Origin of the sequence: Methylobacterium sp. BTF04 (assembly GCF_010692745.1) — a bacterium.
GTDB lineage: Bacteria > Pseudomonadota > Alphaproteobacteria > Rhizobiales > Beijerinckiaceae > Methylobacterium.
The window spans coordinates 55,795-111,705 of record NZ_JAAHTB010000005.1 but is presented as its reverse complement, the minus strand read 5'-3'; the positions used below and the strand labels follow the sequence as shown (position 1 = coordinate 111,705).

Annotated in this window: 51 protein-coding genes and 1 pseudogene; 18 read left to right on the top strand and 34 right to left on the bottom strand. The window is 66.9% G+C overall.

Annotated features, from left to right (window positions below):
• The 3 genes from G3T14_RS05100 to G3T14_RS05090 all read right to left on the bottom strand — a co-directional run bounded on the left by G3T14_RS05100 (nt 1) and on the right by G3T14_RS05090 (nt 3,298).
• Nucleotides 1-399: a hypothetical protein gene (locus tag G3T14_RS05100; RefSeq protein WP_163640709.1), complete on the bottom strand. Its 399-nt coding sequence runs from the start codon at nt 397-399 to the stop codon at nt 1-3.
• A gap of 136 nt (nt 400-535) precedes the next feature.
• Nucleotides 536-1,978: an RluA family pseudouridine synthase gene (locus G3T14_RS05095; protein ID WP_163640707.1), complete on the bottom strand. Its 1,443-nt coding sequence runs from the start codon at nt 1,976-1,978 to the stop codon at nt 536-538.
• Between the two features lie 72 nt (nt 1,979-2,050).
• Nucleotides 2,051-3,298, bottom strand: coding sequence for an Hsp70 family protein (locus tag G3T14_RS05090; protein ID WP_163640705.1), 1,248 nt, complete (start codon nt 3,296-3,298; stop codon nt 2,051-2,053).
• A gap of 668 nt (nt 3,299-3,966) precedes the next feature.
• Between G3T14_RS05090 and G3T14_RS05085 the strand changes: the two genes are divergently transcribed.
• Nucleotides 3,967-5,961, top strand: a complete 1,995-nt coding sequence (locus G3T14_RS05085; RefSeq protein ID WP_246732926.1) for an EAL domain-containing protein — start codon at nt 3,967-3,969, stop codon at nt 5,959-5,961.
• Between the two features lie 34 nt (nt 5,962-5,995).
• Here the strand turns inward: G3T14_RS05085 and G3T14_RS05080 are convergent, their stop codons facing one another.
• Nucleotides 5,996-7,309: a replication-associated recombination protein A gene (locus tag G3T14_RS05080; protein WP_163640701.1), complete on the bottom strand. Its 1,314-nt coding sequence runs from the start codon at nt 7,307-7,309 to the stop codon at nt 5,996-5,998.
• On the opposite strand from G3T14_RS05080, the pseudogene G3T14_RS25525 reads away from it, so the two are divergent.
• Nucleotides 7,308-7,820: pseudogene (locus tag G3T14_RS25525) on the top strand (hypothetical protein); the annotation flags it as partial. The gene G3T14_RS05080 and the pseudogene G3T14_RS25525 overlap by 2 nt on opposite strands.
• A 231-nt stretch (nt 7,821-8,051) precedes the next feature.
• Here the strand turns inward: G3T14_RS25525 and G3T14_RS05070 are convergent.
• The 4 genes from G3T14_RS05070 to G3T14_RS05055 form a co-directional block, all read right to left on the bottom strand.
• Complete coding sequence (locus G3T14_RS05070) at nt 8,052-9,545, bottom strand: Do family serine endopeptidase (RefSeq protein ID WP_163640699.1); 1,494 nt, start codon at nt 9,543-9,545, stop codon at nt 8,052-8,054.
• 152 nt (nt 9,546-9,697) lie between these two features.
• A complete protein-coding gene (locus G3T14_RS05065; protein ID WP_163640697.1) occupies nt 9,698-10,315 on the bottom strand; it encodes a hypothetical protein in 618 nt (205 codons plus the stop codon).
• A gap of 259 nt (nt 10,316-10,574) precedes the next feature.
• Nucleotides 10,575-10,937, bottom strand: coding sequence for a phasin (locus G3T14_RS05060; RefSeq protein WP_163640695.1), 363 nt, complete (start codon nt 10,935-10,937; stop codon nt 10,575-10,577).
• A gap of 159 nt (nt 10,938-11,096) precedes the next feature.
• A complete protein-coding gene (locus tag G3T14_RS05055) occupies nt 11,097-12,341 on the bottom strand; it encodes a glycosyltransferase family 4 protein (protein WP_163640693.1) in 1,245 nt (414 codons plus the stop codon).
• A 104-nt stretch (nt 12,342-12,445) separates the two neighbouring features.
• Here G3T14_RS05055 and G3T14_RS05050 point away from each other — a divergent pair, with 104 nt between their 5' ends.
• Together G3T14_RS05050 and G3T14_RS05045 are read left to right on the top strand one after the other, a co-directional pair.
• The gene (locus G3T14_RS05050; RefSeq protein ID WP_163640691.1) at nt 12,446-13,720 is read left to right on the top strand and encodes a glycosyltransferase family 4 protein; all 1,275 of its coding nucleotides are present in this window, start codon (nt 12,446-12,448) and stop codon (nt 13,718-13,720) included.
• A gap of 90 nt (nt 13,721-13,810) precedes the next feature.
• Entirely contained in the window at nt 13,811-13,993 is a 183-nt protein-coding gene (locus tag G3T14_RS05045) for a hypothetical protein (RefSeq protein ID WP_163640689.1), read from the top strand.
• 64 nt (nt 13,994-14,057) lie between these two features.
• Here G3T14_RS05045 and G3T14_RS05040 read toward each other — a convergent pair whose 3' ends face one another.
• Nucleotides 14,058-15,740, bottom strand: a complete 1,683-nt coding sequence (locus tag G3T14_RS05040; RefSeq protein ID WP_163640687.1) for an acyl-CoA dehydrogenase family protein — start codon at nt 15,738-15,740, stop codon at nt 14,058-14,060.
• 193 nt (nt 15,741-15,933) lie between these two features.
• Entirely contained in the window at nt 15,934-16,815 is an 882-nt protein-coding gene (locus G3T14_RS05035; protein WP_163640685.1) for a DMT family transporter, read from the bottom strand.
• A gap of 160 nt (nt 16,816-16,975) precedes the next feature.
• Between G3T14_RS05035 and G3T14_RS05030 the strand changes: the two genes are divergently transcribed.
• Together G3T14_RS05030 and G3T14_RS05025 are read left to right on the top strand one after the other, a co-directional pair.
• A complete protein-coding gene (locus G3T14_RS05030; protein WP_163640683.1) occupies nt 16,976-17,860 on the top strand; it encodes a YihY/virulence factor BrkB family protein in 885 nt (294 codons plus the stop codon).
• 126 nt (nt 17,861-17,986) lie between these two features.
• Entirely contained in the window at nt 17,987-18,808 is an 822-nt protein-coding gene (locus tag G3T14_RS05025) for a transglutaminase family protein (protein ID WP_163640681.1), read from the top strand.
• 44 nt (nt 18,809-18,852) lie between these two features.
• Here G3T14_RS05025 and G3T14_RS05020 read toward each other — a convergent pair whose 3' ends face one another.
• Nucleotides 18,853-20,628 (bottom strand): glucan ABC transporter ATP-binding protein/ permease, encoded by a 1,776-nt coding sequence (locus G3T14_RS05020; protein WP_163640679.1) that lies wholly within the window; start codon nt 20,626-20,628, stop codon nt 18,853-18,855.
• 276 nt (nt 20,629-20,904) lie between these two features.
• On the opposite strand from G3T14_RS05020, the gene G3T14_RS05015 reads away from it, so the two are divergent.
• Both G3T14_RS05015 and G3T14_RS05010 read left to right on the top strand, forming a co-directional pair.
• Nucleotides 20,905-21,678: a MotA/TolQ/ExbB proton channel family protein gene (locus G3T14_RS05015; RefSeq protein ID WP_163640671.1), complete on the top strand. Its 774-nt coding sequence runs from the start codon at nt 20,905-20,907 to the stop codon at nt 21,676-21,678.
• A gap of 6 nt (nt 21,679-21,684) precedes the next feature.
• Nucleotides 21,685-22,518 carry a flagellar motor protein MotB gene (locus G3T14_RS05010; protein ID WP_163640670.1) on the top strand — a complete coding sequence of 278 codons (834 nt, stop codon included), beginning with the start codon at nt 21,685-21,687 and terminating at the stop codon, nt 22,516-22,518.
• Nucleotides 22,519-22,528: 10 nt separating this feature from the next.
• Here G3T14_RS05010 and G3T14_RS05005 read toward each other — a convergent pair whose 3' ends face one another.
• Together G3T14_RS05005 and G3T14_RS05000 are read right to left on the bottom strand one after the other, a co-directional pair.
• Entirely contained in the window at nt 22,529-23,056 is a 528-nt protein-coding gene (locus G3T14_RS05005) for a CAP domain-containing protein (protein WP_163640668.1), read from the bottom strand.
• Between the two features lie 60 nt (nt 23,057-23,116).
• Nucleotides 23,117-25,942 carry a DUF3772 domain-containing protein gene (locus tag G3T14_RS05000; RefSeq protein WP_246732924.1) on the bottom strand — a complete coding sequence of 942 codons (2,826 nt, stop codon included), beginning with the start codon at nt 25,940-25,942 and terminating at the stop codon, nt 23,117-23,119.
• Nucleotides 25,943-26,364: 422 nt separating this feature from the next.
• Here G3T14_RS05000 and G3T14_RS04995 point away from each other — a divergent pair, with 422 nt between their 5' ends.
• Complete coding sequence (locus G3T14_RS04995; RefSeq protein ID WP_163640666.1) at nt 26,365-26,913, top strand: HNH endonuclease; 549 nt, start codon at nt 26,365-26,367, stop codon at nt 26,911-26,913.
• A 10-nt stretch (nt 26,914-26,923) separates the two neighbouring features.
• Here the strand turns inward: G3T14_RS04995 and G3T14_RS04990 are convergent, their stop codons facing one another.
• The 4 genes from G3T14_RS04990 to G3T14_RS04975 all read right to left on the bottom strand — a co-directional run bounded on the left by G3T14_RS04990 (nt 26,924) and on the right by G3T14_RS04975 (nt 30,544).
• Nucleotides 26,924-27,157, bottom strand: a complete 234-nt coding sequence (locus G3T14_RS04990; protein ID WP_163640664.1) for a hypothetical protein — start codon at nt 27,155-27,157, stop codon at nt 26,924-26,926.
• An 89-nt stretch (nt 27,158-27,246) separates the two neighbouring features.
• Nucleotides 27,247-28,212: an outer membrane beta-barrel protein gene (locus G3T14_RS04985; protein WP_163640662.1), complete on the bottom strand. Its 966-nt coding sequence runs from the start codon at nt 28,210-28,212 to the stop codon at nt 27,247-27,249.
• A gap of 284 nt (nt 28,213-28,496) precedes the next feature.
• The gene (locus G3T14_RS04980; RefSeq protein WP_163640660.1) at nt 28,497-29,354 is read right to left on the bottom strand and encodes an outer membrane beta-barrel protein; all 858 of its coding nucleotides are present in this window, start codon (nt 29,352-29,354) and stop codon (nt 28,497-28,499) included.
• Between the two features lie 293 nt (nt 29,355-29,647).
• Nucleotides 29,648-30,544 carry an outer membrane beta-barrel protein gene (locus tag G3T14_RS04975; protein ID WP_163640658.1) on the bottom strand — a complete coding sequence of 299 codons (897 nt, stop codon included), beginning with the start codon at nt 30,542-30,544 and terminating at the stop codon, nt 29,648-29,650.
• A gap of 193 nt (nt 30,545-30,737) precedes the next feature.
• On the opposite strand from G3T14_RS04975, the gene G3T14_RS04970 reads away from it, so the two are divergent.
• Entirely contained in the window at nt 30,738-31,064 is a 327-nt protein-coding gene (locus tag G3T14_RS04970) for an MmcQ/YjbR family DNA-binding protein (protein ID WP_163640657.1), read from the top strand.
• A gap of 9 nt (nt 31,065-31,073) precedes the next feature.
• On the opposite strand, the gene glmM is transcribed toward G3T14_RS04970, so the two are convergent.
• The 6 genes from glmM to G3T14_RS04940 all read right to left on the bottom strand — a co-directional run bounded on the left by glmM (nt 31,074) and on the right by G3T14_RS04940 (nt 38,006).
• Nucleotides 31,074-32,417, bottom strand: a complete 1,344-nt coding sequence (glmM, locus tag G3T14_RS04965; RefSeq protein ID WP_163640655.1) for a phosphoglucosamine mutase — start codon at nt 32,415-32,417, stop codon at nt 31,074-31,076.
• Nucleotides 32,418-32,657: 240 nt separating this feature from the next.
• Nucleotides 32,658-34,580 carry an ATP-dependent zinc metalloprotease FtsH gene (ftsH, locus tag G3T14_RS04960; RefSeq protein ID WP_163640653.1) on the bottom strand — a complete coding sequence of 641 codons (1,923 nt, stop codon included), beginning with the start codon at nt 34,578-34,580 and terminating at the stop codon, nt 32,658-32,660.
• A gap of 47 nt (nt 34,581-34,627) precedes the next feature.
• Entirely contained in the window at nt 34,628-35,740 is a 1,113-nt protein-coding gene (gene tilS, locus G3T14_RS04955) for a tRNA lysidine(34) synthetase TilS (protein ID WP_348645210.1), read from the bottom strand.
• Nucleotides 35,737-36,684: a tol-pal system protein YbgF gene (ybgF, locus tag G3T14_RS04950; RefSeq protein WP_163640644.1), complete on the bottom strand. Its 948-nt coding sequence runs from the start codon at nt 36,682-36,684 to the stop codon at nt 35,737-35,739. The genes tilS and ybgF overlap by 4 nt, the downstream gene beginning before the upstream one ends.
• A gap of 104 nt (nt 36,685-36,788) precedes the next feature.
• Nucleotides 36,789-37,289, bottom strand: a complete 501-nt coding sequence (gene pal, locus G3T14_RS04945) for a peptidoglycan-associated lipoprotein Pal (protein WP_163640642.1) — start codon at nt 37,287-37,289, stop codon at nt 36,789-36,791.
• A gap of 294 nt (nt 37,290-37,583) precedes the next feature.
• Complete coding sequence (locus G3T14_RS04940) at nt 37,584-38,006, bottom strand: Hpt domain-containing protein (RefSeq protein WP_348645209.1); 423 nt, start codon at nt 38,004-38,006, stop codon at nt 37,584-37,586.
• A gap of 65 nt (nt 38,007-38,071) precedes the next feature.
• Between G3T14_RS04940 and G3T14_RS04935 the strand changes: the two genes are divergently transcribed.
• Nucleotides 38,072-38,467, top strand: a complete 396-nt coding sequence (locus G3T14_RS04935) for a response regulator (RefSeq protein ID WP_163640640.1) — start codon at nt 38,072-38,074, stop codon at nt 38,465-38,467.
• A gap of 79 nt (nt 38,468-38,546) precedes the next feature.
• Here G3T14_RS04935 and G3T14_RS04930 read toward each other — a convergent pair whose 3' ends face one another.
• Nucleotides 38,547-39,539: a WcbI family polysaccharide biosynthesis putative acetyltransferase gene (locus tag G3T14_RS04930; protein WP_163640638.1), complete on the bottom strand. Its 993-nt coding sequence runs from the start codon at nt 39,537-39,539 to the stop codon at nt 38,547-38,549.
• Nucleotides 39,540-39,623: 84 nt separating this feature from the next.
• On the opposite strand from G3T14_RS04930, the gene G3T14_RS04925 reads away from it, so the two are divergent.
• A complete protein-coding gene (locus G3T14_RS04925) occupies nt 39,624-40,679 on the top strand; it encodes a GSCFA domain-containing protein (protein WP_163640637.1) in 1,056 nt (351 codons plus the stop codon).
• A gap of 7 nt (nt 40,680-40,686) precedes the next feature.
• Here the strand turns inward: G3T14_RS04925 and hemC are convergent, their stop codons facing one another.
• Nucleotides 40,687-41,610 carry a hydroxymethylbilane synthase gene (gene hemC, locus G3T14_RS04920; RefSeq protein WP_163640635.1) on the bottom strand — a complete coding sequence of 308 codons (924 nt, stop codon included), beginning with the start codon at nt 41,608-41,610 and terminating at the stop codon, nt 40,687-40,689.
• A 244-nt stretch (nt 41,611-41,854) separates the two neighbouring features.
• Between hemC and G3T14_RS04915 the strand changes: the two genes are divergently transcribed.
• The gene (locus G3T14_RS04915) at nt 41,855-42,196 is read left to right on the top strand and encodes a hypothetical protein (RefSeq protein ID WP_163640626.1); all 342 of its coding nucleotides are present in this window, start codon (nt 41,855-41,857) and stop codon (nt 42,194-42,196) included.
• 258 nt (nt 42,197-42,454) lie between these two features.
• Complete coding sequence (locus tag G3T14_RS04910) at nt 42,455-42,694, top strand: hypothetical protein (RefSeq protein WP_163640624.1); 240 nt, start codon at nt 42,455-42,457, stop codon at nt 42,692-42,694.
• A 39-nt stretch (nt 42,695-42,733) separates the two neighbouring features.
• Here the strand turns inward: G3T14_RS04910 and G3T14_RS04905 are convergent, their stop codons facing one another.
• Together G3T14_RS04905 and G3T14_RS04900 are read right to left on the bottom strand one after the other, a co-directional pair.
• On the bottom strand, nt 42,734-43,033 hold the full coding sequence (locus G3T14_RS04905; RefSeq protein WP_163640622.1) for an antibiotic biosynthesis monooxygenase family protein: 300 nt from the start codon (nt 43,031-43,033) through the stop codon (nt 42,734-42,736).
• A gap of 36 nt (nt 43,034-43,069) precedes the next feature.
• A complete protein-coding gene (locus tag G3T14_RS04900) occupies nt 43,070-43,936 on the bottom strand; it encodes a Kdo hydroxylase family protein (protein ID WP_163640620.1) in 867 nt (288 codons plus the stop codon).
• Nucleotides 43,937-44,256: 320 nt separating this feature from the next.
• Between G3T14_RS04900 and G3T14_RS04895 the strand changes: the two genes are divergently transcribed.
• Both G3T14_RS04895 and G3T14_RS04890 read left to right on the top strand, forming a co-directional pair.
• Complete coding sequence (locus G3T14_RS04895; protein ID WP_163640618.1) at nt 44,257-44,712, top strand: RNA polymerase subunit sigma-70; 456 nt, start codon at nt 44,257-44,259, stop codon at nt 44,710-44,712.
• A gap of 83 nt (nt 44,713-44,795) precedes the next feature.
• Nucleotides 44,796-45,095 (top strand): hypothetical protein, encoded by a 300-nt coding sequence (locus tag G3T14_RS04890; protein WP_163640616.1) that lies wholly within the window; start codon nt 44,796-44,798, stop codon nt 45,093-45,095.
• Between the two features lie 324 nt (nt 45,096-45,419).
• Here G3T14_RS04890 and G3T14_RS04885 read toward each other — a convergent pair whose 3' ends face one another.
• Nucleotides 45,420-45,893 carry an Hsp20 family protein gene (locus tag G3T14_RS04885; protein WP_163640614.1) on the bottom strand — a complete coding sequence of 158 codons (474 nt, stop codon included), beginning with the start codon at nt 45,891-45,893 and terminating at the stop codon, nt 45,420-45,422.
• 179 nt (nt 45,894-46,072) lie between these two features.
• On the opposite strand from G3T14_RS04885, the gene G3T14_RS04880 reads away from it, so the two are divergent.
• A complete protein-coding gene (locus G3T14_RS04880; protein WP_163640612.1) occupies nt 46,073-47,068 on the top strand; it encodes an alpha/beta hydrolase in 996 nt (331 codons plus the stop codon).
• A 73-nt stretch (nt 47,069-47,141) separates the two neighbouring features.
• Here the strand turns inward: G3T14_RS04880 and hisN are convergent, their stop codons facing one another.
• The 3 genes from hisN to G3T14_RS04865 form a co-directional block, all read right to left on the bottom strand.
• Complete coding sequence (gene hisN / locus G3T14_RS04875) at nt 47,142-47,930, bottom strand: histidinol-phosphatase (RefSeq protein WP_163640610.1); 789 nt, start codon at nt 47,928-47,930, stop codon at nt 47,142-47,144.
• 102 nt (nt 47,931-48,032) lie between these two features.
• Nucleotides 48,033-50,000: an AI-2E family transporter gene (locus G3T14_RS04870; protein ID WP_163640608.1), complete on the bottom strand. Its 1,968-nt coding sequence runs from the start codon at nt 49,998-50,000 to the stop codon at nt 48,033-48,035.
• A 121-nt stretch (nt 50,001-50,121) separates the two neighbouring features.
• Nucleotides 50,122-50,880 carry a 5-oxoprolinase subunit PxpA gene (locus G3T14_RS04865; RefSeq protein WP_163640606.1) on the bottom strand — a complete coding sequence of 253 codons (759 nt, stop codon included), beginning with the start codon at nt 50,878-50,880 and terminating at the stop codon, nt 50,122-50,124.
• Nucleotides 50,881-51,245: 365 nt separating this feature from the next.
• Here G3T14_RS04865 and G3T14_RS04860 point away from each other — a divergent pair, with 365 nt between their 5' ends.
• Nucleotides 51,246-52,340, top strand: coding sequence for a methyl-accepting chemotaxis protein (locus tag G3T14_RS04860; protein ID WP_163640604.1), 1,095 nt, complete (start codon nt 51,246-51,248; stop codon nt 52,338-52,340).
• Between the two features lie 7 nt (nt 52,341-52,347).
• Here the strand turns inward: G3T14_RS04860 and G3T14_RS04855 are convergent, their stop codons facing one another.
• The 3 genes from G3T14_RS04855 to G3T14_RS04845 all read right to left on the bottom strand — a co-directional run bounded on the left by G3T14_RS04855 (nt 52,348) and on the right by G3T14_RS04845 (nt 55,589).
• The gene (locus tag G3T14_RS04855) at nt 52,348-53,640 is read right to left on the bottom strand and encodes a nicotinate phosphoribosyltransferase (protein WP_163640602.1); all 1,293 of its coding nucleotides are present in this window, start codon (nt 53,638-53,640) and stop codon (nt 52,348-52,350) included.
• A gap of 156 nt (nt 53,641-53,796) precedes the next feature.
• Entirely contained in the window at nt 53,797-54,300 is a 504-nt protein-coding gene (locus G3T14_RS04850; RefSeq protein ID WP_163640600.1) for a pyridoxamine 5'-phosphate oxidase family protein, read from the bottom strand.
• Nucleotides 54,301-54,422: 122 nt separating this feature from the next.
• Nucleotides 54,423-55,589, bottom strand: coding sequence for a GGDEF domain-containing protein (locus tag G3T14_RS04845; protein WP_163640598.1), 1,167 nt, complete (start codon nt 55,587-55,589; stop codon nt 54,423-54,425).
• Nucleotides 55,590-55,911 lie beyond the last annotated feature (322 nt).

Below are 55,911 nucleotides of genomic sequence, written 5' to 3'. Positions count from 1 at the left end.
TCACGGCTGGCGCGCCGGAGCCGACTGGGGCTGAGCGGGCTGCGCTGCGCGCGGCCGGTCGTAGCCGAGCTTGCACCGAATCAGGAACCGACGCCGTGCTCCGCCATGGAGGTTGCGCTGATGCGCCACCCGGTTGCAGCTCGCGTAGGTCGGGCGTCGACGCTCACCGGCTTTCGGCGGCGGCGGTCCGCGCAGCTTCGATGGCGGCGCCTGCGGAACCGGCACCGACGCCGGCGGCCGCGTCGCGGCAGGAACTGTCGGGGCGGCGGCCGCTGGAGCTGAAGATGGCGCCACCTGGGGCGCGACCGGAGCCGTCTGGGCCAGGGCTCTGTGCGCCGGACCGCCCGTCAGGACAGAAAGGCCGAGAAGCGCACTACACGCCACAATCACCGGCTTCATGGTCGTGACTCTCGCTTGCATTTCTGCGTGTGGATCCGGGCCGGAGCGATCGCGCCGTGTCTGTGGAAGGATAAGGCTTGGCTGTCGATTGCCAAGGTGTGGCCGGTCACAAGTGTGCGCCTCATCCCGCCGATTGTCAGGCTTCGGGGGCCTCGACGATGGGATCGTAGCGCGTGGCGTCGAAACCCAGCAGGTTCCAGCTTTGGGCCATATGCGGCGGTAGCGGTGCCGTCACGTCCACCGGCTTGCCAGTGCGCGGATGCGGGATCACGATTCGGCGGGCCAGGAGATGCAGGCGGTTCTGGATGCCGCCCGGCAATTCCCAGTTCTCGATACTGAAGTATTTCGGGTCGCCGACGATGGGGTGGCCGATATGCGCGGCATGCGCGCGCAGCTGGTGCGTCCGCCCGGTCACCGGCTTCAGCGACAGCCACGACACCTTCTGGGCGGCGTTGTCGACCATGGCGTAATAGGTGAGCGCGTGGGCCGCTCCCTCGTCGCCGTGCTTGACCACCCGCATCCGCGCATCGGCGTCGGTGGGCTCGTCCTTGGCGAGGTAGGTCGAGATCCTGCCCTGGTGCACGCGCGGCACGCCCGCGGTCAGCGCCCAGTAGACCTTGCGGGCCGAGCGCGAGCGGAAGCTCTTCGACAGGGTCGCCGCGGCAAGACGGGTCTTGGCGACGATGAGGCAGCCGGCCGTGTCCTTGTCGAGGCGATGGACCAGACGCGGCTTCTGACCGTCGGCACCGGTGAGCGCCTCGAGCAGGCCGTCGACGTGGCGCACGGTGCCCGAGCCCCCCTGGACCGCGAGGCCGAAGGGCTTGTTGAGCACCATCATCTCCGCGTCCTCGTAGAGGATCAGCGAACGGAGGTAATCCGCGTCGGTGGCATCGCGCTGGGGGCTGCGCGGACGCTCGGCCGTCGGATCGAGCTTGAGCGGGGGTACCCGCACGCTCATGCCGGGCAAGAGCCGGTCGTTGGGCTTGGCGCGCTTGCCATCGACCCGCAACTCGCCCTTGCGGACGATGCTCTGGACACGGGTGAAGGGCAGTTGCGGAAAGCGCGTGGTGAGAAAGCGGTCGATCCGCATCTCGGCCTCGTCCTCCTCCACGACGAGGGTCTGGACGCCAGACGCCAGGGTGGCGGAGGCGGCCGCGCGCTGCTCGCGTCGGGTTGGGCCTTCCACAGGTGCGGCCGGCGCCTCGGTCCGCGCGGTGGCACGGGGGCTGGGTCGGGCCGTATCGGGGGCCGCGGCGCGCGGCGTACGGACCCGCGACGGCGCAGCGTCCGATTCGGTGTCGGATTCCGGCGCATCGCCGGGGCGCCAGGGTGCGCGCTTGTCGGCCTCGCCGCGCATGGCGGCCGCCCGCTGGGCGGCGTCGAGGGCGCTGCTGCGTGGGCCCACGCGCTCGCGCTCGGGACCTTTGCTGGTGCGGAACGGGCGCTTGGCGCCGAAGGGACTTTTAGCCCCGAACGGGCTCTTGCCGGCGGGGCCGGGGCCGCGCCCCGAGCCCTTGCCCGCTCCGGCGCCTGAGCTCTTGCGTCCGGAGCCGCCGCGTGAAGGTGGTCGTGTGGTCATGGCCTGCTCGTAACACCAGCGCCCGCCGCGGCATAGCGCGCCCAGCGCAAGGCCCGGTCGGCCGACAGGACATCAAGCCGCGCGCCGGGCCGCCTCGATGGTCAGGCCGGTGCCGACCGAGCCGAACGTGTCGCCATCCACCACCCGCGCGTTGGGCAGGGCGGCGGTGAGGGAGGCCCGCACATGCGGCAGACCGGTGGAGCCGCCGGTGAGGAACAGGGCGTCGATCCGGTCCGCGCTCAGTCCGGCCTGAGCCAGGCAGCGGCCGATCCGTTCGGCGATGCGCCGGGCGAGCTCGTTGGTGTGCGTGACGAGGCCGTTCCGGTCGATATCGGCCGAGAGCCCGCGCTCGACCCAGTCGAGGCCGATGCTGCCGTGGCCCTCGTCCGAGGTGGCGATCTTGGCGCTCTCGACTTCCATCGCCAGCGAGTGTCCGCGTTCGGCTTCCACAACGGTGTAGAGCCGGTCGATCAGGTCGGGCCGGCGCGCGTCGCGGCGGACCTCCTCGATCTCGCGCAGGGTCTTGGGGTTGTAGAGCCGGTTGATGCTCGACCACGTGGCGAGGTCGTGGAAATAGGCGTTGGGCACGTCGAGGTCGCCCCGGCTCATCGGGCTGCCTAAGCCGAGCAGCGGCATCACCGTGCCGAGGCTGAGGCGCCGGTCGAAGTCGGTGCCGCCGATGCGCACGCCGTCATTGGCCAGGATGTCCTCGGCGCGTTCGGTCTTGGCGTGGCGCTCGGGCGACAGCCGCACGATCGAGAAGTCGGAGGTACCACCGCCGATGTCGGCGATGAGCGCGACCTCCTCCCGCTCGACCTGCTGCTCGTAATCGAGGGCGGCTGCGATGGGCTCGAACTGGAACGAGACGTGTTTGAAGCCGATGCCGTTGGCGATGTCGCGCAGCGCATCCTCGGCGCGGATATCGCCGGCCTCGTCGCCGTCGACGAAGTGGACCGGGCGGCCATGCACCACGGTGTCGATCGCCTGACCGGTCTCCGTCTCCGCCCGTGCCTTCACGGCGGCGAGGTAGCGGCCGATGACGTCCCGGAACTTGATGCGCTCGCGGCCCACCGGCGTGGTCTCTTCCAGCAGCGACGAACCAAGCACCGATTTGAGGCTGCGCATCAGCCGGCCCGGCGTGCCCTCGACGTACTCTGTCATGGCGGCACGGCCGACGAAGGCCGGCTGGCCGGGGGGGAAGAAGATCGCGCTCGGAATCGTGAGGTGGCGGCCTTCGAGGGGCACGAGGCGCGGCCGCTGCCCGGTGACGAGGCCGAGGGTGGTGTTCGAGGTACCGAAATCGAGGCCGCAGGCCGCCATCTTAGGTCTCCGGCGCAGATGCTGAATGCTTGGGCCGGCTCCCCTACAGCCTCAATCCCGCCGGGTCCATCGACGGCGACGCGGTGCGACCTCTTTCCCGACCTGCCACCGCGCACCGGCGTATTCGGCCATCACCAAGATTTCCCAGGGCGGGAGCGTGACTCGGTACTGATTTGCCAGACGCCATCAAAGATCTCGGCTCCTCGACGCTATCGCGCCCAAGGATCCATAGAGCGGCTGCGGCAGGGTGGCGTGATTGATGTTGACGGGAGCGAGCGGTCGTCTGGCGCGCGGTCGAAATGATGGTTCTAAATGATACTGAAATCGCAAAGATTTTCTGATTGGTATTTATCCAATATTAAATTCAAATTATATTTGTTTTACTGGCATCTATATTCTGATTTAACAGCATTTTTACGGTATCATTCCATGATCGATGAGAGATGACGGGATGCAGAGATCGATGCATTCGCGTCGCGCAACGCGATTTTCATGAGGGCTCCGCCGCCGCGCGAAGATGAACGCCGATCCGATTGTCTGTGCCGTTTGAGTTGGGGTCATTTCGATGTCTGGTTGCCCGGCCCTGGCAAAGGCGCCCCCCCGGTATTGCTCGGCCGCTCGAGCCGCTTTCCTTCGCGCGGATGTTCGACGCGCTTCCGGTGGGAGCGATGACCTGCAATCTCGATACGTTCGAGATCGACTATGCCAATCCCTGCTCCATCGACCTGCTGCAATCGATCCGTGAAACGCTGGGCTTCGATCCGCGCAGCATCGTCGGGACATCGATCGATGTCTTTCACGAGAATCCGCTCCACCAGCGCACGTTGCTGTCCGACGCCGCGCGGCTGCCGCACAAGGCGCGGATCTGCTTCGGCACGGAATGGCTCGATCTCCACATCCACCCCCTGCCCGACTCGACCGGTCGCGTTAGCCGCGCTCTACTGGTCTGGGCCATCGCCACCGCCGAGGTCGCCAAGAAGCAGGAGGAGTATCGCCTGCTCCGCATGATCGACAACATGCCGGTGGCGGTGATGACGGTGGACCCCGTCACCTTCGCCATCACCTGCCTGAACGAGACCTCGATGCGCACGATCGAGCAGATCGAGGGACTTTTACCGATCGAGCCGTCGGAACTGCTGGGGGCCTCGATCGACGTCTTCCACCTCGCGCCCGAGCATCAGCGCCGCTTGTTGTCCGATCCGACCAATCTTCCGCATCACGCCAGGATCAAGCTCGGACCCGAAATGCTCGACCTCCAGATCTCGGCGGTCACCGGGACGGACGGAACCTATCTCGGTCCGATGCTGACCTGGTCGGTCATCACGAAGCAGGTCGCGGCCGAGGCCCGGATCCAGCAGCTCGCCCATTACGATACGCTGACGGGCCTCGCGAACCGGAACACCTTCCGGGAGCATCTCAATGCCTGCCTGTCCCAACCCGCGCCCCAGCTCGGCCTGCTGTTCATCGATCTCGACGGCTTCAAATTCGTGAACGATTCCAACGGTCACCTCGTTGGGGATACGCTCCTGAGTCGGGTCGCGGATCGCGTGCGGGCGCGCTACGCGCAACCGGGCGTGATGGTCGGTCGCCTCGGGGGCGACGAATTCGCGATTTTGATCTCGGGCGGCGGCAGGGTGGAGGCGACGCAACGCGCCGAAGCCCTGATCCTGGAGATCGTCGCGCCCTACCAGATCGAGGCCGACCGGCGGCTCGAGATCGGCGCCTCGATCGGCATCGCCGTGACGCCGGAGCACGGCCTGGACTCGGAGACCCTGCTGTCCCGGGCCGACATGGCGCTCTATGCCGCCAAGGCCGCCGGCAAGAAGACCTTCCGGCTTTTCACGCCCGACCTCGAGACCCGTCTGCATGAGCGTGTGCGCCTCGAAATCAAGCTGCGCACCGCCCTGATGGAACTGGATAGCCTGTTCCTGTTCTACCAGCCGATCATCGACATCGAGACCGGCCGGATCACCGCGCGCGAGGGCCTGATCCGCTGGCACCATCACGTTCGGGGGTGGATCTCGCCTCAGGAATTCATCCCGGTCGCCGAGGAGAGCGGTCTGATCGAGGACCTCGGCATCTGGGTTCTCAATCGCGCCTGTGAGGATGCCGCGTCCTGGGACGACGGCGCCCGCGTCGCCGTCAATGTCTCCGCCAAGCAGCTCGGCAAGGGAACCCTGGCGACCAACGTTCTCGCCGCGTTGGTGCGCGTGGGCCTGGAGCCGAGCCGGCTCGAGATCGAGATCACCGAGAGCGCGTTGCTGAACGACGAACTCGATTGCCTCAGCGATCTGCGGCGCGTCAGGGATCTCGGGGTTCGCGTCGCGCTCGACGATTTCGGAACGAGGTTTTCGTCGCTCGCCCATCTGCGCTCCTTCCCCTTCGACAAGATCAAGATCGACGGGTCTTTCGTCCAGGATGCCGTGCAGCGCCCCGATTGCGCGGCCATCGTCGGCGTCGTCGCCGATCTCGGCCGGCGCATCGGCGTCACCACCGTGGCGGAGGGGGTCGAGACGCAGGCGCATTTCGATCTCGTGAAAGCCGAAGGCTGCACCGAGGGTCAGGGCTACCTGCTCGGCCGCCCGATGCCGTCCGAGCGCGATGTCGCGGCCATCGCCGCGCTGAACCGCCGGGCCTTGGAGATCCTCCCCCTCGCGTCGTGACGGATTGGACGGCGAACCGGACCGAGACGCAGCGCTACGTCTCCGCGCGGCGCTGCCGGCGCAGGTCCTCCCAATGGGCGAGGCGATCGGTGTAGCGCTGCTCCATCCCCCTGTCGGTGGGGGTGTAGAAGTGCTGGCGGCCGAGCTTCTCCGGCCAGTAATCCTGACCCGAGAACGCGTCGGGCTCGTCGTGGTCGTAGCGGTAGCCCTCGCCATAGCCGATCGTGCGCATCAGCTTGGTCGAGCCGTTGAGGATGGTGCGCGGCGGCGGCAACGAACCGTGCTCCTTGGCGACCCGGGTCGCCGCCTTGTAGGCGGAATAGACCGCGTTCGATTTCGGCGCGCAGGCGAGGTAGACCGTGACCTGCGCCAGCGCGAGTTCACCCTCCGGCGAGCCGAGGAAGTCGAACGCATCCTTGGCGGCGGTGGCCACCACCAGAGCCTGAGGATCGGCGAGCCCGATATCCTCCACGGCCATGCGGACGAGGCGCCGGGCGATGAACAACCGGTCCTCGCCGCCGTCGAGCATCCGGCAGAGATAGTACAGCGCCGCGTCCGGGTCGGAGCCGCGCACGGTCTTGTGCAGGGCGCTGATGAGATTGTAGTGGCCCTCCTGGGACTTGTCGTAGATCGGCGCCCGGCGCTGGATGATCTCCTGCAGCTTTTCGGCGTCGAAGATCTCGCCGCGCTTGGCCGATCGCCACACCTCCTCCGCCAGGGTGAGCGAGGCGCGGCCATCGCCGTCGGCCATGCGCACGAGGACGCCGCGCGCTTCCACGTCCAGGGGCAGCGGCCGGCCGGTCAGGTCCTCGGCGCGCGCCAGCAGCTTGGCGATCGCCGCATCGTCGAGGGACCGGAACAGCAGGACACGGGCCCGCGACAGCAGCGCCGCGTTCAGCTCGAAGGACGGGTTCTCGGTGGTGGCACCCACCAGCGTCACCGTCCCGTCCTCCATCACCGGCAGAAAGGCGTCGAGCTGCGCGCGGTTGAACCGGTGGATCTCGTCGACGAAGAGCAACGTCCCCTGCCCCATCGTCCGGCGTTGGCGCGCGGCCTCGAACACCTTCTTGAGTTCGGCGATCCCGGAGAAGATCGCCGAGATCTGCTCGAAATGCAGATCGGTCTCATGGGCAAGCAGCCGCGCCACGGTGGTCTTGCCGGTCCCCGGCGGCCCCCAGAACACCAGCGACCCGAAGGATTTGGAATTCAGGAGGCGCGTCAGCGCCCCGTCCGGCCCGGTCAGGTGCTCCTGGCCCACCACCTCGGCGAGGGTGTTGGGGCGCAGACGATCGGCGAGCGGGCGCGGCGCGGCGTTCTGGAGACCGGCGGAGGCGAAGAGATCGGACATGGGTGCATCAAGCCGTGGGGGGCGTGCCATCGCAATACGTAAATTCGCCTGCTCCCCTGACAGATCGATGCCGAGGCGCAACCACCCTCGGGATACACGGAGCTCCTATCGGCGCCGGTTCGCCATTCCGGACCGACATCAGGTCATGACGTCTCTGGCCATCCTGTCGCGCAGGGCCGCTTTGCTCGGCCTCTCCGGTGCGATCGGATCCAGGCCGCGCCAGGCCGCCGCCGAGGCTTCCAAAGCCACAGCCGAGGCTTCAAAAGCCACCGCCGAGTCTCTCGAAGTCGCCGCCCCGGGTGGCGCTTACCCGTTGACGCCGCATACGGTGGAAGGTCCGTTCGACCGCGACCCCACGCTCGTCCGTTCCGATATCCGCGAGGATCGGCCCGGACAGCCGCTCGGCCTGCGCCTCCGGGTGATCGAGGCCGGTGCGTGTACGCCGATCCGGGATGCGCGGGTCGAGGTCTGGCAGGCCGACGCGCGAGGGCTCTATTCCGGATACGATCGGCAGGGGGATCGCCGTCGGCTCTCCACCAGGGGCCGGACCTTCCTGGCGGTCTATGGCGGTCGCCGGTCCGCACGCGACACGCTGAATGGCGGTGACTGGATCGCGGAGCACGACGACCCGGCGCAGATCGGGCTCCGCACGGTCGAGGCGCGCATCGCCACGCTGGTATCGGCGTCGATCGGCTCGGGCGGCCGAAATCCGGCGTATGGCCGTTCTGATCGGCTGGCGCGTCTACCCCCCGAACACCGAGGTCAGCACCGCACCGCCGCGGTTGATCGAGACCTCCCACATGCTCAGGCTGTTGCGGGTGATCCGCTCGAGATCCTTCGTACTCGCGATCGGCATGCCGTTGATGGCGACGATCACATCGCCCTTCTGAAGTCCGGCGCGGGCGGCGATGGACCCCTCGTCCACGGCCGAGACCGCGACGCCTTCGGCCGGAAATTCGCCTTGCAGTTCCTCGGCCACCGCCGGGGAAGTGTTGACCAAGGTGGCGCCGGTGAACGGCGAGCGCGTGCGCACCTTCAGGGTGTCGCGCGGGCGGGTCTCGGGAGCTGGTCCGAGCTTGATCGCCACCGTCGAGCGGCTGGTGCCGCGCAGGATGCCGAACGTGGTGGAGCCGGTCAGACCCTTGAGGGCGAAGCGGTAGCCGAAGGCTTCCGGGTCGTCGACGATCTTGCCGTCGACGGTGAGGATGAGGTCGCCGCGCTTCAGGCCGGCTTCCTCGGCCGGGCTTTTGGGCTGCAAGCTCGCCACCAGCACGCCGGTGGGATGGTCGAGCCCCATGCTCTCGGCGATGTCCGGCGTCACGTTCTGGACGCGGGCACCGAGCCACGGCCGGCGGACCGAGGTGGCCCCGCCCTTGGCGGTCTCGACCACGGCGCGGACCATGCTCGCCGGAATGGCGAAGCCGATGCCGTGGCTGCCGCCCGATTGCGAATAGATCGCGGTGTTGATTCCGACGAGGTGGCCCCGGAGATCCACCAGCGCGCCGCCGGAATTGCCCGGATTGATCGCGGCGTCGGTCTGGATGAAGAACTGGTAGTCCGACGAGCCGACCTGGGTGCGGGCGAGCGCCGAGACGATGCCCTGCGTCACCGTCTGGCCGACGCCGAACGGGTTACCGATCGCCATCACGAAGTCGCCGACTTCCAGCGCTTCGGAATCGCCAAACGGCATCGGCACGAGGCCCCCGGTCGGGCTCTTGATCTTCACCACCGCCAGATCGGTGCGCGGATCGCGCAGCACGATGGTCGCCTCGAACTCGCGCCGGTCGGCCAAGGAGACCCGGACCTCGTTCATGTTTTCGATGACGTGGTTGTTGGTAATGATGAGGCCGGATTCGTCGACGATGACGCCCGAGCCGAGGGATTTCTGTGCCCGTTCTCCAGGCGCCCCGCCCCGGCCACGGCCGGATCCATCCTCGCCGAAGAAGCGGCGCATGAATTCGTCCATGGCGTTGCGGGTGGTGCCCCGCGCATCGACATGGGAGGCGTAGACATTCACCACCGATGGGGCGGCCCGCTTCACCACGGGTGCGAACGACAACTGCACCTGGGCCTTGGCGCCCGGCACGACCTTCTCGAGCACGGTCTCCGATGCCCTGTCTGGTGTCTTTTCCGGGGTCTTCGCCATCTGCGCGCAGGCAGGATTCGCGGCGAGCGCCGCTGCCAGGAGCGACACCACCAGGGGGGGCGAAACGATCAGGAAGGGCGAGCGCGGCATCGAGGATTCCCGGGTTTTCAACTACGGCGCCTGCATGCCTCCGATCGCCGTTTGCGTGGCGAGCGGAGGCATCGGGCCGCGAATATCCGGGATATCTAGACGCGTGCGCCGTCCGGCGCGAGGGCCGTCGACCTCTCCGATGCGCGCCGGCTTCAGCGCGGGATCAGAATTCCGGCAAAGCGCCCCGCCCGCCGGGCCAGCGTGTTGAGGCAGGTCAGCGAGGCATCCGCTGCCCGCTGCATCTCGTCGACCTGGAGGCGGACCGCATCGGCCGGCGTCTTCGCGGCGGCGAGCGAGCGCCAATGAGCCAGGGTCGCGGTGCCCTCGTTGCGCAGGAACGCCACCACTGTGCCATTCGTCTGCGAGAGTTCGCTAAGTGCATCGATAGCGGAGGGGCGCCGGAACGGCGGTACCGGCGCGGGCCGCATCGGCACCACCATGGGGATCGGCAGCGCCTCGACAGACGCGACGACGGTCGGTTCAACGTCGTTCGCGACGTGGCTCGGAAGTGTAGCGGCTGTGGGCTCGGGCATGTTCTCAGCCTCCGGGGCAGCCGCTTCGACCATGAGGGGCGCCGGCTCGGAAATCGCGTTCAAGTCCGGCACGGTATCAGGCAAGGCTTCCGCGGCGCCGTCGTCCTGCGAAAGCAGCACCTCGGTCGAGACGGTCTCGAGGAGGCTGTCGTGGACCGAGGCTTCGTGGATCGCGACGGGAAGCGCCGCGTCCGTGTCGGTCGCTGCGGAAGCCGGGGGCGTGGGCGTGGGCGTCACCACTCTGGCCGCTTCCGGATCGCGTTCTGCCCGGGGCTGTCCCGCGGCCGGCACTCTGCGCCGTCTCACCATGGCAATCACCTCATTCTGCCGATCCGGCCAGTCCTGTCGGAGTTGGCCCGATCTTCGAACGCCGGCCTACAGCCGGCGTTGTGGGTGCGATCCGACAGGATGGACACAGGCGCTCGATGACTTCAAGCGCGCGCCGGTTGTCGGACCGCGCGACCGCGGAGCGTTCTCCCGCCCGCTGGTCTCAGTTTCAGGCGTTGGGGCGCAGGGCGCTCTGAGCGACGGCGCCGAGATCCTTGGCCTGGGTCTGGAGGCTGGCGATCTGGGTCTTGAGGAATTCGGCCTGGAGCTCGAAGGCTTCCTTCAGGTCGCGGGTGCGGACGAGCTTCTGGGCGAAGTCGAAGGTGGCGCTCGCATTCTCCTGGACGTTGTCGAGGCTCTTGGCGACGACGGTCTGCATCGAGTCCTGCATCGACTTCGACGACGTCTGCATCTGCTCGGCGGTCTTGATGGCCGAACCGATCAGCGTGCTGACGGCGCTGCGGGCCTGGTCGACGCTCTTCTCGGCGAAAGCGCGCATTTCGGTGGGGATCTCAAAGCTCTGGCCGCTCATGGGAGATTCTCTGTCCACTGTTGCGATGCGCTACGAATCGACGCGCCGGACGACTTTATGTTGCGATGCAACATAAAGGTCAAGGCGAGTGTGGAAGAAAAGTGCAGGCGTGCCCTAGGAAAGTGCATAGCCGTCCCTTGACGCACCGGGGATGCACCCTCAGGCAGCAGCAATGCCGGTGGTGCTGCTTAGCGATCGTGCGGTTAGGATGTCGTCATAGACTTGGATCAGCGCCTGGGCATGCGCCGATTCCGTCATCGGAGCCGCCCAATAGCGGGCGTGGGCGGCAAGGCCGAGGCTGCGGGCGCAATCGTCGTCGGCAAGCCGGCGGAAGGCATGTGCGAAAGCGTCGACCTCCGGCGCTACGGCGAAGCCGGTGACGCCGTCCACTACCTTTTCGGCGGCTCCCGCACGGGTCGAGGCGACGACCGGAAGACCGCAGGCCAAGGCCTCGTAGACCGTGAGCGGCCCGGTCTCGAACCAGCGCGACGGGGCGGCGATGGCCCGCGCCCGGGTCCGCAAGGTGCGCCAGACCGCGTCCGGCGCCTGCCATCCGACGACCTCGACATTCGGAAAGGCGCGCAGCTCCGCCTCCAGCGGGCCGGCACCGATGAACAAGGCGGGCAGGCCCGCCGCCGCCGCGGCCTGCGCCACGAGATCGGCGCCCTTCTCCCGCGTAAGCCGGCCGACATACGCGATGGCGTCGCCGCGCGCCGGGTCGGCAGGCACGTCCCGCATCACTCGCACGGGATTGTCGACGCGGTGATGGGTCAGGGCGAGGTCGCCGAGGAGCGCACCCATGCGCGTCCGGCTTGCGTCGCTGACATGGATCACGTCGAAGGCTCGGCCACGCAAGGCCCCACGCAGGGCGGCGGTGCGGCCGACGCGCACGAGCTTGTGCAGCCGGCTCTTGCCGTCGCACGGAGCGACGAGGCAGGCCGCCGAGAGCGGTGCGAGGGTGCAGGGTTCGTCCTGATCGAAGCGGTAATAGACCCCGTTCGGGCAGGCGAGGAAGTAGTCGTGCAGCGTCGCGACCACCGGGACACCCTGCTTGAACAGCGTGCCGAAGACGCTCGGCGACAGGCTGCGCGTCCATTGGTGGAGATGGACGAGGTCGGGGGGCGTCGGCAGCCGGGCGAGAGCGGCGCCCAGGCGTCGGGCGGCGTCGGCGTTCCAGATGCCGGCAAAAGCCGCGCGGTGCGCAGGTCGACTCCAGATGTCGGCATTGCCGAGGCAGACTCGCGTGATCCGGGGATGGTCGAGGAGCGGATCCACCGGTCCATCGATGGCCTGAATGTAGGTGACGTCGATTCCGGCATTCGCGAGACCCCGCGCGGATTCCACCGCGACCTTCTCCGCCCCCCCGCTCGCCACCGCGAATTCGGCCAATACGACGATATGCATGGAGCCCGGCCCTTCCGGCGGTCGTATCGGCCCCGAGGTTTACCGGAGATCAACGCAACGACCGGTAAAGATCGAGGCCACGCCGCGACCGGGACCGATTCGCCATGCATGTCGTCCTCGTCGTCGACCATGCCTTCGTCAACGGAGGCCAGGCCAAGGTGGCCCTCGATGCCGGGCTCGGTTTTGCCGCCCGCGGCCACAGGGTCACGGTCTTCGCAGCCGTCGGACCGGCCGATCCGCGCCTGGAGGCCGCCGGCATCCGCGTGGTCTGCCTCGGGCAGGACGATATCGCCAGCACCACCAACAAGTTCGCCTTCGCCGCCCAGGCGATCTGGAACCGCACCGCCGCCCGCCGTCTCGCTGCCGAACTGAGTGGTCTGGACCCGCGCGACACGGTGGTGCACGTCCACGCCTTCGCCAAGGCGCTGTCGCCCTCCATCGGCGTCAGCCTGCGGGCCTCGGGGCTACCCCTGCTCTACACCATGCACGAGTTCTTCCTCGTCTGTCCGAATGGCGGTTTTTACGAATATCCGGCGGCCAAGATCTGCCACCGCACGCCGATGTCCCTGGATTGCCTGACGACGAATTGCGACGCGCGCAGCTATCCCCGCAAGCTGCTGCGCGTGGTGCGCCATGCCGCCCTCGACCATGTCGCCGGGATGCGAGAGTTGTTTCCGCACGTGGTGACGATCAGCGCGTTGCAGGAAAAGGTCGTCGCCGCTCACCTGCCCGCCGCCACCACCTTCCACCGGGTCGACAATCCCATTTCGGTGGCCAAGGCACCGCCCCGACAGGGTCTCCCGGGCGATTTCCTCTTCGTCGGCCGCATCTCCACCGAGAAGGGCGCGCCGGTCTTCGCCGAAGCGGCGCGGCGGGCCGGCGTGCGGCCGGTCTTCGTCGGCGACGGGCCGAGTGCCGCCGAACTCGCCGCGCGCTATCCGGAGGCGGTGATGCTCGGGTGGAAGGACGAGGCCGGGGTGCAGGCGCTGATGCGGCAGGCCCGCGCCCTCGTGTTCCCCAGCGTCTGGTACGAAGGCCAGCCGCTCACGGTCTACGAAGCGCTGGCCTGCGGCGCCCCGGTGATCGTCAGCGACGCCTGTGCGGGCCGCGAGGCGGTGGAGGACGGCGAGACCGGTTTCTGGTTCCGCTCCGGCGATGCGGATGCGCTCGCGGCCCATCTCGTCCGGATGACGGACGACGACCTCGCCGCGCGGATGGGCCGGACGGCCTATGACCGCTACTGGTCGGCCCCCTTGAGCCTCGACAGTCACCTCGACCGCATCGGCCAGGTCTACGAACAGGTGCTGCGCGAGACGGCCCTCAGCGCCGCCAAGCGGCGCCGGACAGGCCCGGTACCGGCGGTCCCCGCCCTGTCCTGAACGGCCTTCCGAGGGATCGGCCGTGATCGCGCTGCGTTGGTCGTCATCGGCGCCGGATGACGGCGCCCCATGCGGCCATGGAGCCAGACGATGAGCGAGCAGTCCGAGAAGCCCGAGACCGATCCGAAGCCGGGCCTTCGACAGGACGGCGTGACGCCGTCCGACAAGAACTGGCCCGAGAACAGCCAGGCCGAACTCGATGAACGCCTCGACGAGGCCCTGGAAGAGACCTTTCCGTCGAGCGACCCGGTTTCGGTGAAGATCACAAAGTAAGGGCGGCTTTTCAACGAGAAACGCCGGGGCGGCGACGCCCCGGCGTTTTGTATTTGAGTGCCGGTCAGGCGGTTTCGAGCAGGCGGCGGGCGATGACCTGCGCCTGGATCTCTGCCGCTCCCTCGAAGATCGACAGGATGCGGGCGTCGCACAGCACACGGCTGACCGCGTATTCCAGCGCGAAGCCGTTGCCGCCATGGATCTGCAGGGCGTTGTCGGCCGCGGCCCAGGCGACGCGGGCGCCGAGCAGTTTGGCCATACCGGCCTCGAGATCGCAGCGCTTGCCTTCGTCCTTCTCACGGGCCGAGAAGTAGGTCAGCTGCCGGGCGATGTTGATCTCCACTGCCATCATGGCGATCTTGTCGGCGACGCGGGGGAAGTTGATCAGCGCCTTGCCGAATTGCACCCGGTCCTCGGCGTAGCGGAGACCGAGGTCGAGGGCGTTCTGCGCCACGCCGATGGCCCGGGCCGCAGTCTGGATGCGGGCCGATTCGAAGGTCTGCATCAGCTGGGCGAAGCCCTTGCCCTCAACTTCGCCGAGCAGGTTGGCGGCCGGCACCTCGAACCCGTCGAAGGCGAGCTCGTATTCCTTCATGCCGCGATAGCCGAGCACGTGGATCTCGCCGCCCGACAGGCCGGCCACGGGGAACGGGTCCTCATCGGTGCCGCGCGGCTTCTCGGCGATGAGGAGCGAGAGGCCCCGATGCCCCTTCTCCTCCGGCTTGGTGCGCACGAGGCAGGTCATGATGTCGGCGCGGACCGGATGAGTGATCCAGGTCTTGTTGCCCGTAATCTTCCAGACATCCCCGTCCCTGACCGCCTTCGTGCGCAAGGAGGCGAGATCCGAGCCGGTATTCGGCTCGGTGAACACGGCGGTGGGCAGCGTATCGCCGGAGGCGATGCCGGGCAGGAAGCGGTGCTTCTGCTCCTCGGTGCCGCCGCACAGGATCAGCTCGGCGGCGATCTCTGAGCGAGTGCCCAGCGAGCCGACACCGATATAGGCGCGCGACAACTCCTCCGAGACCACGCACATGGAGATCTTGGGCAGGCCCATGCCGCCGTATTCCTCCGGGATGGTGAGCCCGAAGACGCCGAGCTCGGCCATCTTCGTGACGATCTCCATCGGGATGTAAGCGTTCTGGGTGTGCCACTCGTGGGCGTGCGGCACGACTTCGGCGAGGCCGAAGCGGCGCATCTCGGAGCGGATCGCCTCCATGTCCTCGTCGAGGCCGGACTTGCCGATGGTGGCCGAGCCGCCATTGTCGCGGATGCGCGCCACCAAAGCCGCGCGGTTCTCGGCGGTGTTGCCCTCGGCGATCAGGGTTTCGACCGCATCGGTCCGGAACTTCGCCACTTCGCGGGCGGAGAGACCGAGCGAGCCGGTGGGACGCACGATCTCGCCCTGGCTCATCGGAATGCCCGAGAACATCTGGTCGAGGTATTCGCCGATGCCGATCTTCACCAGCAGCGCCTCGGTCTCGCCGAACTCGCCGGTCTCGGTGAGCCGGGTTGCATAGGCACCGAGTTCGCGCACGCCCTCGGCGTAGGTGGCGATCCAGGCGAGGCCGTGGGTCGCGTGCTGCTCGGCTTCCATCTTCTCGGCGGAGATCTTCCCCTCTTCGGAGAGAATCGTGGTGCGGACCCGGCGGGTCGCCTCGGCGACGAGACCCTTGGCTGCCTCGGCCGCCTCACGAGCGAGGGTGAGGAGATCCTGCGGTTCGACCGATACGGCGGGGGAAGCGGACATGAGGCGCTCTTTCCAAAAACGAATGGCTCTGCTGGCGCCTATTATAGGCAGGTTTGCCGGCGCTGTAGAGGCGTCTCGCCGCAGCGCGGCACTCTCCCGCCTGCATTCATTATTACCGGGCCAAGAAAAGCTGCTTTCCCTTCGAAGATCTCGCAGGGACGAATTTTATTCAGGACCGCATCAAAGAAAAATATCAACCTCGGCTGGCGACGGCGACCCCCGCCGCGGCCAACGCCATGCCGGCGAGCTGGATCGGCGCCAGCGCCTCGCCGAACAAGGCGTAGGCCATCAGTGCCGAGACCGGCGGCACCAGGAAGAACAGCGAGGCGACGCCCGCCACCGCGCCGCGCCGGATCAGGACGAGGAGTAGCAGGATCCCCGCCACCGAATTGACCAGGACCGACCAGCCGAGTCCGAGCCAGGCGGGGACCGTCGCGTCGAAGCGTCCGCTTCCGAACAGCAGCGCCACCGGGATCGCCAAGGCCGCGGCGCCGAGGAACTGGATCGTGGCGTTGGAGAGCAGGTCGGCCTGGGCCGAGCGGCTCTTCTGCCAGAGCGTGCCGCTGGTCATCGCCACCATGGCGCCGAGGCAGGCGGCGAGCGCGACCGGGGGAATGCCGGAGGCATCGGTGGCGCCGACTTTCGGTGCCAGCACCAGGATCGCGCCCGCAAAGCCAATCAGGATGCCGAGCCAGCGCCGCGGGCTCACCCGTTCGCCGAGCACCGGGCGTGCCAGCATGGCGGTCAGCAGCGGCTGCAGGCTACCGACGAGGGCGGCGATGCCGGCGGGCAGCCCATGCTGGACCGACCAGAACACGCCGATGACGTAGACCCCCTGCATCAGGATTCCGGCGATGAGCGCGTCGGCCCAGCCGGCGCGGGTGCGCGGCCAGCGTGCGCCCAGGGCGAAGGCGATGCCGGCCAGCACCAGCGCCACGCCGACGACCCGGATTGCGACGAAGGTCAGGGCCTCGGCGTGGGGCGCCATGAAGCGCGCGGCCACGAACCCGGTCGCCCAGATCAGGACGAAGACGGCGGGAATGACGGTGCGGCCGGGGGATGCGTCGCTGGACATGACGGTGGCGCAGGCACCACACCGAGGCGCCGAACACAACCCGCCTCGACGGAACCGGCCCATGCAGGCGCCCTCCGGCACCGTTGCCCGTTGCACCTTCCCGTCGCCTCGCGTTTAGAAGGCATCCGATTCGGAGATTTCGAGGACAACCCCGCAAACCGTGAGCCGCCTCAGCAAGCCATTCGAGATCGCGAGTGTCGCCGCGCAACGCTTCGTCGCGCATGACGGCTGGGCCATCGCCAGCCACATCGCGTTGTCGATCCTCACCGCCTTGTTTCCGTTCCTGATCCTCCTCGCCGCCCTGGCCGGCCTGTTCGGCACGAAATCTCTCGCCGACGAGGCCGGTGTGCTGATCTTCGACGCCTGGCCGCGGGAGGTCGCCAAGCCCATCGTCGGCGAGATGCACCGGGTGCTCACCGAGCAGCGCGGCGGCGTACTCACCATCGGTGCGGTGCTGGCGTTGTATTTCTCGTCGTCGGGGGTCGAGAGTCTCAGGGTCGGGCTCAACCGCGCCTACGGCTTGCGCGAGGGACGGCCGTGGTGGCTCACGCGCCTCGAATCCATCGCCTATGTGGTCTGCGGCGCCTTCGCGATGCTGGCTTTCGCCCTGCTCGTCGTGCTCGGGCCTTTGATCTGGCGCAACGTGATTAACGTGGCGCCGGGGCTTGAGCCCCTGAGCCTCACTGTCGCCATCGGGCGCATCGCGATCACCGCGTTCCTGCTGATCGTCGTGCTGGTCATCGCCCACAAGTTCGTCGCCACGGGGCGGCGTTCGTTGCTCGCGGTGATCCCCGGCATCGCCGTGACGCTGATGCTGTGGTTCCTCGCCGGCATCGGATTCGGCTACTACCTCGACCGGTTCTCGAACGCCTACGCCTCGACCTATGGCGGCCTCGCCACCGTGATGGTCTTCCTCGTGTTCCTCTACTGGCTCGCGGCGATGTTCCTGTTCGGCGGCGAGATCAATGGCACCGTCATTGCAGCTCGGCGGGTGCGGCTTCAGGCGCGGATGAAGGACAGGCAGGCCAAGGCGCTCGCACGCTGAGTCGCCGCTTCATCTGCGCGCAGGTATCGCGATGACATCTGCGTGTGACTTCGCCGGCCTAGTCTGTCCCGCTGGGGCCGGGCATAGGGCGCGCAGTTGGCGCGGCGGCCGGCCGGGGGAGTTGCGATGCGGATCAGGTTCGGTTGCGAGATGGGCTACGACTTTCCCCATCCGACCCCGCTGATCGCCCGCCTCAATACCTATCCGGTCAAGGGCCTCGCCTCAGTCCCGCCGGACGTTCTGCAGATCGAACCGCCGGTGCCGGTGAAGACGTTTCGCGATGTGTTCGGCAACCGCACCGTCCGGTTCGTCGCCCCCGCCGGCCTCGTTACCCTCAGCGTCCATGCCGAGACTCCCGATGACGGTTCCCTCGATCCGGTGGTGCCCGACGCCATCGAGCATGCGGTCGAAGACCTGCCGGAGGAGGCCCTGCCCTTCCTGGTGGCAAGCCGCTACTGCGAGTCGGATCTCCTCTCGAGCGAGGCCTGGAGCCGGTTCGGAGATCTGGAGCCGGGCTGGGCGCGTGTGCAGGCGGTGTGCGACTTCGTCCACGGCCACATCACGTTCGGTTATGGCTATTCCCATGTCGACCGCACCGCCGCCGACGCGCTGGCGGGCGGGCGTGGCGTGTGCCGCGACTATGCCCATCTGTTCGTGGCGTTCTGCCGGGCGCTCAACATCCCGACCCGCTACTGCACCGGGTATCTCAGCTTCATCGGTGAGCCCGAGCCGCATGCGCCCGGTGATTTCGCCGCCTGGACCGAGGTCTATCTCGGCGGGGCGTGGCACGTGTTCGACCCGCGTAACAATGCGCCGCGCCGGGGCCGCATCCTCGTCGCTCGCGGTCGCGATGCGGCGGACGTGCCGCTGACCCACACGTTCGGCGCGAGCCGGCTGACCAAGTTCCGGGTATGGGCCGAGGATGCGTCTCTGCCGCATCAGGATTAAGCGCTCGGGCAAACCCTCCCCACAGGGGGAGGGTCAGGGGTTCATCACGCCGCGAGTTGGAGCTCGACCGGCTTTTCCGCGGCCATGAACTGGGCCCGGGCCAGATCGGCGAAGCGGCCGTTCTGAGCGACGAGGGTGTCGAAGGTGCCCGATTCCACGATCCGGCCTTCGTGGAAGACGAGGATGCGATCGGCGTTGCGGATCGTCGCGAGGCGGTGGGCGATGACGAAGGTGGTCCGGCCCTCCATCACAGCTTCCAGGGCGCCTTGGAGCTTGCGCTCGGTGGTGGCGTCGAGAGCGGACGTCGCCTCGTCGAGGATCAGCACCGGCGGATTCTTGAGCAGCGCCCGGGCAATGGAGAGGCGCTGACGTTCGCCCCCCGAGAGCGAGCGGCCGCGCTCGCCGATCACGGTGTCGAGGCCGTCGGACTGGCGGGCCATGAACTCGCTCGCCTGGGCACGCTCCAGCGCATCGAGCATCTCGGCATCGGTGGCGTCCGGCCGGCCGACGAGGAGGTTCTCGCGGATCGAGCGGGCGAACAGCATCGGCTCTTGGAAGACCACGCCGATGTTGTGGCGCAAGCTGGCGAGGCCGATGTCGCGGATATCGGTCCCGTCGATGCGAATGCTGCCATGGTCGGGATCAAAGGCGCGGTGGAGCAGGCCGAGGGTGGTCGACTTGCCGGACCCGGTGGTGCCGACCAGCGCGATGGTCTCGCCGGTCTGGGCCGTGAACGAGACGTCCTCCACCGCCTTGCGGCGCGCCGTGTAGGAGAAGCCGACGCCCTCGAACGAGACCTCGCCCTCGAAGCGCGCGACCTGAAGCGCGCCCGGACGGTCGTGCACCGCCGGCGTGGTATCGAGGATCTCGAAGAACTCGGCGATCTTGGGCATCTGCTGGAAAAGGCCGTTGATGCAGGTGGCGACCTGATCGAGGCGCGAGACCAGCATGGTGGCGAGGCTCATGAAGGCCACGACCTCGCCGACGCTGGCCTGGCCGTGCTGATGCAGCACGATGCCGGTGACGAAGATCGCCGTCATGGTGAGGGTCGCCGAAGCGCGGGTGGCGACGTTGGCGAGTGCCCACCAGGACAGGACCGGGATCTGTGCAGCGAGCAGGTTGCGGATGATGCCGTGCATCGCCTCCTTCTCCGCCTTGGCGCGGGTGAAGGACTGGATGACCGCGACGTTGCCCAGCGCATCCGAGGCGTGCTCGGCGAGGCCCGACTGATAGGCCTCGACCTTGCCCTGGAGCGCTTCGGTGTGGCGCATCACGAAGGTGGTCAGTGCAGTGAACAGGAGCACGAGGACGACCAGGATCGAACCGAGCTGCCAATTCACCAGCAGGGTCAGCGGCAGGAGCACGATCAGCGAGACGAAAGCGACGAAATGGTCGCGGAAGAAGCCGAGCCAGAGCCAGAACATGCCGTTCGAGCCTTCCAGCATCGCCTTGAGCACGCGGCCGGAATGATTCGAGGAGTGGAAGGCGAGCGGCAGCTCGAGGACGTGCTCGAAATAGTTCGCCATCGCCGTCAGACGGTTGCGGTGGGCGAGCCGGTCGGCATGCAGCGCGATGGTGACCCCGGCCGCAATGGTGAACAGGCCGAAGGCGACCCAAGCACCGATGAGCGGGGCCAGCGTCGAGAACGCATTCGACTTGGCGGTGAGGTGGGTCAGCTGGTCGATGATGCGGCCCATGAGCAGCGGCTCGGCAAAAGCCGCAACCGCGAGGGCGACGTTGGCGGCGGCCAAAAGCGCTGCGAGGCGCCGGTCGGCTCCCAGAAGGCCCATGACCCGCGCATAGAGACGAATCAACGACATGATAGCGTTTGCTCCGATGCCAACCTTGGCGGGGCCCGCGTAAACCCGGGCCTTCGCTTCGAACACGTTACCGACAATCCCTGTCCGCGCTGATGCGAGGACCGCCAACCCCTTGGTCTACAGGGTCTCTTGGCGTTGGCTGGCTTATGTCAGGACCTGCCTGAACGGCGCATGACACGATTCCTTGTCGGCGCGCGAGCAATTTTACGGTTCGTTCAGCTTGATTTCCTATGACCGTTGCAGGGCTCCGCTCGGCGATGCCTCCTGGGCAGCATCATGGATATCGCTACCGCTCTCGGTCTGGTCTCGGGCTTCGGCGTCGTCTTTTCGCTGATCATGCTCGATGGCGGCCATTTCGGCGAATATTTCAGCGATCACGCCATCGTCGTGGTGTTCGGCGGCGCCACCGCCGCGACGATGATCCGGTTTCCGTTCTCGGTGATGATGCATGGCCTGCCGATGGGCCTGCGCTATTGCTTCACCATGCGCTCGATCAAGCCGCGCGAACTCATCGAGGAGATCACCAAGATCGCCGACGTGGTGCGCAAGTCCGGGCCGATGGCCCTGGAAAGCATGGAGATCTCCGATCCCTTCCTGGCCCAGGGCGCGCGCTACATCGCCGACGGCTACGACCGGGACTTCATCCGCGACACGATGGAGCGCGACCGGGACAACTTCCTCATGCATCTCGACGAGGGCTCGAAGATCTACCGGGCGTTCGGTGACTGCGCGCCGGCATGGGGCATGATCGGCACCATCCTCGGCATGGTCTCGATGTTCGCCAACATGTCCGATCCCTCGAAGCTCGGCCCGGCCATGGCCACCGCCCTTCTGGCGACCCTCTACGGCGCGGTCATCGCCAATCTCGTCACCCTGCCGCTGGCCGACAAGCTCCACGTGAAGGTGGAGGAAGAGGACGTGTCCCGCTCGCTGATCATCGACGGCATCCTCCTCATCCGCGACGCGAAATCCTCCTCGCTGGTCCGCGAGATGCTGATCGCCTACCTGCCGCACAATCACCGCGAGGATCTCGCGGCCGAAGCGGCCTGACGGAGTATGGCCAAGAAGAAGCGCGGCGGAGCCCATGGCGGCCATGGCTGGTTCGTCACCTTCGCCGATCTGATGGCGCTGCTGATGAGCTTCTTCGTCATGGTCGCCGCCTACTCGACGCAGGACCAGAAGAAGCTCCAGATCGTCGCTGGTTCGATGCGCGACGCCTTCGGCACCAGCAAGGAGTCGAAATTCGCCGGCATCATCGAGAAGGACGGCCTGCCGAGCGCCGACCGGGTCAAGTACCTGCGCGACATCCCGCCGGAGGAGGCCACCGATCACACCACGCCGCCGACCGTCCAGGGCGTCGTCGAGGACGGCCTGCCGGACAAGGGCTATCCGGAAGGCTCGGGACTCGCGGCGGCGAGCCTGCGGCAGGCGATGCAGGACATGCCCGAGATCGCGGAATTGTCGAAGAACATCATCGTCGCCCCGAGTCTGCGCGGCGTCGATCTCTCCCTGGTCGATCAGGATGGGGTCTCGATGTTCCCGGACGGATCGAGCCGGCCGAACGATCGCACGCGGCGTCTGCTCGAACGCCTGGCTCCAACCATCCGCAAGATGGCGAGCCGCATCGCCATCACCGGCTACACCGCCAGCGAGCGGCCCGGCCGGCGCCCCGCAGCTCCGCCCTGGGAGATCTCGGCCAACCGGGCGATCAGCGTTCGCGACATCCTGGCTGGCAGCGGCGTGCCGGATGACCGCTTCGCCTCCGTCACCGGCAAGGCCGACACCGAGCCGATGTTTCCCGACAACCCGTATCTGCCGGCCAATCGCCGGGTGACGGTAACGCTGCTCAACGAAACCGGCCCGACGCCGCGGATGAAGGCGTTCCCGTGAGAAGGCTCGCCTACTTCGCGACGAGCAGCGCCCAGTAGACCTTGTATTTCGAGCCCGGAGCGTAGGCGGTGGCGATGCCCATGCGGGTGGCGCTCGGAGCCAACATCGTGGCGTTGTGGGACGGGCTGTCACGCCAGCCGGAGAACGCCTCGGCCAGGGTATGGTATCCCGCCGAGAGATTGGCCTCCGCCGGGGCATAGCCGAGGCGCTCCACGGCGCTCTTCACCGTCTGCGCCCGGCTCGGGCGATCGGCGGCCGCCATAGCGACAGCCTCGGCCTCGGCGAGCTTCTGCAACGCGGGGTCGATCTGGAGCGGCCCCTGCCCGGTGCGGGCGCGGTAGGCCGAGATCATGTCGCGAGCGGTGGCGACATCGAGATGGGCGTCCGCCGCCGTCATCGGCTGGTACAGGCTCGGGAGGCCGGTTGCCGCGGGCAGTTGCGTAGCGCAGCCCGACAGCGATCCTGCCGCCAGAAGGGCGAGGCCGGAGCCCAATCCGCGTATCGTCACCGTCGCCTGCCTCACCCGATCGTACCTCATGGTCGCGCGCACCGGCCCGAAGAGCCAGGGCCGACGTTCAAAAAAAGTATTCGAAATCAATCAGTTCTCGCTGCCCGCCCGTCGGCGTAAAGCCTCCGGCGGGACCGATGCATGCACCGGCTCGGCGTCGTCCGGTGCCGGCTGCGCGGATCGCGTATCCGGGTTCCGGCCCTGCGTCGAGAACGTTTGCGCGATCTGGCCGATCGCGTCCTGGAACGGCTCGAACCCCTGCACGGTGACGATGCTGGAGCCCGGACCCAATGCCGGGATCATTCCGGCTTCGGACAAGGTCTTGAACACGGCAAAGTTGAGATCGTTCTGGACCTTCAGGCTCAGGCTCACGTCCAGAATCATGGCGATCAGTTCGAATTCCAGGAAGGGATCGCCGATCTTGCGGAAGACCACCCGCGGTGCGGGCTCCTTGAGCACGTCCGGCTGAGCGCTGGCGCAGCCGATCAGCAGCTCGGCGGCACGAACCGGATCCTGATTGCGCAGTACGTTGACGGTGATGCTGACCCGTCCGGTGCGATCACCGCGCACGCGGTTCTTCACGATGCCGGAGATAAGGTTCGAGTTCGGCACGATCACTGCCGACCGGTCGAAGGTCTGGATCTCGGTGGAGCGTACCGAGATGCGCTTCACGATACCCTCGCTGTCGCCGATCAGCACCTGATCGCCCACCCGGATCGGGCGCTCCCACAGCAGGAGCAGTCCCGAGACGAAGTTGTTGACGATGGATTGGAGACCGAAACCGATACCGACCGAGAGCGCACCGGCGACGATGGTGAGCTTTTCGAGGCTCAAGCCCAGATACGAGAACGCCAGCGCCAGGGTGAGCAGGAAACCGCAATAGCCCGCGATGGTCGAGATCGAGTTGCGCAGGCCCGCGTCGAGGTCGGTGGCCGGCAGGTAGGTGTTCTCGAGCCAGCGCTGGATCGCCTTCGTGATCGCGATGCCGAGCATCAGCATGCCGATGGCGAGCGCGATGGTGGAGAGCGAGATGGTGACATCGCCGACCTTGAACCCGAAGAACGCACTGCGCACCGAGGTGAACACGTCTGTCGAGTCGAGGCCCCAGGGCGCCAGCGCCAGGAGAGCGGCGACGAGGATCAGCACCACCCGTGCGAGCCCCGTGGACAGCACGGCGATCTGGTTGAGCGAGCGCTTGCGCAGGCCGGTATTGGCCTGGAGCGCGGTGGCGATCTTGGTGTCGTCGCGCAATGTCCCGCCGATGAAGGTATCGGCGCTGGAGATCAGCAGGAACAGCAGCACGAACAGGCTCGCGGTCCAGACGAGCTGGTCGATGAGGAACGCGGCGAACGCGACGTAGCCGATGACGGCCTCGACGCCGATCACGCCCACGGCCGCCCAGCCGAGCAGGCGTGCGGGACCGCCGATGCCGGTGGTCGCCTCCGGCGCGACGTAGGGGCCGAAGCACGCCTCCTCCTTCTCCGCCGTATCGGCGAAGCGGTGCAGGCCGATGGCCAGGATCAGCACCATGGCGAGCGCGCCGATACCGCGGGTGGCGATGGAGATCGGCAAGGCGGCCGAAATACCGGAATTCAGCGCCTCGATGGATTTCACCACGGTGATGACGATGGCGATACCCACCGCCAGCGTCGTGATGCGGGAGGACGCCGCATCGGTCATGGTCGTCGTGCGCCACGCCGGCTGGTCCGGGGAGAGCAGCGCATCGGCGAGCGCCTCCACGAACGCGATGAAAGCGAGCCCGAGCAGGATCGCGCCGGCGACCGGAAGCAGACGCAGCGGCAACAGGTCGGTGGCGTCGAGCGCGTAATAGACCGCATAGCTGCCCGCGACCGCCGGCACCGTCCCGACGAGGAAGACCCGCCAGGCCGCCAGAAGCTTCCTGTGCTGCGAGGGAGCCTTGGTCGTATCGTCCCGGCGTCCGAACCGTGGGGCGATGTTGCGGCGGCCGAAATACAGCGCGATCGAGATGCCGAAGGCGATGCCGAGGAGCAGCAGATTGCCCAGCGTGCCGTTGCGCGAGAACAGCGACGCCGTGTCCGACACCGCATTCTGGATCGCGCGCATGTCGCGCGGCAGGTCCGCCGCGATCCGCAGCCACAAGTCGGGGCTGACGAGGGCCGTCGAGCGCTCGAACAGGCCGCGGGTGAAGGCCGCCCGACGACGGTTCGTGACCTGATCGACGATCTGGTCGCTCTGGACGAGGAGCGAACGGGCGAGGCGCTGGGTCTCGTCGATTTCGGCGACCGCGTGCTCGCGCTCGGTGCGTTCACGGGCGACGTCCTCGCCCTCGTCGCCCTCCTTGGGCTTGGGGCCGAGTTGGGTGAGGCGCTCGCGGGCGGCCTCCAGACGCGGCGTGGTCAGGTCGATGACCTGACGGATGTGATCGGCGATGGTGTCGAGCCCATCTCGGGCCCGGACCAGATCGTCGGCACTGACGTTGGGGCCGGTGATCAGTTTCTCGCGCTGGTCGAGCTCGACCTTGGCCGCATCGAGGCGGTCGCGGATGGTCTTGATCTCGTCGGACACCACCGGCTTGGGAGCGGCGGGCTTTGGCGCGGCGGCCGGTGCGGGTGCCGCCGCCGGGGCGGGCGCAGGGGCTGGTTTGGCGGTCGTGGCCGGTGGCGCGGGAGCCGGCGTGGCTCCCTGCCCGAGGGCTGTCACCGGGGCGAGGACGACCACGCCGAGCCAGGCGGCGGCCAGGATCGCGCGTCTCGCGCCGATCGCGAGCCGCGCCTTGCCCGAGCACGCCCTGCCTCTGGAGAAGTCCAAGCCCATGTCCATCCCTTCGCACTGGCGTCCCGGCACCGGGACGCGCGGTCCGTGCAAGCCCATCACCCGGCAATGGGGCGAAAGGTTGCCGATGGGGCCCGGATCGCCGGCGCGGGTCGCTTTCATCGCCGCATCGGCTCCACTTGTGGGCCGCGACGTCGCGCCGGACGATGTGAGCTTCACAAGCCTGTCACGCTGATATTAGACTAAGCCCCGATGGACTTGGCCTTTTCGTATCTGTGCGAGGAGGTGGCGACGACCATCGCGCTCGATGAGCGTCGCCACGAACCGGGCGTTCCCGCCCGATGCGACCGCCGTTGGCAAACGCCCACGTCGCGTCGGTCCATCGATGCCGGGCCCGGCCCTTGCGCGGTTCGCACCGTCCCGCCCCGCCGAATCCCGTCTGCCTATGCCCTGCCCCGTGGTGCGCGCTGCGCAGACCGCCGGCCCGGGATGCGAAGATTTCTGATCTTTCACCAAACCGGGACAGCGCGCAGGCTCGGCTTCGCGCGTTGTCCCACTGTCGACCCGTCGAGAGGGTAGCGCTGATGCTGGATCTCCAAACGCTCGTCCTGAACGCGGATTACAGGCCGCTGTCGTACAATCCGCTTTCGCTGTGGTCCTGGAAGGACGCCTTCACCGCGCTGTTTCTCGACCGTGTGACCCTGGTGGCGAGTTACGACGTCGAGGCACGGTCGCCGTCGCGCTCCCTGCGGGTACCGAGTGTGGTCGCGCTGAAGAGCTACGTGACGTTGGCGCGCAGCCCCGCCTTCACGCGCTACAACATCTACCTGCGCGACACCTTCTCCTGCCAGTATTGCGGCCTTCGCCTGCCCTCGGGCGGCTTGACCTTCGACCACGTGGTGCCGCGTTCGCGCGGCGGCCTGTCGAGCTGGGAGAACGTGGTCGCGGCGTGTTCGCCGTGTAATCTGCGCAAGGCCAACCGCACACCGGCGGAAGCGGAGATGCCGCTGCTGCACGAGCCGCACCGCCCGACCCGGCACGAATTGCACCGCCGCCAGCCGGAATTCGACCACCGGCAGTACCACCACACCTGGGTCGATTATCTCTACTGGGACACCGAGCTCGAAAACTGAGCGGGTCGACTCAGAATTGGGACAAGCGCGGCGGCGGCACGTTGTACAGCGGGACGTTGAGCGAGCGCGGCAGGGTCGCGACGGGAGCGACGTGTTCGCGCGGCCGGAACGTCGGATCGCGATAGGCGACTTCCGGCGGGAGGACGCCGCGATGCCGAGGCGCATCGAGATTGCCGTAATCAGCGGCCTGAGCGGCACCGGCGGACAGCGCCAGGGCGCTGCCGAGGAGGGCGAAGCGAAGCATGGTTCGGACAATCCTGGAAACGGCGGGGGAATGACCGCCCCCAGCCCCCAACGTTAGCCCCGGACCTGCGACCAGGGCCTTAACGCGCCTCAGAACTTCACCGCCGCGCCGGCGCGCACGGTGTTGAGGTTCACCTTGTGTCCGTCGAAATCGTTGAACAGCACGTACTGATATTCGCCGCGCAGGATGATGTTTTGCGTGAGTGCGAATTCCAGGCCAGCACCGAGTGCCACACCGGCGACCACTTTCGTGGAGGTCCGGTTCACAAATCGTGGTGTGGCCACGGTGCTATTTGCGGGATTTGTTTGATTGAAATTCGCGTAACCGAAATTGTTGACGTAAGCTTGGGCCCCCGGGGTCGATGTCGTTGTTGTCGAAACACCACCCGTAACGGTCGTTGTAGCGCTAGTGGTACCCGCCGCCACGTTCGCCTTATATTGTGCTTGATCGTACCCATAGTTGCTGATGGCGACGCTGTCGGTTACTTGAGCCCGGCCAATGGCAACACCCCCAGTCACGAAAGGCAGGAAATTTCCAAAGGCATAGCCGGCGCGCCCACGGACCGTCCCGTACTCCTCGATTTTCGTCGTGGAGATGCCGGACAGAGAGACCGTTTCCAGATAATTGATGGACGTTGTCATGAAACGTGCGATCCTGTCGGTCGACACGCCTGTTTTTTCGAAATGGGTATAATCAGCTTCGATACCAACGACGGCATCTTCGAACTGATAATTGAATCCGGCATATGCGCCAAAGCTGGTGCCATCGACGCGTTTCGATAACGGGTTCAGCAGTGATGATGCATTGAGCTGCGATTCGGCCGTCGTGGAAATGAGTGCCGATGCGACGAGCGGCTGGAAGACATTCTTGAAGCCGAGCGCCGCCGACGTATAGCCGCCGTGACCACCGACATACACACCGTTCCAATCGATGATCGGTGCTTCGGGCTCGTAGTCCGGGCCGCGCAGAACGCCGTAATCGAGGTCGGCCGCCTGAACCGGAGCGACGATTCCGAGGGTGAATCCGGTCAGAAGCGCAAAGGTGACGGTACGCATCGATGTCGTCCTCAGGGCGGTGGCCCGACTTGATAGTGCTGGTCCTGTGTCGAAGTTGTACTTGGGTAACCTTAACTTTCCGTTGCCCGATGGCACCGTGCCGATCCCATTCGTGGGCATCGCCTCCTACGCGGTTAGGCCGAGCGATGCGGGCGTCCTTGTCCGGAAATCCAATGCGACCCTCCGGAAACGACGACGCCTGCCCCTTTGCGAAAGGGCAGGCGTGACGAAGCGGGCGGATGGCGCAGGCTGGATCGGCGCCGACAGCGAGGCGCTTGTTGATCCTAATACTCGTAGGGGTTGCCGCCGCTGCGGACGAACGGCAGCGTGGGGGCGAGACTCCCAACATCAGCAAAGCTGTAGCGCAGGCCGACCCTGACTTCGTTTGCCGAAATGCTCTTCAGGCGTGTCCCGAAGCCGTAATCGTCGATGCCGGTCTTGGCGGCGCCGAGGTCGACGTAGCGGTAGCTGGCATCGATGCTGAAGCCTGCGCCGATGGCGTAGGACACGCCGCCGGTGAGGGCCCAGGCGAGCGAGGTCAACGCCCGGCTCGGGCGCTGAACCGCGTCGCGGGGGCCGGTACCGGGATTGCCGTCACAGGCGACAACCGTGCAGGTCGTCTGAGTGTAGGCATTGCGGAAACTCTTGTCGGCAAAACCGATGCCGCCGCCGATATAGGGTGTCAGGCCCCACCACGTTCCAAGATCGGCATAGACGTTGATGAGGCCGGTGAGCACGTCGATCTTGCCGGCCTCGACGTTGTAGCCGGTGACGAAGTTCGAGCGGGACGAGTAGGTGCTGAATTCGCTCGGCCCGCGCTGGTCGAGGGTGGCGTCGACGCGCAGCCAGGAATTCAGACGATATCCGACGCCGCCGCCATACCCGGGTTCCTGCCCGAGCCGCAGGTTCATCTGCGGAGGCATACCGGGATCGTTCGGATCGGGCCGCGTCCCGTCCTTCGGCCGGGCGTAATAACTCTCGGTGAAGTCCGCACGCAGGTACCAGCCGCCTCCGATTTCCACCGGAAGCGGCGGCGGCGGCGGCGGCAGAAGGTCCGCAGCTAAAACATCCGTCCCGAACTGCAGGAGATTGGAGGCCGCCAATGCCAGTGCGGCGACGTAGCGCAAATTCGGCATCGACATGCTGCCTCGCGATCTTTCGATAATTCAATGGGATGCACCGGCGCGAGCCGAACCGGCCTGCCCTCTTCCGAATGCGGCATCGCCGAGCGACCGGAGGTCGTTGCGATGGACCGTGTCCGGAACACCATTCGACAGTGACGGGAAAAGCTTAGGATCAGCTTAACCCTAACGATCTCATCGCCTTACCGGACGGTGCTCATTCAACGGAGAAAGGGCGCGGATCCGAATCCGCGCCCTTTCCAGACCTTGACGTATTCGGCTCGGCCGAGGCCGGCCGCGATGAAAGCGTGGCCTCAGTACTTGCGCACCAGCGGGCCGGGCTCCGGGATGTATTCGGCGACGGGTGCCGCCACGACGCCCCCGAGGAGCCAGCGCATACCGATGCGCACGTCGTGCGAGGTCACATCCTTGACCTTGTAGTAGGCGCCACCGCAGCCCGGATCGTTGAAGCACTGGACCGAGCCGGTCTTCACGCTGCCGAGATCCATGTAGCGGTAGCCGAGTTCGAGCTTCAGGTTCGGCGTGACGCTGTAGCCGAGGCCCGCCATCGCCGCCCAGGCGAAGCTCGTGGAGTTCTTGTCACGCGCAACGCCGTATCCGCCCGAGGCACCACCGGCGCCGACGTCGTTGAAGCCGCTCATCTGGTGGAAGGCGCTGCCGGCACCGCCGCCGAGATAGGGCGTGACGCCGAAATAGGTGCCGAGATCGATGTAGCCGTTGGCCATCACCACCACCGACGACAGGTGGCCGTTGTAGATATCGATGCCCTTGTAGGGCTTGCCCTGCGAGTCGACCAGCAACTGCCCATTGGAATAGGTATTGAAGCTGTCGCTGAAGCCGATGCGGCTGCCGCCGCGATATTCACCGGTGATGTCGGCGTGGAAATACGGGCCGAATTGGTAGCCGACACCGCCACCGGCAAAGAACTGATCGCCGATGGAGTTCGAGTCGATCGCATAGCCCGGGGGCAGGACCTGGCCCGGAATGGTGGTGATCACCCTTTCGTAGCTCGCCGCGCCGACGCCGACGTCGCCACGCAGGTACCAGCCTCCGCCGATCTCGATCGGCGGGGGCAGTGGCTCGGGCGGCAGCGGCGGGAGCAGATCAGCAGCAACTGCGAGGCAGGGCGCTCCCACGCTCGCAAGGAGCGTAGCCGAGCGCACCAAAGCGGAAAGCTTGGAGCGGCGCATGGAATTTCCTTCACTCGACCGTGTGCCGGGAGCGTGAAGCGCCGGCTTGGATGACGAGTGCAGTGTCGCCGGCAAGTGTTAAGTCGGGTTTAACGTTAAATCTTATCCTTGCTGAACCGTTGCGATGCCGCGCAGGCACGCCGATCCTTCGCTTCGCGATCAACGATCCCACTTGGAGAAGATCACCGTCCCCATGAAACCCGAAGACGTTCGTGCCCTCGCGCTAATGCTCCCGGAGGTGACGGAGGGCGCGCATAGCGGCCATCCCGACTTCCGCGTCGACGGTCACATCTTTGCGACCCTATGGGTCGAGGAGGAGCGGGTCGTGCTCAAGCTCGCTCCTGCCGATCAGGCCGGTCTGGTGGAGGCGGAGCCGGATCTGTTCACACCGCTCCCTGGCGCATGGGGCCGGCGCGGCTGGACCACCCTCGATCTGTGGGATTCCGACGAGGAGACCCTGCGCAGCGCCCTGCTCTCGGCTTGGCGCCGCGTGGTGCCAGCGGCCTATGACCGGCTCTGACGCCGAGTTTCAGGCGGCGGCCTTAGCCACCGCCTCCACGACCGAATCGACCACGTCCGATACGAGGACGCGATCGTCACCCTCGGCCATGACCCGGATCACCGGTTCGGTGCCGGACGGGCGAATGACGAGGCGGCCGTCATTGCCGAGCCGCGCGCGGGCCTGGGCGATGGCCGTGACCACGGTTTCCTGCTGAAGCGGGTGGCCGGAGCGATAGCGGACGTTTCTGAGGATTTGCGGCAGCGGATCGAAGCAATGGCAGACCTCGCTCACCGGCCTGTCGGAGCGCTTGACCACGCTGAGCACCTGCAAGGCCGCCACCAGCCCGTCGCCGGTGGTGGCGTAATCCGACATGATGATGTGGCCGGATTGCTCGCCGCCGAGATTGTAGCCGTGCTCGCGCATATGCTCGAGTACGTAGCGATCGCCCACCGCTGTCCGCGCCAGGGACAGCCCGAGACCTTCGAGGAAGCGTTCGAGACCAAGATTGGACATGATCGTGGCGACGAGGCCGGGCCGGGTCAGGCGATCGTCGTCCTGCCACGACCGGGCGACCACGGCCATGAGCTGGTCGCCGTCCACCGATTGGCCCTTCTCGTCGACGATCAGCACCCGGTCCGCATCGCCGTCGAGGGCGATACCGATATCGGCGCGCAATTCCCGGACCTTGGCGGCCAGAGCCGCCGGCGCGGTCGAACCGACATCCTGGTTGATGTTGAAGCCGTCGGGCTCGACGCCGATGGCGATGACTTCGGCGCCGAGCTCCCACAGGGTCTCGGGCGCCACGCGATAGGCCGCGCCGTTGGCGCAATCGACGACGATGCGGAGCCCGTCGAGGGTGATGTTGCGCGGTAGCGAGCGTTTGGCGAACTCGATGTAACGGGCATGGACGCTCTCGACGCGCTTGGCGCGACCGAGATCGCGCGAGCCGGCGAGCCGCTTGTGCAACTCGCCGTCGATCAGCGCCTCGATCTCGCGCTCGACATCATCGTTGAGCTTGAACCCGTCCGGGCCGAACAGCTTGATGCCGTTATCCTCGAACGGGTTGTGCGAGGCCGAGATCATCACGCCGATATCGGCGCGCATGGAGCGCGTGAGCATCGCCACCGCCGGGGTCGGCATCGGTCCGAGCTGCAACACGTCCATACCCACCGAGGTGAAGCCGGCGATCAGCGCGGTTTCGATCATGTAGCCCGACAGGCGCGTGTCCTTGCCGATGACGACCCGGTGGCGATGATCGCCGCGTTGGAACACCAGGCCCGCCGCTTGCCCGACCTTCAGGGCGAGTTCGGGCGTAATGATTCCATTGGCGCGGCCGCGGATGCCATCGGTGCCAAAGTACTTGCGCGACATGGTCTTCGCGTCCCGTCTTCTGTTCACAATAAAGGTCAGCTGATCTCGTCACCCGAGACAATCCTGAACACTCGCCGAATCGATAGTCGATTCGGAACGGTGAAGATCAGGTTGCGACGTCGGGGCGACCTCAACTTGGACACGATCGACCGCGCGGTATCGTTAGCGGCCCATTGAAATGCATGAGCCCGCCGATGGCGGGCTCATGTCAATGACGCAATCGGAGGATGGGCGCCGGTGTCACGCCTGGGGCTGGGGCTCCAGGCCACCATCGGTCTCGCGCGGGCGGCCGCGACCAGCGGACGGGACCGACGAGCCGCGGACGGTGTTGGCAGGGCCATCACCGGAATCGCGGATCGGCGGCTTGCCGGCGATCAGGTTCTTGATCTCGTCGCCCGACAGGGTCTCGTATTCAAGCAATCCCTGCGCAAGCGCCTCGAGGTCGTCCTTGTGCTCGCCGAGGATACGGCGGGCTTCCTCGAGACCGGTCTCGACGAGACGGCGAACCTCCGCATCGATCTTCTGCGCGGTGGCTTCCGAGACCGTCTGCTGGCGGCCCATCGACATCCCGAGGAAGACCTCGTCGTTGTTCTCGCCGTACGCGACGGTTCCGAGCTCGGGGGAGAAGCCCCAACGCGTCACCATCATGCGGGCCAGACGCGTGGCCTGCTCGATGTCGGACTGGGCGCCCGAGGTCACCTTGTCGGCGCCGAAGGTCATCTCCTCGGCGATGCGGCCGCCCATCATGATGGCGAGACGCGAGGTCATCTGCTCGAACGACATCGAAAGCTTGTCGCGCTCGGGCAGCTGCATGACCATGCCGAGGGCACGGCCGCGCGGAATGATCGTCGCCTTGTGGACGGGGTCGGTGGCCGGAACGTTGAAGGCGACGATGGCGTGGCCGCCCTCGTGGTAGGCGGTGAGGCGCTTCTCATCCTCGGTCATGACCAGCGTCCGCCGCTCGGCGCCCATCATCACCTTGTCCTTGGCATCCTCGAACTCGTGCATCGTGACGATGCGCTTGCCGCGACGCGCCGCGAGCAGAGCCGATTCGTTGACCAGGTTCATCAAGTCGGCGCCCGAAAAGCCGGGGGTGCCACGCGCGATCACCTTGAGGTCGACATCCGGCGCCAGCGGCACCTTGCGGACGTGAACGCGCAGGATGCGCTCGCGGCCGACGACGTCGGGGTTCGGCACCATGATCTGGCGATCGAACCGGCCCGGACGCAGCAGGGCGGGGTCGAGCACGTCGGGGCGGTTGGTGGCCGCGATGATGATCACGCCCTCGTTCGCCTCGAACCCATCCATCTCCACGAGAAGCTGGTTGAGGGTCTGCTCGCGCTCGTCGTTGCCGCCGCCGAGGCCGGCGCCGCGATGGCGGCCGACGGCGTCGATCTCGTCGATGAAGATGATGCAGGGGGCGTTCTTCTTGGCCTGCTCGAACATGTCGCGCACGCGGCTCGCGCCGACGCCGACGAACATCTCGACGAAGTCGGAGCCCGAGATGGTGAAGAACGGAACGTTGGCCTCACCCGCCACCGCGCGGGCGATCAGGGTCTTACCCGTGCCGGGGGGGCCTACGAGAAGGACACCGCGCGGGATGCGACCGCCGAGGCGCTGGAACTTCTGGGGATCGCGCAGGAACTCGACGATCTCCTGCAGGTCCTCCTTGGCTTCCTCGACGCCGGCTACGTCGTCGAAGCTCACGCGGCCCGATGCCTCGGTGAGGAGCTTCGCCTTGGACTTGCCGAAGCCCATGGCGCGGCCGGCACCGGATTGCATCTGGCGCGACAGGAAGATCCAGGCGCCGATGAACACCAGGATCGGCAACCAGCTGACGAGGAGCTGGATGAACCACGGGGTGTTGTCCGAAGGCGGGCGCGCGGTGATCTGCACGCCCTTGCTCTGGAGCTTGGAGACGAGGCCCGGATCGTTGGGGGCGTAGGAGGTGAAGTTGCCGCCGCCGACATAGGTGCCGCTGACGTCCTGCCCGGAGATCACGACCGTCTGAATCTTGCCGGAATCGGCGTCGTTCAGAAGCTGGCTGTAGGCGATCTCACTGCCACCACCGCGATGACCCGGGTTCTGGAACAGGGTCACGAGGGCGAGCACAAGCAGGAAGATGACGACCCACAAGGCGAAGTTGCGGAAGTTCGGGTTCATCGATCAATCCCTGGAGGCATCCGGGTCCGCAGCGCGATCGGGGCGGATCAGTCCGGACGCTTAAGCGCAATGTAGGCAGCGCGGCTCTCCTTGCCAAGTAAATCGGTCGGCCCTGCGGCAAGGCCGTCGCCGTCCGTCCCCAGGCGAGGGTGAGTCGGGCGTCGGGGCGGTGCCGGGCCGACGCGCAGATCACCGGTCCGAGTCGCCTCGAACAGGAGCCCGGACAGGGTCCGGCGCAGGGGCATGCGCAGGCGCAAGGCCGGGAGGATCGCATCGAGGACGAGATGTTCAAGGCGTTCGAGCCGGACGACGCCCCCTCCCCCCGCCTGTTCGAGCGCCAGCGCCACCACCCGCAGGACGATGGCGTCCGCAACCGCGACGAGACCGGCACCGTCGAGGACGAGTCCGTCGACGGTCTTCGCCTTGTGGACCTCGGCGAGGGTGTTTCGAGCGGCTCGGGCCAGGGCATCGTCGTCTCGGGCGACACGCTCGGAGAGGCGACACAGCCGTGCAGTGCTCAAGCCCTCCCCGGCGAGTTCGGGCATGAGGCGACGCAGGCGGGCGCGGGCGAAACGCGCGTCGTAATTCGATGGGTCGCTCACGAATGCGAGCCCCATCGCCTCGCAATAGGCGACGAGATCGGCCTTCGGGATCGCGAGGAAAGGCCGTGCGAGGTGCACGCCGTCGCCGAGATTGCGCTCGCGCCGCATGCCGGCGAGGCCCGCTGGGCCGCTGCCGGCCAGAAGTCGCATCAGCACCGTCTCGGCTTGATCGTCGCGGGTGTGGCCGGTGAGAATCAACCGGGCGCCATGGTGGCGGGCAAACTCCGCCAGGAGCGTGTAGCGCGCCGCCCGTGCGGCGGCCTGGATGCCGTGAGCCGGCTTCCCGTCTGTCCAGGGCAGGATATGATGGGCAAGGCCGAGGCGTCGCGCCAGGAACCCGACGGATTGGGCTTCGGCGGCGGATTCCGCACGCAGGCCATGGTCGATCGTGGCGACGTGAAGCTGACCCGATCCACCGACCCGCGCGGCCGCCTGCATCAGGGCGGTGGAATCCGGGCCGCCCGAGACCGCGAGGACGATGGCTGCCGGCTCCTCTGAGACGAGGTAGGGCCGGAGGGTCGCCTCGATACGGGCGGTGCTGTCGTCCGCTGGATTCACCCCGTGCAGCGCGCGCGCTTCTGCTCGCGGGCGACGCCCTGCCGGACGCTCTGCCCCGCCGCCGGGAATTTGCGATCGAGTTCGGCGAGCGTCGCACAGGCCTGCTCACGCGCGCCGAGGGCGTTGAGCGACGCACCGAGTTTCAGCATCGCGTCGGGCGCCTGGGGCGAACGGGCGTAGTCGGTGGATACCTTCAGAAATTGCTCGGCGGCTTCGCGATTGCGATTGCGCTGGAGATAGCTCTCTCCGAGCCAGTAGGTCGCCGACGGCACCAGATTGTCGCGCGGGTGCGATTGGATGAACTGGCGCAGCCCCATCTCCGCCTGCTCGTATTGCCGTTGAAGGATATAGGCGTAGGCCGCTTCGTAATCGGCGCGCGCGTCGCCGGTACCGGTGGCCGCGACGCTCGCTGGGCGGCTCGGCGTCGACAAGGCGCCGGTGGTCGGGACACGCGATGGCGGCGTCAGGTCCACCGGGCCGCCGAGGCCGGGCGGCGACAGGCCCGGCTCCTCATCGTCGGCCTCGACCACCGTGGGGGGGACGCTGCGACCGCGCGGCGCCTCGGCAGCCGAGGATGGCGCGATCGAGGGGGTCGTCGTGCCGAGCTGCATCGGCGTACCCGGGCGGCCGGGATTCTGGTCGGGATCGAAGGCATCGCTGCGCTTCTGCGGCTTGGCCGCCCCCGGATTGGTGCCGGAGGGGCCGGACGCCGGGCGGCCGCCCTTGCCTTCCTGCAGGCGGAACTCGACGTCCTCCTGGAACTTCCGCAGTTGCTCCTTGAGCTGGCGGTTCTCGTATTGCAGCGTCTCGATCTGGCCCGCCGTCTGCCGGGACTGGTTCTCCAGCCGGTTCAGACGCACGACGAACTCGGACGCGTCCTGGGCCGTCGCCGGGGCGACGGCGACGAAGGCGATACAGGTTGCGAGAAGCAGACGGGCAAGCATGACGGTTCGGCACCGATGATCGTGTCGGAAGGGCGCACCTGTGACGGTGCGCCGCCCCATAACAGTTGCACCCCACCGCGGCAAAAGTCGGGCCGTCGTCGGTCCTATGAACCGGCGCCGCGATCGAGCACCGTCACCGCACGCCGGTTCTGCGACCAGCACGAAATGTCGTTGCAGACCGCCACCGGGCGTTCCTTGCCGTAGGACACCGTACGGATACGGCCGGCGGCGATGCCGCGCGAGGCGAGGTAGTCCCTCACCGACTGCGCGCGACGCTCGCCCAGCGAGAAGTTGTATTCGCGGGTGCCGCGCTCGTCGGCATGGCCTTCGACAAGGAAGGTGTAGCGCGGATAGCGCTGCAGCCAGGTCGACTGCTTGTCGAGGGTGGCGGTGGCGGTGGCGGTGAGATCGGTGGAATCCGATTCGAAGAACACCCGGTCACCGACGTTCACCACGAAATCCTGGGCACTGCCCGGGGTGTTGGCCCCGGCGCCGAAACCGGAGGCGTCGGCGAGATCCTTGTCGTTGGTGCAGGCGGCGACGCTCAGGGCGGCGCAGAGGGCTGCCGCCAGCGGGAGCACGCGGAAGCGCGCGATCGTGACCATGGTCTGTTCTCCTCGGACGATGCCGACGGCTTCGAGAGCCCGTTCGGGGCGGCGGATGCCCGGTCGGGCGTGTCGGTTGCGCCGTGTCTAGTCCGGCGGGGTTAAGCGAAGGTTCCGTCAACCTTGACGGAGCCTTGCGATCGGCTGATCAAAGATCCGGGATGTGTTAGCGGACACAGAGAATCCATGCCTTCAGCCGAGCCAGGATGTCTTCGGACATTGCGGCACGGCCGCGGCGATCGGGTCGCCCTGACCCGTTACGGCCAAGCTGTTGCGCCCCGGCAACAGGCTGTGTCAGCCCTGGGTTTCCAGGTCCGTGATCGCCCGTATCGCACCGGCGGCCGCCATACGGGCTGCGTGAAGCGGCGCGGCGAGGTCTTCGCCACGCAGGCAGGCCCGTTCGATCTCGAAGCACCGCCGCGACAGATCGGTGAAACCGAGGGAGCCGCTGACCGACAGCAGGGTGTGGGCATCATGCCCGAGGGTGGCGCGATCCGAGGCGGAACCGTTCAGGCGGCTGCCGATCTCGACCTTCAGACGGGACAGAAGGTCCATCAGGTGCGAGCGGCCGAACATGACCTCGAGCTCCGCCAGCGTATCGGAATCGTAGATCGGGTGATCCTCAACGGCCTGCAACGAAACCTCTTCTGAGGACGGACGGTCCGGCATCGTCATGTCCACGGCTGCTTGCAGGGGCTCAAAGTCGATGATCCACACCTCATGTTGATCGGGCTTTAACCATTATCTGACTGATTCATCTCTGCAAAGAGTTGGTGGCACTTATGGCGAACGGACGACAGGTTCTCGTTGTGGAGGACAACTATCTCCTCCTCGAAATGCTCACCACGCTCTGTGAACGAGAGGGTGCGCAGGTCGTCGCGGCATCGAGCGGCGAAGCCGCACTGGCGTTGATCCGCGAAAAGGGCGCCAAGCTCGATTGGCTGCTCACCGACATCAACCTGCCGGGCCTCATCGACGGCTGGACCGTGGCCGATGCCTACCGCACGGTGAATCCGGACCGCCCGGTCATTTACGCTTCGACGGCAGGGCGCATCGATCGCCGCTCGGTGCCGGGCAGCATCTTCCTGCGCAAGCCGTTTCGCATGCACGATGTCGTCGCCATCGCCCGGATGATGATGGGCGCGGCCGCTGTCTCACCACTGCGTGCCGTGGGCTGAGTCGTGTCGATTTATCGCTTGGGATGATCGGATTTCGTCGCGCGATCCGGCGCCCGAATCCCGCGAAGTTGCTGCACGGTCACGCCGCGGTGTCGGCGCCGTGGAACAGCGCGCGGACCGCTTCGCTTTGCCGCCACGCTTCGACCCGGCCGCAGGCGAGGGCCTCCACTCGGTAGCAGGCATAGATAGCGAAGCTGGCCGCGACGAAGGCGGGGAGATCGAAGAGCACCGGCACCGCACCGGGGCGCCCCTTGCGCTTGAACAGCGTGGCGCCCCGGAGGCCATAGCGCGCTGCGATCTCGGGATAGAGCGGCCAGACCGCATCGGCCGCCAGCTCGTCGGCGAGGTAATCCTCCACGGCCACCGGAAGCGGCGCGAGGCCGGCCTCAATGGCGAGGCGCCGGGCGACATCGCCGAGAACGAACAGCTTTGGATGATTGAGGACGTGCATGAAGCAGCCCCGCCGGGTCCAGAGCGCGAAGTCGCGGTCGAGGGGAAAGGCGAGATCGCGGGCACTGCCGAGCAGATAGGTCGTCGCGTCGTCCCAGGCCGCGTAATAGCCGAGCCGGGCGAAGACCGCGTCCCGAAACAGGGCCACGGTGGCGTCGACGTCGAGGCCCTCGAGATAGGCGCACAGCGCGATCGCCGAGTGGTACGGCCCCACCGGCGACGACACCAGGCGGGCTGCCGAGAGCGCTTCGACATCGCCCACATGCACCATGTCGGGATGGAAGCCGGGAAACAGGATGGTCGGGAACAGCCGGAACCGCGAATCTCCGGCGGCCAGCGCATGGACGTTGCCGCCCTCCACGAAGCCTTCGGGAAAGAACTGCGAGAAGACGTGGTCGAACCCGATCAGGTGGTCCGTCAACCGGTCGAGGCTGCCGTGATTTCGCGCCAGCGACGCCACCGGGAGAAGGCTTACCGCCGCGTCGGGCAGGAGCAGCCGGAGCGATTGCGCGATGCCGTCGGCCTGGCAATTGCCGATGACCGCGATGCGCGCGCCGGTACGCTTCGGGGCGGACCCATCGTCCGGAGGCCTGCGGCGCCACGCTCCCGCCCAGGATCGCATCGAAGAGACCGATCGTGCGAGGGTGCGGCCGTGTGAGGCGATCTTGCGCGGCAATGTCGTGTGCGCTCGGATGGAGATGCCGCCGTGGTGAAAAACCCTTATGCCGATCTACCGGCCGAGCGATTCTGGCGCAAGGTCGTGGCCGGGGTTCCCCCCTTCGCACTGGCGCCCGGACCGAGCGCGCGCTTCACCATCACGCGGGATGCCCGCGTCGCCACCGCCGGAAGCTGCTTTGCCCAGCATGTCGCCCGCGCGCTGTCGGAGGCGGGCTTCAACCATTACCTGGCCGAGATGGCCCCATCGGATCTGGCGGCCGGGATCGCGGCGACGCGCCAGTACGGCACCTTTTCGGCGCGCTACGGCAACGTCTACACGGCGCGCCAGCTCCTGCAGCTGTTCGATCGGGCCTATGGCAGCTTTACCCCGGAGCTGTCGGCCTGGGCGCGGCCGGACGGGCGCCTCGTCGATCCGTTCCGTCCCGGCATCGATCCCGAGGGTTTTGCCGACGAATCCGAACTCGCCGCGTCGCGGGCCGACCATCTCGCGGCCGTGAGGACGATGTTCGAAAGCCTCGATGTGTTCGTATTCACCCTCGGCCTGACGGAGGGCTGGATGCACCGCGCGGACGGGGCGATGCTCCCCGTCGCCCCCGGCGTGATCGGCGGAAGCTTCGATCCGGAGACCTACGCCTTCGTCAACGCGCGGGCGGGGGAGGTCCGTGCCGACATGCTGGTCTTCCTCGACCGGCTGTTCGGCGTGAACCCGCGCGCACGGGTGATCCTCACGGTCTCGCCGGTCCCGCTCATCGCGTCCTACGCCGACCGGCACGTCCTGGTCTCGAACGCCTACAGCAAGGCGGCCCTGCGGGTGGCGGCCGAGGAGGTCTGCGCGGCCGAACCGCGGGCGATCTATTTTCCCTCCTACGAGATCGTCACCAGCACGGCCAATGCCGCGCGCTATTACGACGACGATCTGCGTACGGTAACCCCGGCCGCCGTCGCCCATGTGATGCGGGTCTTCCTCGACGCCTTCACCGAGACGGCGGAACGCTCCATCGTCACGAGCCCGCTCGGGTTCGAATACGCGCGCGCTGCAGGAATTATCTGCGACGAGGAGGCGATCGAGCGCAGCCTCGCCTGACGCCAGCCTATTGCAGGTGCTTCGCGTAGGTGTCGCCGGCAGCGCGCTTGAGTTCGGCGCCCGCCTCCGCCCCGATCCGGGCGGCATCGGCGACGAGGCCGGAGCGCTGCACCGCCCAGTGGGCGCTGCCGTCGGGGAGAAACAGCAGGCCGTCGAGATTGAGGGTGTTGCCCTCGATCCGGGCGAGCGCCGCGATGGGTGTCCGGCACGATCCGTCGAGCTCTGCGAGCAATCCGCGCTCGGCTGCCAGTTCCGCCGTGGCCCGCGACGAGACCAGCGGCGCCAGCAGGGCGCGCACCTCGGAATCGGCCTCGCGGCATTCGATGCCGAGGGCGCCCTGCGCCACTGCCGGCAGCATCTCGTCCACCGACAGGACAGAGCGCGCCATTTCGGCCATGCCGAGACGCTCCAGGCCGCACAAGGCCAGCAGCGTCGCGTCGCAGGTCCCCTCCTCCAGCTTGCGCATGCGGGTGTTGGCGTTGCCGCGCAGCGGCACGATGCGCAGATCCGGCCGGCGCATCAGCACCTGGGCGGCACGGCGCAGGGACGAAGTTCCGATGCGGGACCCTGCGGGCAGATCGGAGAAGCCCGCGGCGCGTGGCGAGAGAAAGGCGTCGCGCGGGTCGTCGCGCTCCAGGATGCAGGCGATGACGAGGCCATCGGGCAGCCACGTCTCCACGTCCTTCATCGAGTGGACCGCTACGTCGACCGTGTCGTCGTAGAGGGCCTGTTCCAGTTCCTTGGTGAACAGGCCCTTGCCGCCGATCTCCGAGAGCGGCCGGTCGAGGATGCGGTCGGCCACCGTGTTGACCACGACGATCTCGGTCTGAAGGCCCGGATTGGCGGCGACGATCTGGTCGCGCACCATCCCGGTTTGGGCCAACGCCATCGGGCTGCCGCGGGTACCGATACGGAGGGGGCGCTGGATCATGGGCTTGGCACGCTCGGACAGATTGCGGACCCGCCCCTGGTACGCAGTCCTGCGAAATCTGTCACCGGTGCGCTGCAAAACGCCGGCCCCGATCGAAGGTCGATGGGTCCGTCGAATTGTCCCGATCGATGCAGGACTTGGGAAACCATGCGTAGACGCCACAGGCGGTGAGAGCACCGAGTTTAGGCGAAAATTATCGCGCGCTCGCTTAGTCTTTCTCTCACGACCTCTCGGACGCTGGCGGATGAAACCAAGCAAGCTCGAAGCCTTCTATGTCGAGACCTTCGGAGCGCGCGATGTCGCCCCCGACGCTCGGCCCGAGCCGTCCGTGCGCCGTGACGAGAGGCCGAGGCAGAAGCGGGAGCGCAGCGGCTTTGGAAGACGGCTCGTGGTGCGGCTCGGATTGATGTTTGCGCCGATGGCGATCCTCGGTGCGGTGGCGATGACGACGGATTGCTCGCGGCGGTCACCGACATCGATGATCCCCGAAATCCTGCGCAGCACCGCCTGTGCGCGTCAGGGCCTCATGACCCAATCCTCGGCTCTGGAAGGCACCTTCCGGACGATCTCAGACCACCTTCGATAGGCGACGACCTCCGACGCGTCGTCTCGCGACGCGGAGATGGTTCACGAAAGACTGCCGAGTCTCGGCGAGCGAGGACCGATGCAACACGTCTCCGAGGGAATGGTGCGCGCGGAGGCCGGAGATTCTGCCGCTGCGGCAGAGCCCGATGACGAGGCGCGGCATCAGGCGCTCGTCGCGAGACTCCGCGCCGCGCCACCTTTTACCTCTCGTGGACGCCAGCCCGGCGTCGCGCGGCTTTGGGCGGAACCCGACACGGGCGTGAAACGCGTCTTTGCCATCGGCTGGAAGATGTCGCTGTTTCTCGACATCGTCATGATCGCGACGCCGGTGCCGCTCGTCGTGGTGGTGCCGCCCTATGTCGAGTGCCGGGAGCGCGAGCGCACCGTCGGCTTCTTCGTCGGCGACACGATCCGGGCGTGTACGGCCCGGGGCATCGAGGCGCGCTGGCAGAAGCTCGACAGCCGCCTCAAGATGATAGTCCGCAATTCCGGCCGCTGAGCGTGGAATCCGCGCCGTCGGCCGTCCAAAATCGTGGGGTCAGAAGGCCTGGAGCGCCAATTCGGTGTGCTCGACACTCGGGGGCGCGTCGAAGCACGGCGAGACCATTGCGCGGTAATCCTTCCAGGCCTGGGAGCCGGTGAAATCCACCGTGTGGTTTTCCAGGGTCTCCCATTCGATGAGCAGCCGATAGCGCTGCGGCTTCTCCACCGACCGGCGGAGCGCGAAGCTGTGGCAGCCCTTGGCGACCTTGAAGATTGCGGAGGCCTTGGCGATGCCGGCCTCGAACTCGGCCTCCATGCCGGCCTTGACGTCGATCTGCGCGATTTCGAGGATCATAGTGCTTTGGTCCCTTAAGCGAGAGGAATTGGAGAGTTATTGCAGCGGCCGGCCGAGCGTCCGGGCCAGGATACGCTGCGGGCTGCGCTCCGGGTCGGCCTGGGCCGCCACCGGCAGGTAGGCGGTCTGCTCCAGCATGTATTGTCCTCCCATGGCGCCGTGCATCACGAGGTCCGAAAACGTCACCCAGGTCTGACCGGGGGTGAAGCGCACATCGGCCTGTGGCGCGCTCGCCTGATAGGCCATGTCCTGCTTGAGGGCGTCGTGCAGGTGAAGCATCAGGTGGTCGTATTCGGAGCGCTTCGCCTTGGTGATGCGCAGGGCCGCGAGCAGGCGCGCCGAGAGCGGCGAATAGCCCGGTAGCTTGGGTACGAACTTCTCCGCCATCGAGGCGAAGTCCTCGCCCACGCGCCACAACCGCGGCTGACCGCTCGGATTGATGTTGCGGAAGATGCGCAGGATTCGCTTCTCGCCGATGGGGTTCGACGGGAAGGCGTCGACATGGAGCCGGGTGTCGTCGCGCCGCCAGCTCAGCTTGCGCCGGTCGACGTCGAACGGGCGGTACGACGTGCCAGCGAGCGAGACCTTGCCGGTATAGGCCGGCAGATACCGGTCGACGAGCGCCTGGGCGAAGGTGCGGTAGCGGATCAGGACCTGGCGCAGGCGCTCCTGCTCCTCGGGGCTGCCGGCGGCACCCTTGAGGGTCGCGGCCGCGCCGCGGATATTGACGTTCTTGGCCTTGCCGTCGGCGAACGGACGCTCGACGAAGCGCTGCTCGAATGCGTCGAGCGGGAAGTCGAGATCGGGGAAAACCAGCACCGCGCCGTTCTCCAGGGCGTCGACCAGTGCGGGCGCGCCGGGCGCCGGGCCGTCGCGGGGCACGGAAAGGATCGGGCTGATCATCGAAGGAAACGTCCTGAAGGCCACAGGTGGACACGCTTTACCCGAACGGCCCGGCCGATACCAAGCGCATCCTGCGCCAAAGGTCTCCGTCGCAATTCGATGCCGTGCCAGCGCGGCATGCCTCGTCGCGCGCGTCGACGCTCAAGAGCAAGACGCCATCAGTAAACCGCATGAATAGCGGTGGATGACTGATGCAGGCGGTTGTCAGCACTGTCGGGCAGGCTCAACCATCATCCGCAAAGCCGGCGCAACCGCGACGCGATCCGGCACGTTTGATCGAGAGCCGAGGGTCCGCAGCCCGGCGGCGAGGATGCCCGACGATGGCGACGCTCAAGGAATTCGAGGAATCGTTGCGCGAGCATGGGATGCTCATGGCGCTCGCCCTCTTGGAGCGGCTGCGCGACCGTGACCGCGCCGTGCGCACGATCAAACCGGCACGTCGGCTGACGGGCCAGAAGATGACGCCCGAACTCGCCCGCGCGATCCTCGATATGCACGCTTCCACCGGCATGACCCAGCAGGAGATCGCGTTCAAGGTCGGGGTCAATCAAGGCCGGGTCAACGAGGTGATCAAGCGCGGCAAGTGGCTCAACGACGATCCCCATGCTCCGGAGGCCATCGCCCGCGACAAGGCGAAGGCGCGTCTGCGCGGCGAGCCATCGGGCCAGCGCACGGTAGCGAAGCCCTCGGTCAAGAGTTCTGCAAGACGGCCGAAGACCGCGGCCCCGCCGCGTCGCCAGAGCCCGCAGGGACAACTCGTCTTCGGCGATCTCTGAAAACCGGGCGACGCAACGGGCCGACCCGGTTCGGCGTTTGTCCCATCCGTGCCGCGGATTCGCGTCGAGGATGGGAAAACAGAATGGTTCGTCGCATCGCCGTGATGCTTCTGGTGCTGGGCGTTTGTCCGGCCAGCGCCCAACGCGCGTCGACCACTGAGATGTCTTGCGCTCAGGCCAAGGGCACGGTGACCCGGCAGGGCGGCATCGTTCTGGGTACCGGCGGGCCGACATACGATCGCTTCGTCCGCGACCGAGGTTTCTGCGAGATCACCGAGATCACAATCCCGGCCTTCGTGCCGGCCAAGGACAATCCGAACTGTTTTGTGGGCTATCGCTGCAGGGAGCCGGGTCTCGGTGATCGGTTCGGCGATGGGTTTTGACGCTTATCCGCCTAGTTGACTATGATCCGTTCCGGCGGGGCGATTACAGATGGATCGCCCCACCGGTTCCAATGCGATCGGGCCCTGATATGCCGCATCGGCCGCAACAGTCTGACGGACCAGTTAGCGTCGGAAACTCCATCCACGATTATCCTGTCGATCATCCCAAACGACCAATCCTGAGGCGCCGCGCAGCGGCCTCGAAGGAGCCCTCCAGTGCGCTGCGGCTCAGCAGGATAACGGCGACGTCTCGAAAAACGCGTCCGACGTGAAAGCGCCCCGGCCTTGCGGCCGGGGCGGTCGTACGGAACACTCCGACAGGGGTTAGGCGGCCTGGCGGGCCGTGCCTTCGATCACCGGGGCGGCTGCAGCGCGGCCGGTGGCGATCTGAATCTGACGGGGCTTTTTCGCCTCGGGAATTTCGCGGACGAGATCGATATGGAGCAGGCCGTTTTCCAGCACCGCGCCCGTCACCTGGACGTAGTCGGCGAGCTGGAAGCGACGCTCGAAGCCGCGTGCGGCGATACCCTGATGCAGGAGCTCCACAGTCTTGCTGGGATCGGCCTTACGCTCTCCCTTCAGCGTCAAAGCGTTCTCCTTCACCTCGATCGCGAGATCGGAATCGGTGAAGCCGGCCACCGCCACCGTGATCCGGTAGGCGTTCTCTCCGGTGCGCTCGATGTTGTAGGGCGGGTAGGTCGGGACCGCATCGGTGCTCACGAACTGGTCGAGGGCCGAGAACAGACGGTCGAAGCCGACGGTGGAGCGATAGAGGGGAGCAAGATCGAACTGGCGCATGACATATTCTCCATAAGAAGCAACATGTTTAGACTCGGTCCGCCCAAGGGCCGGACCTGTCGCACCGCGGTATTGGCCGGTGCCTCCATGATATCGGAGTGGTCTCAACGGCCTGCAAGAGCCTGGGGCCGCCTCGCCTGCGGGATTTTCGCAGGTCTTCCTCGCTTCAGGACCTGCCGATGCTGACGCTGCGCTCGACACCCGACAACCCGGTCCCGCCCGGTGGCTCCCTCAAATCGGTGCGCACCGATGACGGGCTCGAACTGCGCGCCGCCCATTGGCGTCCAACCACCCGCACCGTGAAGGGCACGGTCTGCCTGCTCCAGGGCCGGGCGGAGTTCATCGAGAAATACTACGAGACCATCGCCGAGCTGCGCGGCCGGGGCTTTGCCGTCGTCGCGTTCGACTGGCGTGGGCAGGGCGAATCGCAGCGTCAGATCGACGATGCGCATCGCGGCCATGTCGCCCGCTTCGACGATTATCGTCGCGATCTCAAGGCGATCGAAGACGCGATCCTGCGTCCGGCGATGCCGTCGCCGCATGTCTGCCTCGCCCATTCCATGGGGGGCGCCGTCGCCTTCACCGGGGCGGTCGAGGGCTGGCTGCCGTTCAGTCGCATCGTCGCCCTGGCGCCGATGCTGGCGATCCGCATGGTGCGCTGGCCGGCGGGCGCTTCGGTTCTCGCGCGCCTGCTCCACGCCGGCGGTCTCGGGCGGCGCTATATCCCGTTCGGTTCTGCGATCTCGATCGCAACGAAGCCGTTCGCCGGAAATCGCCTGTCGGGCGACCCGGCGCGTTACGCCCGCAACGCGGCGGCTGCGCGCGCCGTCGGCTCCGGCGCCGTCGGCGATCCGAGCATCGCCTGGCTCGCTGGAGCGTTCCGGACCATGGACAGGCTGGCGAACCGGCGCGTACCGGGGGCCATCGCCCTCCCGACGCTGATCGTCGGCGCCGGAGCCGATCCCGTCTGCGACACGGCGGCCACCGAACGCTTCGCCCAGCGTCTGCGGGCGGGGCACATCGTGGTGCTGCCCGATGCGCGCCACGAAATCCTGTCCGAGCGCGATCCGATCCGCGAGGACTTCTGGGCCGCGTTCGATGCGTTCGTACCCGGCACCGCGATCGCGGACTCGTCGGTTGCCGACGGACCAGAACGGGTATCCGCCGACGTCTGAGACTGCCTCGCGTGAGCGGACCTAGGTGGTCCAACCGACCGTCACAGCCCGTCGGGATGGAGGGGTCGGTCGATCAGGGATTCAGGTGGCGGAGCGCGGCCTCGTGCAGGGCTCGATCGCCGGCGGCGACGATGCGGCCACCCTGGGAGGCGGTTCCGCCATCCCACGCCGTGATCACCCCGCCGGCTCCTTCGATGATCGGGATGAGGGCGACGATGTCGTAGGGCTTCAGCCCGGCCTCGACGACGAGGTCGATCTGGCCGGCCGCCAGCATGCAATAGGCGTAGCAATCGGTGCCGTAGCGCGACATCCGCACGCTACCTTCGACGGCAGCGAAGCGCGCGCTCTCGTCGCCGTCGGCAAAGAGCCGTGGATCGGTGGTGGCGAGGACGGCCTCATTGAGCTTGACACCGCGGCGCGTGCGCAGGGTGCGTTCGCCGCGGGCCGAGCGGAAATGCGCGCTGGCGCCGTCACCGGAGAAGCGCTCGCCGAGATAAGGCTGGTGCATCAGCCCGAGCACCGGCTCGGTGTGGCGGGTGAGGCCGATAAGCGTGCCCCAGGTCGGCAGGCCGGACACGAAGGCCCGCGTCCCGTCGATGGGGTCGAGCACCCAGACGCACTCCGCCGAGAGATTCTCCGAGCCGAACTCCTCGCCGAGAATGCCGTGGGTCGGGAAAGTTCGCCGGATCATCCCGCGCATGGTGACTTCCGCCGCACGGTCGGCCTCGGTGACGGGGTCGAAGGCGCCGGCGCCGCGAGTCTTGTCGTCCATCCCGAACGCGGCGCGGAAGAATGGCAGGATCGCCTGCCCCGATTCCGTGGCGAGATCGTCCATGAACCGCGCGAGATCGACGACGCTCATCGGGGTAGCTCCGTTGCTGTGCGGTAGCCCGCGGGCCGACCGCGAGCGAAGCGGATGCGGCAGCCCAGCGTCAACCCCTCGCCGCACGAAACGGCGACGGTGCTAGACCGTCACCGGGGCGGCGACCGGGTGGTCTGCCCCGCGATCGGCCGGGCGTGGGGCGGAGGCGGCCTGTCCCTCGGTCGCCGCGATCACCGCCTCCACCGCCGAGCGCAGGGACGAGACGTGGACGTCCGCCGCGATCGCTTGGCGCTGGGCTCCGTCGTCGACACCCGCATCCTCGGCCTGCCAAAGGCCGACGACGATCCTGGCGTCGGGCATTCGGCGCTTGAGCCGTTCGACGAGGCGGCGCAGATGGGTCGGCTCGCCGCTGATCGCCGTCGACACGACGCAGATCAAGCGCGCGGAACCCGGATCGAAAGCGTCGATCCGTGCCCGCGCCACGTCGGAGAAGGCGACGGTTCGGGCGCCGATGCCGCGTTTGGCGAGAAGCTGCGCCAGGATCGCGCAGGCGGATTCGTCGACGAAGCTGCGGCCGGCCACGCACAGAACGGCGCCGTCTTGCTGCCAGCCGGCGGAAATCTGCTTGGCCTCCGGCGCGTCGGGATCGGACCGGCCGGTCTCGACCTTCACGTCGTCACGCTCCGCCAATTCCTCGATCAGCCCGGCGACGCTGCCGCGGATATCGGTCTTCTGTTCGGAGGTCAGGACCCCGCGGGCCGCGTCGCGGGCGGCGAGTTCGAGGCCCTTGATCACCACCTCGTCGTAATAGGCGGTGAGCGAACAGGTCTTGAGGATCAGATCGGCATGCTCTTGGACCTCGTCGGGGTCGTCCGCGAGGATGCGCTGGTAGAAGTTCTCCACCGGCGTCAGGGCCGGCCGGTCGCCGAACAGGACATCCAGGAATTCGAGCTTGTCGACGTGGCGGCCCAGCACCACGAGGCAGACGGTGAGCGGGGTCGAGAGCAGCAAGCCCACCGGCCCCCACAGCCAGGTCCAGAACAGGGCCGAGACCAGTACCGCGAACGGCGACATGCCGGTGGACTGGCCATAGAGCATCGGCTCGATGAAGTGGCCGACCAGGGGCTCGAGGATCAGGAACAGGATCAGCGTCGCGATCAGCATCGACCAGCCGGGATCGACGGCGGCCGCGAGCGCCAGGGGGAAGATCGCCGAGACGACGGCGCCGATATACGGCACGAATCGCATCAGCGCCGAAAAGATGCCCCACAGAACCGGGTTCGGCACGCCGATGAAGTACAGGCCGATCCCGATCACCAGACCGAAGGCGCAGTTGAGAGCGAGCTGAACCAGGAAGTAGCGGCTCAGGCGCCGGGTGGCGTCGTCCATCGCCACGGTGGTCCGATGCAGATCGGAGGAGCCGACGAGCCGGATCATCCGATCGCGCAGATCCTCGCGCTGCATCAGCAGGAACAGCAGCACCACGAAGACGATGCCGGCGGTGGCGAGCGGATGCAGGATCGGTGACAGCAGGGTACCGGCGACGGTGATCGCATCCGGTGCATGATCCTTCACCTCGACCAGGACCGCCTTTTCCGGAGGTGCGGCGGTCGGCGCGGTTTTGGGCGCAGGCTTGGATTCCGGTGTCGGCTTGGGCGTCGGCTTGGCGTCGTCCTGAGGCATTGTCCGGCCGATGCTGGCGACGTAGTCTGCCATCCGGCCGGCCGGCGTATCGCGCAGTCCCTCGACCTTGTGCTCGATGGTGGAACGATAGCGCGGCACGTCACCGGCAATATCGGCGAGCTGGACCCCGATCAGCGTAGCCAAGGCGCCGGCGACACCGAGCGCGATCAGGACCGAGGCGGCCACCGAGGGGAACCGCCCGAAATGCCAGCGCCGCAGCAGGTTCACCAGCGGTCCGAGGACGAAGGACAACAGGATCGCGATGGCGATGGGGATCAGGACGTCGCGCCCGATATATAGGCCGGCGATGATCAGCGCCGCGACCACGAGCGGAGAGGTCAGGGTCGGTGACGGCGTCTCGGCCGCTGCGATCCGTGTCGGCCGCGGTGGGATCAGTGGAGCGTTCGTACTCGGTCTCGTCGCCATGCCGGTTCCGTCTCGACGCTAACGTTACGCGCGACCACCGCGGATGGGTCGTCACGGTCAGCAACGGTGGTTGAATACAAAACGATCCCTCGATCGCCCGCCATCGATGACGGCCGCGTGATCAATCGATGAACGACGTCAGGGTGAGGCCGGATTTCTCCAAAGCGTGGCGGACGGCCCGTGCGGTGGCCACCGCGTGCGGATCGTCGCCGTGAACGCAGACCGTGTCGATCGTCACCGGAAGCAGGCGTCCCGACACGGTGAGCAGCGCGCCCTCCTCCACCATGCGCCGGGTCCGCTCCGCGACTTGGCCGGACTCGGAGATCACCGCGCCGGCCTGTCCGCGCGGAGCGAGCTGCCCGTCCTCGGCATAGGCGCGGTCGGCATAGATCTCCCGCACCATTCGCAGGCCCGCCTGCTCCGCCGCCCGCTCGGCGGCGAGCCCCGGCATCACCATGACGACGAGATTGCGGTCGACACCCCGCACCGCCCGCGCGAAGGCACACGCTACGGACTCCTCCGCGTTGGAGAGGTTGGCGAGCGCCCCGTGCGCCTTCACATGGGTGACGCGGTGGCCCGCGAGCCCAGCGCAGGCCTGGAGCGCGCCGATCTGGTAGGCGACGTCGGCCTCGATCTCGCTCGCGCTGGTGGGAATGGGGCGGCGGCCGAACCCGCGCAGATCGTGGAAGCCGGGATGGGCGCCGATGGCGACCCCGCGTGCCTTCGCGGCTGCGGCGGTGGCGACCATGATCGCCGGATCGCCCGCATGGAAGCCGCAGGCGACGTTGGCCGAGGTGACGATGTCGAGGAGCGCGGCGTCGTCGCCCATGGTCCAGGGGCCGTAACCCTCGCCGAGATCCGCGTTGAGATCGATCCGCATGCGTTCCTCCGGCCGGGGAACCCGTTCGACGGGCCCAGCCTGTCTGGGATGATCCGAACCTGTGAAAGGTTCAAGATCCACGGACTGTCGATGAAAGCGACCGCATCGAGACCATTCAAAAAATTCGACGATGCTTATATATCATCATAATATCGATCTTAGTTGTAGCGGGATAAATTACCCAGTTATCGCTGTACATTCAAATTGTAAAAATCTGACTGGATTACTATGTTGCGACATAAAAAAGTAGATTTAATTATTAGCAATGGAAGCGAGCGCTCATGAGAGAAAAAGCGCATATTAACAGTATTTTATGGATATTTATTCAATAACCGCTGAGAATAACGCGGCTGGCGATGGGGCTTATGACGGATTTGGCGGCTTTGCCCGAGGAGCGTGTGGACCTTCTCTCGCCGGTGGCGGGTGCGATCAGTCTGAGCAACGTCGCGGCCGAGATCGCCGCGCTGAGGCGGATTTCCTTGGACAAGAGCCGGCGCATCCAGGGCATTACCGGACAGGTGAAGATGCTGGCGCTCAATGCGCTGATCGAGGCTGCCCGTGCCGGCGAGATGGGACGCGGCTTCTCGGTGGTGGCGCAGGAGGTCCGGGAGATCGGCTCCGAAGTCGAGGCCATCGCCAAGGCGCTGGAAGCCGAGCTGTCCGACCGGATCGCAACGCTCCAGGCCCAGGTCGAGTCCCTGTCCGATCGGTCCCGCGACGATCGGCTGATCGATCTCGCCCTCAATGCCGTCGAACTGATCGACCGCAATCTGTATGAGCGGACCTGCGACGTGCGATGGTGGGCCACCGATGCGGCCCTCGTCGCGTGCGCGGCCGACCCGACGCCCGAGCGGGTGGCCCATGCCCAGGAGCGTCTCGGCATCATCCTCGATGCCTACACCGTCTATCTCGACCTCTGGCTCTGCACTGCGGACGGGGTGGTGCTCGCGCATGGCCGCCCCGGGCGCTATCCCGACGTGATCGGACGGACTGTCGCGAACGAGCCCTGGTTCGGTCGGGCGAACGCCCTGCCCGACGGCGACGGCTATGTCGCCGCCGACGTGGCGCGGCAGTCCCACCTCGGCGGTGCCCAGGTCGCGACCTATTGCGCGAGCATCCGCGCGGACGGCCGGTCCAAGGCGCCCGCCATCGGCGTTCTGGCGATCCACTTCGACTGGGAGGCGCAGGCTCGCGCCATCGTCGCGGGCGTCCGCGTCTCGCCCGAGGACCGCGAGCGGACGCGGGTCCTCCTCGTCGATGCGCGCCACCGGGTGCTCGCCGCATCCGATGGCCACGGTGTTCTCAGCGAAACCCTGCCTTTCCGGCCGGGACCGCGCATGAGCGGAGCCGATCACGACCCGGCCTCGGGCGCCGTGACCGCCTTCCACCGCACGCCCGGCTACGAGACCTATGCCGGGCTCGGCTGGTACGGTGTCATCGTGCGGAAGACCCGCACCTGATCGTCCCTCACACGAAGACCGGCATCGCCTCCTGTTCGCCGATGCCGAAGACGCGCCGGTAGCGTGCGATCTCGTCGTCGGGTCCGATCGCCTTCGATGGGTTGTCCGAGATCTTCACGGTGGGGCGCCCATCCGCCGCGATTACCTTGCAGACGATGGAGATCGGATCGAGACGCCCCTCCGGTACAAGCCCACGAAAGTCGTTGGTGAGCAGGGTGCCCCAGCCGTAGCCGATCCGCATGCGCCCATGGAAATGCGCGTGGATCGCCGTGATGGTGTCGATGTCGAGACCGTCGGAGAAAATCGCGAGCTTGTCACGGGGGTCGGTGCCTCTGGCTTTCCACCACGCGATTGCCTCCTCGCCGCCGGCGATGGGCTCCTTCGAATCAATGCGGATGCCGGTCCAGCTGTTCATCCACTCGGGGGCGTGGGCGAGGAACCCGGTAGTGCCGTAGGTGTCGGGCAGCATCACAAGGAGGTTGCCGGCATAATCCTGCTGCCAGTCGGCCAGGACGTCGTAGGGCGCTCGGGCGAGGGCGTCGTCACCGTCGGCCAGTGCCGAATAGACCATCGGCAGTTCGTGGGCGTTTGTGCCCACGGCTTCGACCTCCCGGCGCAGGGCGATGAGGCAGTTCGATGTGCCGAGGAACGCGTCTCCGAGGCCGGACCGCATGGCTTCGACGCACCAATCCTGCCAGAGGTAGCCGTGGCGGCGGCGCGTCCCGAAATCCGCGATGGAAAGGTCGGGCAGGGTCTTCAGACGTTCGATCTTTTCCCAGACCCGTGTCATGGCCCGGGCGTAGAGCACCTGGAGTTCGAGCTTCCCCATGCGGCGCACGACGCCGCGCGCGCGCAATTCGTTGAGAATGGCGAGGGCCGGGACCTCCCACATGGTGGTCTCGATCCAGGCACCGTGGAAGGTCAGGACGTATTGACCGTCCCGGGCCTCGAGCTCGTAATCCGGCAGACGGAAGCCTTCGAGCCAATCCATGAAATCGGACGCGAACATCTGGCGCTGGCCGTAGAAGGTGTTTCCCCGCAGCCAGGTCGACTCGCCGCGGCTCAAGCCGATGGTCCGTGCGTGATCGAGCTGTTCGCGCAACTCGCCGACATCGACGAAATCGGCGAGGCGCACGCTTTTGGAGCGATTCTGAATGCCGAATGTGACGCGTGCGTCCCGATGGCGACGGAAGATCGTTTGCGCCATCAGCAACTTGTAGAAATCGGTGTCTAGCAGCGACCGGACGATCGGATCGATCTTGAAGCTGTGGTTGTACACCCGCGTCGCGAGGTCGAGCATGGTTGGTCCGAACCGGCGCGGGGCCCGTCGCCCGCTCGCGCTCAGAGGCGCATGGCGGTCCGGTCCGAGTCAATCGGTCGTGATCGGGCTCACGTCACGAAAAAGGGTGGCGCGCCGGCCGGCACGCCACCCTTGGAATCGCGCGATCCATACGGATCAGGCGAGATCGACCTTCTTGGTCTCGGTCTTCGGCGACTCACCGGTGAGCGAGGCCTTCACGTAGCCGTAGAGGTGCAGCATCGTGGAGTTCGGGCTGTCCCAGTATTCGCCCTTCTCGGGGTGGACGCGGATCAGCGCGACCTCGGGATCGTCCTTCCCGTTCGGGAACCAGGTCTTCATGCTCTCGCTCCACTTGTCGTCGATCAAGGCCTGATCGGTGACGATCTCGGCCTTGCCGGCCACCGACACGTAGGTCTGGCTCGACGGGTCCGAGTAGGCGAGGTTGATCTGGTTGTCCTTGCTGATCTCGGTGGTCTTGGGCGAATGCAGCTTGGTGAAGAACCAGATGTCGCCACTCTCGTCGGTGTCCTGGCTCCACATCGGGCGGCTGTAGAGCTTTCCGTCCGGGTCTGCTGTGGTCAGCATCGCGACCTTGATGTCCTTGATCAGCTCGAACAGCTTCTTCGCGCCCTCGTGGTCGCGGTGATTGCCCTGGTGCATGTGGGGAAGATCTCCAACTCGTCAAAACAGTGTCCCGCGAGCGCACTGGGTTTCGCACGCTCCCGCTCGGGTCGCTTGCTCAACGAGCCAGGAGAGCAATGGTTTCGGCGGCGCACCGCGACTCACGCAGCGGCGCGCGCGCGGTCATCGACCCAGCGGACGACATGCCGGTTGCGGCCCGAGCGCTTGGCTTCGTAGAGGGCGGCATCGGCAACCGCCAGGAGTTCGCCCGGCCTTGTGCGATGTCCCGCGGACAGGACGGCGACACCGATACTGACCGTGATGCTCTGCAGGCCGTCGCCCCGTCCGTGATGGGCGATGCCCAGCCGCGCGATCCTTGCGAACAGACGTCTGGCGATGCGCTCGACCTCGATGTCGTCGCACCCGCGCATCAGGATCGAGAATTCCTCGCCGCCATAGCGCGCTACGAGGTCCTGGCTGCCTCGGGTTTCTTCGGCCAACGCCGTGGCCACGGCGCGCAGGCAATCATCGCCGCGCGGATGACCATACGAGTCGTTGAAGCGCTTGAAGTGGTCGACATCGATCATCAGGAGCGCAGTCTGCACCGGCATCGCATCCGTCAGCGCGGCGAGACCGGCATCGAGCGCCCGCCGATTGGCCAGGCCAGTGAGCGGATCGGTCTCGGACAAGGTGGTCAGGGTTCGCCGGTCGTTCTCCAGCCCGATCGACCGCAGGATCTCGCGCAGGGAGACGATGTAGGCGCCACGCCGCACGGCCTCGATCTGGAAGTTGCCGTAGAGCACGAAGAAGCTTGCCGTCACCGTCTGGAAGGCGAACGAACCGGCCAATTCGGGGTGGATGTCGGAACGCCCGGCGATGCTGGCGAGCGACATCGCCGCCGCCGCACCGGTGACGATCAATGCGTGCGGAAAACGCAGCACCAGCATCATGCCGCCGAAGACCAGCATCAGCGGATATTCGAGATAGCCATAGCCGCTCAAGGGATGGCGCGAGAGCCCGAACAGCAGAATCGGGACGGCGACGGCACCGAGCATCCCGGCCGTCACCAGCCGCTCGCGCATCGCTCCGCCGACCCGCGTGACGCTCCAGGCGAGCAGGAGCCAGACCGGAGTCACCACAAGCAGCCGCAGCACCAGCGCCAGGACCAGAACGTCCGGCATCAGCAGGAAGGTGGCGAAGCCCGAGGCGTTGTAGAACAAGAGCCCGATGAGGATCGTCTGGCGCAGGTGGAGGCCGCGTTCGACTCCGGTATCCAATTCGTAGCGCGCCGAAGCGGCCCGCGAAAAACGCAGCAGCGGGCGCGTCATGGAGAGGTCGGCGTGTTCGATCTCGAGTGCGCGATTCGGGGCCGGAGGCGTGAAACGGGCTTTGAACCACTTGAACAAGGGTAATCCGATTCGTCTCGAGGGTCGGTTCCGCAGCGATCGTCCAGTGCCGCACCGACCGAACGCAGCTCCTGCCCGTCCTGCTCAAGCTGGTCGAACGGACATCGTCGATTTGGCTAACGAAACGTTGCGTCGATCCGGCGGCTTCGTTCGATCGGTGAAGCACATCCGGAAGAAGGACATCCGGAACCGGACGCAAATGGCGTCGAGACCTGACAGCGCACCGGACCGGTTATGCTTGCCT

Excerpts from the sequence above, each read along its gene's own strand:
- G3T14_RS05055 (WP_163640693.1), bottom strand. The coding sequence starts at position 12,341 with ATGCATATCGTCGTATTGGCCGAATTCGCGGTGGCGAGCGGGGGGGCG.
- G3T14_RS05085 (WP_246732926.1), top strand. The coding sequence starts at position 3,967 with ATGACCTGCAATCTCGATACGTTCGAGATCGACTATGCCAATCCCTGC.
- G3T14_RS04850 (WP_163640600.1), bottom strand. The coding sequence starts at position 54,300 with ATGCACCAGGGCAATCACCGCGACCACGAGGGCGCGAAGAAGCTGTTC.
- G3T14_RS05050 (WP_163640691.1), top strand. The coding sequence starts at position 12,446 with ATGCATGTCGTCCTCGTCGTCGACCATGCCTTCGTCAACGGAGGCCAG.
- G3T14_RS04915 (WP_163640626.1), top strand. The coding sequence starts at position 41,855 with ATGAAACCAAGCAAGCTCGAAGCCTTCTATGTCGAGACCTTCGGAGCG.
- G3T14_RS04900 (WP_163640620.1), bottom strand. The coding sequence starts at position 43,936 with ATGATCAGCCCGATCCTTTCCGTGCCCCGCGACGGCCCGGCGCCCGGC.
- G3T14_RS04880 (WP_163640612.1), top strand. The coding sequence starts at position 46,073 with ATGCTGACGCTGCGCTCGACACCCGACAACCCGGTCCCGCCCGGTGGC.
- G3T14_RS05015 (WP_163640671.1), top strand. The coding sequence starts at position 20,905 with ATGGATATCGCTACCGCTCTCGGTCTGGTCTCGGGCTTCGGCGTCGTC.
- G3T14_RS05095 (WP_163640707.1), bottom strand. The coding sequence starts at position 1,978 with ATGACCACACGACCACCTTCACGCGGCGGCTCCGGACGCAAGAGCTCA.
- ybgF (WP_163640644.1), bottom strand. The coding sequence starts at position 36,684 with ATGCTTGCCCGTCTGCTTCTCGCAACCTGTATCGCCTTCGTCGCCGTC.
- G3T14_RS05020 (WP_163640679.1), bottom strand. The coding sequence starts at position 20,628 with ATGTCGTTGATTCGTCTCTATGCGCGGGTCATGGGCCTTCTGGGAGCC.
- pal (WP_163640642.1), bottom strand. The coding sequence starts at position 37,289 with ATGGTCACGATCGCGCGCTTCCGCGTGCTCCCGCTGGCGGCAGCCCTC.
- G3T14_RS05040 (WP_163640687.1), bottom strand. The coding sequence starts at position 15,740 with ATGTCCGCTTCCCCCGCCGTATCGGTCGAACCGCAGGATCTCCTCACC.
- G3T14_RS05100 (WP_163640709.1), bottom strand. The coding sequence starts at position 399 with ATGAAGCCGGTGATTGTGGCGTGTAGTGCGCTTCTCGGCCTTTCTGTC.
- G3T14_RS04970 (WP_163640657.1), top strand. The coding sequence starts at position 30,738 with ATGAAACCCGAAGACGTTCGTGCCCTCGCGCTAATGCTCCCGGAGGTG.
- G3T14_RS04845 (WP_163640598.1), bottom strand. The coding sequence starts at position 55,589 with ATGACGCGCCCGCTGCTGCGTTTTTCGCGGGCCGCTTCGGCGCGCTAC.
- G3T14_RS05080 (WP_163640701.1), bottom strand. The coding sequence starts at position 7,309 with ATGTCCGATCTCTTCGCCTCCGCCGGTCTCCAGAACGCCGCGCCGCGC.
- ftsH (WP_163640653.1), bottom strand. The coding sequence starts at position 34,580 with ATGAACCCGAACTTCCGCAACTTCGCCTTGTGGGTCGTCATCTTCCTG.
- G3T14_RS04930 (WP_163640638.1), bottom strand. The coding sequence starts at position 39,539 with ATGCGATCCTGGGCGGGAGCGTGGCGCCGCAGGCCTCCGGACGATGGG.
- G3T14_RS05005 (WP_163640668.1), bottom strand. The coding sequence starts at position 23,056 with ATGAGGTACGATCGGGTGAGGCAGGCGACGGTGACGATACGCGGATTG.
- G3T14_RS05010 (WP_163640670.1), top strand. The coding sequence starts at position 21,685 with ATGGCCAAGAAGAAGCGCGGCGGAGCCCATGGCGGCCATGGCTGGTTC.
- hisN (WP_163640610.1), bottom strand. The coding sequence starts at position 47,930 with ATGAGCGTCGTCGATCTCGCGCGGTTCATGGACGATCTCGCCACGGAA.
- G3T14_RS04860 (WP_163640604.1), top strand. The coding sequence starts at position 51,246 with ATGACGGATTTGGCGGCTTTGCCCGAGGAGCGTGTGGACCTTCTCTCG.
- G3T14_RS05070 (WP_163640699.1), bottom strand. The coding sequence starts at position 9,545 with ATGCCGCGCTCGCCCTTCCTGATCGTTTCGCCCCCCCTGGTGGTGTCG.
- G3T14_RS04975 (WP_163640658.1), bottom strand. The coding sequence starts at position 30,544 with ATGCGCCGCTCCAAGCTTTCCGCTTTGGTGCGCTCGGCTACGCTCCTT.
- G3T14_RS05060 (WP_163640695.1), bottom strand. The coding sequence starts at position 10,937 with ATGAGCGGCCAGAGCTTTGAGATCCCCACCGAAATGCGCGCTTTCGCC.
- G3T14_RS04865 (WP_163640606.1), bottom strand. The coding sequence starts at position 50,880 with ATGCGGATCGATCTCAACGCGGATCTCGGCGAGGGTTACGGCCCCTGG.
- G3T14_RS04995 (WP_163640666.1), top strand. The coding sequence starts at position 26,365 with ATGCTGGATCTCCAAACGCTCGTCCTGAACGCGGATTACAGGCCGCTG.
- G3T14_RS05000 (WP_246732924.1), bottom strand. The coding sequence starts at position 25,942 with ATGAAAGCGACCCGCGCCGGCGATCCGGGCCCCATCGGCAACCTTTCG.
- G3T14_RS04990 (WP_163640664.1), bottom strand. The coding sequence starts at position 27,157 with ATGCTTCGCTTCGCCCTCCTCGGCAGCGCCCTGGCGCTGTCCGCCGGT.
- G3T14_RS04870 (WP_163640608.1), bottom strand. The coding sequence starts at position 50,000 with ATGGCGACGAGACCGAGTACGAACGCTCCACTGATCCCACCGCGGCCG.
- G3T14_RS05025 (WP_163640681.1), top strand. The coding sequence starts at position 17,987 with ATGCGGATCAGGTTCGGTTGCGAGATGGGCTACGACTTTCCCCATCCG.
- G3T14_RS04980 (WP_163640660.1), bottom strand. The coding sequence starts at position 29,354 with ATGTCGATGCCGAATTTGCGCTACGTCGCCGCACTGGCATTGGCGGCC.
- G3T14_RS04905 (WP_163640622.1), bottom strand. The coding sequence starts at position 43,033 with ATGATCCTCGAAATCGCGCAGATCGACGTCAAGGCCGGCATGGAGGCC.
- G3T14_RS05045 (WP_163640689.1), top strand. The coding sequence starts at position 13,811 with ATGAGCGAGCAGTCCGAGAAGCCCGAGACCGATCCGAAGCCGGGCCTT.
- G3T14_RS04985 (WP_163640662.1), bottom strand. The coding sequence starts at position 28,212 with ATGCGTACCGTCACCTTTGCGCTTCTGACCGGATTCACCCTCGGAATC.
- G3T14_RS04890 (WP_163640616.1), top strand. The coding sequence starts at position 44,796 with ATGGTTCGTCGCATCGCCGTGATGCTTCTGGTGCTGGGCGTTTGTCCG.
- glmM (WP_163640655.1), bottom strand. The coding sequence starts at position 32,417 with ATGTCGCGCAAGTACTTTGGCACCGATGGCATCCGCGGCCGCGCCAAT.
- G3T14_RS04885 (WP_163640614.1), bottom strand. The coding sequence starts at position 45,893 with ATGCGCCAGTTCGATCTTGCTCCCCTCTATCGCTCCACCGTCGGCTTC.
- G3T14_RS05090 (WP_163640705.1), bottom strand. The coding sequence starts at position 3,298 with ATGGCGGCCTGCGGCCTCGATTTCGGTACCTCGAACACCACCCTCGGC.
- G3T14_RS05035 (WP_163640685.1), bottom strand. The coding sequence starts at position 16,815 with ATGTCCAGCGACGCATCCCCCGGCCGCACCGTCATTCCCGCCGTCTTC.
- G3T14_RS04855 (WP_163640602.1), bottom strand. The coding sequence starts at position 53,640 with ATGCTCGACCTCGCGACGCGGGTGTACAACCACAGCTTCAAGATCGAT.
- hemC (WP_163640635.1), bottom strand. The coding sequence starts at position 41,610 with ATGATCCAGCGCCCCCTCCGTATCGGTACCCGCGGCAGCCCGATGGCG.
- G3T14_RS04895 (WP_163640618.1), top strand. The coding sequence starts at position 44,257 with ATGGCGACGCTCAAGGAATTCGAGGAATCGTTGCGCGAGCATGGGATG.
- G3T14_RS04935 (WP_163640640.1), top strand. The coding sequence starts at position 38,072 with ATGGCGAACGGACGACAGGTTCTCGTTGTGGAGGACAACTATCTCCTC.